54 protein-coding genes and 4 tRNA genes (1 of these 58 cut by a window edge) are annotated in these 57,325 nt (G+C 77.3%); 31 read left to right on the top strand and 27 right to left on the bottom strand.

Annotated elements, in window-relative coordinates; genetic code table 11:
- Positions 1-516 carry the 5' portion of a glycoside hydrolase family 15 protein gene (locus D5H78_RS17745; RefSeq protein ID WP_119951834.1) on the bottom strand. The gene continues 999 nt to the left of window position 1, outside the view, so only the first 516 of its 1,515 coding nucleotides appear in the window; its start codon is at positions 514-516; its stop codon lies beyond the left edge, outside the window.
- A gap of 125 nt (positions 517-641) precedes the next feature.
- Here D5H78_RS17745 and D5H78_RS17740 point away from each other — a divergent pair, with 125 nt between their 5' ends.
- The 4 genes from D5H78_RS17740 to D5H78_RS17725 are packed head-to-tail and all read left to right on the top strand — an operon-like array spanning position 642 to position 3,481.
- Positions 642-1,166, top strand: a complete 525-nt coding sequence (locus tag D5H78_RS17740) for a hypothetical protein (RefSeq protein ID WP_119951833.1) — start codon at positions 642-644, stop codon at positions 1,164-1,166.
- Positions 1,163-2,074, top strand: a complete 912-nt coding sequence (locus D5H78_RS17735) for an MFS transporter permease (protein ID WP_133412089.1) — start codon at positions 1,163-1,165, stop codon at positions 2,072-2,074. Before D5H78_RS17740 ends, D5H78_RS17735 begins: the two co-directional genes overlap by 4 nt.
- Positions 2,071-2,571 carry a hypothetical protein gene (locus D5H78_RS17730; RefSeq protein WP_119951831.1) on the top strand — a complete coding sequence of 167 codons (501 nt, stop codon included), beginning with the start codon at positions 2,071-2,073 and terminating at the stop codon, positions 2,569-2,571. Before D5H78_RS17735 ends, D5H78_RS17730 begins: the two co-directional genes overlap by 4 nt.
- A 1-nt stretch (position 2,572) precedes the next feature.
- Positions 2,573-3,481, top strand: a complete 909-nt coding sequence (locus tag D5H78_RS17725) for an HTTM domain-containing protein (protein ID WP_218566774.1) — start codon at positions 2,573-2,575, stop codon at positions 3,479-3,481.
- On the opposite strand, the gene D5H78_RS17720 is transcribed toward D5H78_RS17725, so the two are convergent.
- The 7 genes from D5H78_RS17720 to D5H78_RS17690 all read right to left on the bottom strand — a co-directional run bounded on the left by D5H78_RS17720 (position 3,471) and on the right by D5H78_RS17690 (position 8,658).
- On the bottom strand, positions 3,471-3,893 hold the full coding sequence (locus D5H78_RS17720) for a thiol-disulfide oxidoreductase DCC family protein (protein ID WP_119951830.1): 423 nt from the start codon (positions 3,891-3,893) through the stop codon (positions 3,471-3,473). The two genes, D5H78_RS17725 and D5H78_RS17720, sit on opposite strands and share 11 nt — an antisense overlap.
- Entirely contained in the window at positions 3,890-4,462 is a 573-nt protein-coding gene (locus D5H78_RS17715) for an HIT family protein (RefSeq protein ID WP_245941703.1), read from the bottom strand. The genes D5H78_RS17720 and D5H78_RS17715 overlap by 4 nt, the downstream gene beginning before the upstream one ends.
- Before the next feature lie 5 nt (positions 4,463-4,467).
- Positions 4,468-6,450 (bottom strand): threonine--tRNA ligase, encoded by a 1,983-nt coding sequence (thrS, locus tag D5H78_RS17710; protein ID WP_245941702.1) that lies wholly within the window; start codon positions 6,448-6,450, stop codon positions 4,468-4,470.
- Positions 6,451-6,505: 55 nt separating this feature from the next.
- The gene (locus tag D5H78_RS17705; protein WP_218566773.1) at positions 6,506-7,219 is read right to left on the bottom strand and encodes an MOSC N-terminal beta barrel domain-containing protein; all 714 of its coding nucleotides are present in this window, start codon (positions 7,217-7,219) and stop codon (positions 6,506-6,508) included.
- A 66-nt stretch (positions 7,220-7,285) separates the two neighbouring features.
- Positions 7,286-7,942 carry a PilZ domain-containing protein gene (locus D5H78_RS17700; RefSeq protein ID WP_119951829.1) on the bottom strand — a complete coding sequence of 219 codons (657 nt, stop codon included), beginning with the start codon at positions 7,940-7,942 and terminating at the stop codon, positions 7,286-7,288.
- Between the two features lie 98 nt (positions 7,943-8,040).
- Positions 8,041-8,115: transfer RNA gene (locus D5H78_RS17695), tRNA-Val, on the bottom strand.
- Between the two features lie 57 nt (positions 8,116-8,172).
- Complete coding sequence (locus D5H78_RS17690; RefSeq protein WP_218566772.1) at positions 8,173-8,658, bottom strand: TIGR02611 family protein; 486 nt, start codon at positions 8,656-8,658, stop codon at positions 8,173-8,175.
- 124 nt (positions 8,659-8,782) lie between these two features.
- Between D5H78_RS17690 and D5H78_RS17685 the strand changes: the two genes are divergently transcribed.
- Positions 8,783-9,199 (top strand): SsgA family sporulation/cell division regulator, encoded by a 417-nt coding sequence (locus D5H78_RS17685; RefSeq protein ID WP_119951828.1) that lies wholly within the window; start codon positions 8,783-8,785, stop codon positions 9,197-9,199.
- A 10-nt stretch (positions 9,200-9,209) separates the two neighbouring features.
- Here D5H78_RS17685 and D5H78_RS17680 read toward each other — a convergent pair whose 3' ends face one another.
- Positions 9,210-10,028 (bottom strand): aminotransferase class IV, encoded by an 819-nt coding sequence (locus D5H78_RS17680; protein ID WP_119951880.1) that lies wholly within the window; start codon positions 10,026-10,028, stop codon positions 9,210-9,212.
- An 80-nt stretch (positions 10,029-10,108) separates the two neighbouring features.
- A complete protein-coding gene (locus D5H78_RS17675; protein ID WP_218566770.1) occupies positions 10,109-11,149 on the bottom strand; it encodes a chorismate-binding protein in 1,041 nt (346 codons plus the stop codon).
- A 112-nt stretch (positions 11,150-11,261) separates the two neighbouring features.
- On the opposite strand from D5H78_RS17675, the gene D5H78_RS17670 reads away from it, so the two are divergent.
- From D5H78_RS17670 to D5H78_RS17660, 3 genes are all read left to right on the top strand, one after another.
- A tRNA-Gly gene (locus D5H78_RS17670) sits at positions 11,262-11,334 on the top strand.
- A gap of 31 nt (positions 11,335-11,365) precedes the next feature.
- Positions 11,366-11,436 (top strand) — tRNA-Cys (locus tag D5H78_RS17665).
- A gap of 14 nt (positions 11,437-11,450) precedes the next feature.
- Positions 11,451-11,522, top strand: a tRNA-Val gene (locus D5H78_RS17660).
- A gap of 71 nt (positions 11,523-11,593) precedes the next feature.
- Here D5H78_RS17660 and D5H78_RS17655 read toward each other — a convergent pair.
- The 7 genes from D5H78_RS17655 to D5H78_RS17625 all read right to left on the bottom strand — a co-directional run bounded on the left by D5H78_RS17655 (position 11,594) and on the right by D5H78_RS17625 (position 19,018).
- A complete protein-coding gene (locus D5H78_RS17655) occupies positions 11,594-12,043 on the bottom strand; it encodes a hypothetical protein (RefSeq protein ID WP_119951827.1) in 450 nt (149 codons plus the stop codon).
- A 69-nt stretch (positions 12,044-12,112) separates the two neighbouring features.
- On the bottom strand, positions 12,113-12,820 hold the full coding sequence (locus tag D5H78_RS17650; RefSeq protein ID WP_119951878.1) for an L-ribulose-5-phosphate 4-epimerase: 708 nt from the start codon (positions 12,818-12,820) through the stop codon (positions 12,113-12,115).
- Positions 12,821-12,825: 5 nt separating this feature from the next.
- Positions 12,826-14,484, bottom strand: coding sequence for a ribulokinase (gene araB, locus D5H78_RS17645; protein ID WP_119951826.1), 1,659 nt, complete (start codon positions 14,482-14,484; stop codon positions 12,826-12,828).
- 86 nt (positions 14,485-14,570) lie between these two features.
- Entirely contained in the window at positions 14,571-15,548 is a 978-nt protein-coding gene (locus tag D5H78_RS17640; RefSeq protein ID WP_177891343.1) for a LacI family DNA-binding transcriptional regulator, read from the bottom strand.
- A 241-nt stretch (positions 15,549-15,789) separates the two neighbouring features.
- Positions 15,790-16,218, bottom strand: coding sequence for a hypothetical protein (locus tag D5H78_RS17635; protein ID WP_119951824.1), 429 nt, complete (start codon positions 16,216-16,218; stop codon positions 15,790-15,792).
- 175 nt (positions 16,219-16,393) lie between these two features.
- Positions 16,394-17,422, bottom strand: a complete 1,029-nt coding sequence (gene rsgA / locus D5H78_RS17630; RefSeq protein ID WP_119951877.1) for a ribosome small subunit-dependent GTPase A — start codon at positions 17,420-17,422, stop codon at positions 16,394-16,396.
- Positions 17,423-17,854: 432 nt separating this feature from the next.
- The gene (locus D5H78_RS17625; protein ID WP_218566766.1) at positions 17,855-19,018 is read right to left on the bottom strand and encodes a YihY/virulence factor BrkB family protein; all 1,164 of its coding nucleotides are present in this window, start codon (positions 19,016-19,018) and stop codon (positions 17,855-17,857) included.
- A 268-nt stretch (positions 19,019-19,286) separates the two neighbouring features.
- Here D5H78_RS17625 and D5H78_RS17620 point away from each other — a divergent pair, with 268 nt between their 5' ends.
- The 7 genes from D5H78_RS17620 to treZ all read left to right on the top strand — a co-directional run bounded on the left by D5H78_RS17620 (position 19,287) and on the right by treZ (position 29,634).
- Entirely contained in the window at positions 19,287-20,960 is a 1,674-nt protein-coding gene (locus tag D5H78_RS17620; protein ID WP_119951823.1) for a nitrite/sulfite reductase, read from the top strand.
- A gap of 6 nt (positions 20,961-20,966) precedes the next feature.
- Complete coding sequence (locus D5H78_RS19480) at positions 20,967-21,137, top strand: hypothetical protein (protein WP_165865791.1); 171 nt, start codon at positions 20,967-20,969, stop codon at positions 21,135-21,137.
- Positions 21,134-21,901 carry a phosphoadenylyl-sulfate reductase gene (locus D5H78_RS17615; RefSeq protein WP_119951822.1) on the top strand — a complete coding sequence of 256 codons (768 nt, stop codon included), beginning with the start codon at positions 21,134-21,136 and terminating at the stop codon, positions 21,899-21,901. The genes D5H78_RS19480 and D5H78_RS17615 overlap by 4 nt, the downstream gene beginning before the upstream one ends.
- 67 nt (positions 21,902-21,968) lie before the next feature.
- On the top strand, positions 21,969-23,192 hold the full coding sequence (cobA, locus tag D5H78_RS17610) for a uroporphyrinogen-III C-methyltransferase (protein ID WP_119951821.1): 1,224 nt from the start codon (positions 21,969-21,971) through the stop codon (positions 23,190-23,192).
- An 83-nt stretch (positions 23,193-23,275) separates the two neighbouring features.
- Complete coding sequence (gene glgX / locus D5H78_RS17605) at positions 23,276-25,387, top strand: glycogen debranching protein GlgX (protein ID WP_119951820.1); 2,112 nt, start codon at positions 23,276-23,278, stop codon at positions 25,385-25,387.
- Complete coding sequence (gene treY / locus D5H78_RS17600; RefSeq protein ID WP_119951819.1) at positions 25,377-27,800, top strand: malto-oligosyltrehalose synthase; 2,424 nt, start codon at positions 25,377-25,379, stop codon at positions 27,798-27,800. Before glgX ends, treY begins: the two co-directional genes overlap by 11 nt.
- A 64-nt stretch (positions 27,801-27,864) precedes the next feature.
- Positions 27,865-29,634: a malto-oligosyltrehalose trehalohydrolase gene (gene treZ, locus D5H78_RS17595; protein WP_119951818.1), complete on the top strand. Its 1,770-nt coding sequence runs from the start codon at positions 27,865-27,867 to the stop codon at positions 29,632-29,634.
- A 25-nt stretch (positions 29,635-29,659) separates the two neighbouring features.
- On the opposite strand, the gene zapE is transcribed toward treZ, so the two are convergent.
- Positions 29,660-30,676 carry a cell division protein ZapE gene (gene zapE, locus D5H78_RS17590; protein WP_119951817.1) on the bottom strand — a complete coding sequence of 339 codons (1,017 nt, stop codon included), beginning with the start codon at positions 30,674-30,676 and terminating at the stop codon, positions 29,660-29,662.
- A gap of 44 nt (positions 30,677-30,720) precedes the next feature.
- Between zapE and D5H78_RS17585 the strand changes: the two genes are divergently transcribed.
- Positions 30,721-31,446, top strand: a complete 726-nt coding sequence (locus D5H78_RS17585) for a pyrimidine reductase family protein (RefSeq protein ID WP_119951876.1) — start codon at positions 30,721-30,723, stop codon at positions 31,444-31,446.
- A 217-nt stretch (positions 31,447-31,663) separates the two neighbouring features.
- Here D5H78_RS17585 and D5H78_RS17580 read toward each other — a convergent pair whose 3' ends face one another.
- Both D5H78_RS17580 and D5H78_RS17575 read right to left on the bottom strand, forming a co-directional pair.
- Complete coding sequence (locus D5H78_RS17580) at positions 31,664-32,023, bottom strand: DoxX family protein (RefSeq protein WP_119951816.1); 360 nt, start codon at positions 32,021-32,023, stop codon at positions 31,664-31,666.
- Entirely contained in the window at positions 32,020-33,099 is a 1,080-nt protein-coding gene (locus D5H78_RS17575; RefSeq protein ID WP_119951875.1) for an ATP-dependent DNA ligase, read from the bottom strand. The genes D5H78_RS17580 and D5H78_RS17575 overlap by 4 nt, the downstream gene beginning before the upstream one ends.
- A 75-nt stretch (positions 33,100-33,174) precedes the next feature.
- Here D5H78_RS17575 and D5H78_RS17570 point away from each other — a divergent pair, with 75 nt between their 5' ends.
- A complete protein-coding gene (locus tag D5H78_RS17570; protein WP_119951815.1) occupies positions 33,175-33,651 on the top strand; it encodes an indole-3-glycerol phosphate synthase in 477 nt (158 codons plus the stop codon).
- Positions 33,652-33,663: 12 nt separating this feature from the next.
- On the opposite strand, the gene D5H78_RS17565 is transcribed toward D5H78_RS17570, so the two are convergent.
- Entirely contained in the window at positions 33,664-35,493 is a 1,830-nt protein-coding gene (locus D5H78_RS17565; RefSeq protein ID WP_119951814.1) for a hypothetical protein, read from the bottom strand.
- A 184-nt stretch (positions 35,494-35,677) separates the two neighbouring features.
- Between D5H78_RS17565 and D5H78_RS20370 the strand changes: the two genes are divergently transcribed.
- The 3 genes from D5H78_RS20370 to D5H78_RS17550 all read left to right on the top strand — a co-directional run bounded on the left by D5H78_RS20370 (position 35,678) and on the right by D5H78_RS17550 (position 38,990).
- Entirely contained in the window at positions 35,678-36,781 is a 1,104-nt protein-coding gene (locus D5H78_RS20370) for a calcium-binding protein (RefSeq protein ID WP_119951813.1), read from the top strand.
- 137 nt (positions 36,782-36,918) lie between these two features.
- The gene (locus D5H78_RS17555; protein ID WP_119951812.1) at positions 36,919-38,571 is read left to right on the top strand and encodes a hypothetical protein; all 1,653 of its coding nucleotides are present in this window, start codon (positions 36,919-36,921) and stop codon (positions 38,569-38,571) included.
- 62 nt (positions 38,572-38,633) lie between these two features.
- Positions 38,634-38,990, top strand: a complete 357-nt coding sequence (locus D5H78_RS17550) for a hypothetical protein (RefSeq protein ID WP_119951811.1) — start codon at positions 38,634-38,636, stop codon at positions 38,988-38,990.
- Between the two features lie 9 nt (positions 38,991-38,999).
- Here D5H78_RS17550 and ligD read toward each other — a convergent pair whose 3' ends face one another.
- Positions 39,000-40,076, bottom strand: coding sequence for a non-homologous end-joining DNA ligase (gene ligD, locus D5H78_RS17545; protein ID WP_119951810.1), 1,077 nt, complete (start codon positions 40,074-40,076; stop codon positions 39,000-39,002).
- Between the two features lie 33 nt (positions 40,077-40,109).
- Here ligD and msrB point away from each other — a divergent pair, with 33 nt between their 5' ends.
- Positions 40,110-40,535: a peptide-methionine (R)-S-oxide reductase MsrB gene (msrB, locus tag D5H78_RS17540; RefSeq protein ID WP_119951809.1), complete on the top strand. Its 426-nt coding sequence runs from the start codon at positions 40,110-40,112 to the stop codon at positions 40,533-40,535.
- 6 nt (positions 40,536-40,541) lie between these two features.
- Here the strand turns inward: msrB and D5H78_RS17535 are convergent, their stop codons facing one another.
- From D5H78_RS17535 to hemG, 3 genes are read right to left on the bottom strand one after another with little or no spacing between them, the layout of a single operon-like run.
- The gene (locus tag D5H78_RS17535) at positions 40,542-41,714 is read right to left on the bottom strand and encodes a sensor histidine kinase (protein ID WP_119951808.1); all 1,173 of its coding nucleotides are present in this window, start codon (positions 41,712-41,714) and stop codon (positions 40,542-40,544) included.
- Complete coding sequence (hemQ, locus tag D5H78_RS17530; RefSeq protein WP_218566764.1) at positions 41,711-42,412, bottom strand: hydrogen peroxide-dependent heme synthase; 702 nt, start codon at positions 42,410-42,412, stop codon at positions 41,711-41,713. The genes D5H78_RS17535 and hemQ overlap by 4 nt, the downstream gene beginning before the upstream one ends.
- Before the next feature lie 7 nt (positions 42,413-42,419).
- Positions 42,420-43,904: a protoporphyrinogen oxidase gene (gene hemG, locus D5H78_RS17525; protein ID WP_218566763.1), complete on the bottom strand. Its 1,485-nt coding sequence runs from the start codon at positions 43,902-43,904 to the stop codon at positions 42,420-42,422.
- Between the two features lie 112 nt (positions 43,905-44,016).
- Between hemG and D5H78_RS17520 the strand changes: the two genes are divergently transcribed.
- Genes D5H78_RS17520 through D5H78_RS17515 form a run of 3 tightly spaced genes read left to right on the top strand, consistent with a single transcriptional unit; the run spans position 44,017 to position 46,593 of the window.
- Positions 44,017-44,940, top strand: coding sequence for a DUF4349 domain-containing protein (locus D5H78_RS17520; RefSeq protein ID WP_165865790.1), 924 nt, complete (start codon positions 44,017-44,019; stop codon positions 44,938-44,940).
- Positions 44,941-44,995: 55 nt separating this feature from the next.
- Positions 44,996-45,466, top strand: coding sequence for a hypothetical protein (locus D5H78_RS19475; RefSeq protein WP_165865789.1), 471 nt, complete (start codon positions 44,996-44,998; stop codon positions 45,464-45,466).
- Positions 45,463-46,593 (top strand): type III PLP-dependent enzyme, encoded by a 1,131-nt coding sequence (locus tag D5H78_RS17515; protein WP_165865788.1) that lies wholly within the window; start codon positions 45,463-45,465, stop codon positions 46,591-46,593. The genes D5H78_RS19475 and D5H78_RS17515 overlap by 4 nt, the downstream gene beginning before the upstream one ends.
- Here the strand turns inward: D5H78_RS17515 and hemE are convergent.
- Positions 46,526-47,653: a uroporphyrinogen decarboxylase gene (gene hemE, locus D5H78_RS17510; protein WP_119951806.1), complete on the bottom strand. Its 1,128-nt coding sequence runs from the start codon at positions 47,651-47,653 to the stop codon at positions 46,526-46,528. The genes D5H78_RS17515 and hemE overlap by 68 nt on opposite strands.
- A gap of 86 nt (positions 47,654-47,739) precedes the next feature.
- Between hemE and D5H78_RS19875 the strand changes: the two genes are divergently transcribed.
- The 7 genes from D5H78_RS19875 to D5H78_RS17475 all read left to right on the top strand — a co-directional run bounded on the left by D5H78_RS19875 (position 47,740) and on the right by D5H78_RS17475 (position 55,356).
- On the top strand, positions 47,740-48,054 hold the full coding sequence (locus tag D5H78_RS19875) for a hypothetical protein (protein WP_119951805.1): 315 nt from the start codon (positions 47,740-47,742) through the stop codon (positions 48,052-48,054).
- Positions 48,055-48,164: 110 nt separating this feature from the next.
- Positions 48,165-48,794, top strand: a complete 630-nt coding sequence (locus D5H78_RS19870; protein WP_119951871.1) for a DUF3000 domain-containing protein — start codon at positions 48,165-48,167, stop codon at positions 48,792-48,794.
- Positions 48,795-48,978: 184 nt separating this feature from the next.
- Positions 48,979-49,587, top strand: a complete 609-nt coding sequence (locus D5H78_RS20365; protein WP_119951804.1) for a LuxR C-terminal-related transcriptional regulator — start codon at positions 48,979-48,981, stop codon at positions 49,585-49,587.
- A gap of 23 nt (positions 49,588-49,610) precedes the next feature.
- On the top strand, positions 49,611-50,903 hold the full coding sequence (locus tag D5H78_RS17490; protein WP_119951803.1) for a ribonuclease D: 1,293 nt from the start codon (positions 49,611-49,613) through the stop codon (positions 50,901-50,903).
- Positions 50,904-51,010: 107 nt separating this feature from the next.
- Positions 51,011-52,264, top strand: a complete 1,254-nt coding sequence (locus D5H78_RS17485; RefSeq protein WP_218566761.1) for a thiolase family protein — start codon at positions 51,011-51,013, stop codon at positions 52,262-52,264.
- The gene (locus tag D5H78_RS17480) at positions 52,261-54,390 is read left to right on the top strand and encodes a 3-hydroxyacyl-CoA dehydrogenase NAD-binding domain-containing protein (RefSeq protein ID WP_218566760.1); all 2,130 of its coding nucleotides are present in this window, start codon (positions 52,261-52,263) and stop codon (positions 54,388-54,390) included. The genes D5H78_RS17485 and D5H78_RS17480 overlap by 4 nt, the downstream gene beginning before the upstream one ends.
- Before the next feature lie 102 nt (positions 54,391-54,492).
- On the top strand, positions 54,493-55,356 hold the full coding sequence (locus D5H78_RS17475; RefSeq protein WP_119951801.1) for a hypothetical protein: 864 nt from the start codon (positions 54,493-54,495) through the stop codon (positions 55,354-55,356).
- Here D5H78_RS17475 and D5H78_RS19470 read toward each other — a convergent pair.
- A partial coding sequence (locus D5H78_RS19470) for a fibronectin type III domain-containing protein (protein WP_218566759.1) occupies positions 55,337-57,325 on the bottom strand: 1,989 nt, incomplete at its 5' end. The two genes, D5H78_RS17475 and D5H78_RS19470, sit on opposite strands and share 20 nt — an antisense overlap.

Genomic DNA, 57,325 nt, shown 5'->3' with positions numbered 1-57,325 from the left:
CGCGTCCCGCGGCCAGGTGTAGTCCCAGTGGCGCCGCTGGCCCGCGACGACGGCGCCGTCCGGTCGCTGCAGCAGGCGCAGGTCGAGCAGGGCCCGCTCGGCGGCGCGCCGCTCCTCCCCCGGCCGCCCGGGCACCCGGCCCGAGGCCAGCCAGGCCCGGTCCGCCACGACGGCCGCCCGCACCAGCCCCGGGTCCGAGGCCGCCGAGCGCTCGGCGGAGGCGAGGAGGTCGTACGGGCCGGGCCGCGCCCCGGGCCCGGTGACGTAGCGCCCGTCGGGGCGGCGCAGCACGCTCGAGCCGGGGACGTAGCGCCCGGCGGCGGCGGCCTGGGCCGGGGACAGCGCGGCGACGCCCAGGCCGGGCCCGCCGGCCAGCCCGGCGACGACGAGCGGCGGGGAGGGCGGCGAGGGCGGCGTGCGGGCCGGGGCGGCCGCGGTGGCGACCGCCGCCGACGCGGCGAGGACGGCGAGGCCGCCCGCCACGGGCAGCCCCGTGGCCCTGCTGCGCCGCCCCACCCCGCCGCTCCTCCCCGCGCCCCCCGGGCGCCTCGCCGCCCCGCCGGTGCGGGGCCAGGTCACGACCGTGCCACGTCGCGCCGCGCAGCGCCCGGCCGGCCCCGCACCGCGGTTACCCTGCGGCGGTGAGCGGGGACGCACGGGCAGGCACGCAGAGCGGCGCGGGACCGGCGGGGGCGGTCGCCGGCGGCGGCCCCGCGGCGGACCCGGTCCGCCGGCTGGGCGACGGGGGGCGCGCGGCGCGCGCCCTGGTGACCCTCGTCGTCGCCGTCCTGCTCACCGCCGGGACGTTCTGGGGCGACGACGACGCGTTCCCCTTCGGCCCCTTCCGCATGTACTCCACGAGCTCGAACACGACCGGCGCCATCAGCGTCGCGGCGATCGAGGCGAGGACCGACGGCGGGACGTGGGAGCCGGCGCACCTCAACCCCTGGACGGTCGGGATGAACCGCGCCGAGGTGGAGGGCCAGCTCGACCGGATCCAGGCCGACCCGGCGCTGCTCGGGAAGCTGGCCGAGGCCCGCGACCGGCTGCAGCCGGGCGCCGAGCCGTGGACCGGCATGCGCCTGCTGCGCGTCAGCACGGTCGTCGTCGACACCGTGCCGACCGGCGAGGAGCGCCGCCAGGTGCTCGCGGAGTGGTCGCGGTGAGCGGGCTCGTGCGCTGGCTGCACGCCCCGGTGCCCGAGGCGCGGGCGGCGGTCTTCCGCGTCCTCGTCTACCTCTTCGTCCCGCTCGACGTGCTCGTGCTGCACACGTCCGGGGAGTACCACGGGCACGCCGACCCGGCGTTCTACCAGCCGCTGCTCGTCGGCCGGGTCCTGCCGCTGCCCACGCCCACGGTGGAGCTCGTGCAGCTGTGCAAGTGGGGCGTCGTCCTGCTGGCCTGCGCGCTCGTCGTCCTGTGCGTGCGCGGGCGCTACAGCCGCGTCCTGGGCTGGACGGTGTTCGCCCTCTACCTCGAGTACCAGGTCATCGCCTTCTCCTACGGCAAGGTCGACCACGACCGCTTCGGCTACCTGCTGGCGCTCGCGGTGGTGCCGACCCTCGGCGCGGTCCGGCTCCGGTCCGCCACCCGCAGCGAGGCCGCGGGCTGGACCCTGCGGATGGCCCAGCTCGGCGCCGTCGCCACCTACTTCTACGCGGCGTTCGCCAAGCTGCGCTTCGGCGGGCTCGGCTGGGTCACGAGCGGCACGGTCGCCCGCGCGGTGATCCGCAGGGGCACGTGGGTCGCGGACGAGCTGCTGCGCCGCGCACCGTCGCTGATCCAGGCCAGCCAGTGGGGGATCATGGCGATGGAGCTGCTCGCCCCCGGCCTCTTCGCCCTCTCCGAGCGCTGGCGCCGCCGGGTCGTCGCGGGGTTCTTCGTGTTCCACCTCGTGACCTACGTCAGCATCACCATCGCCTTCTGGCCGCACCTGCTGACCCTGCTGGCGTTCCTGCCGCTGGAGCGGCTGGTCGGGGTCACCCCGCCGCCGCCGGAGCCGTCGCCGCTGGCCCGCTGGCTGCCGGCCCGCCTCGGCGGCCGCCCGGACCGTCGCCCGGTGGCGGTGCCGTGAGCGCCGGCCGCGGGGCGGGCGCGACCGCGCCGGTCGGCGGCGTCGTACGGCTGTCCCGCGCCGGGCTGGCCTGGCGGGGTGCCGTGCTGCTCGCCGGGACGCTCCTCGTCACCTACGGGACCGCCCGCGGCACCGACGACCTCTGGCCGTTCGCGCCCATGTCGCAGTTCGCCTTCGGCGTCGACCTGGACGGGGAGATCCGCTCGACGTACGTCGACGCGCTGACCACCGAGGGCGACGTCGTGCGCGTGCCGCTGTCGCCGCGCGGCGTCGGCGTCGGGCGGGCCGAGGTCGAGGGCCAGCTGCCGTCGATCGTCGCGGACCCGTCGAAGCTCGGCGCCCTCGCCGTCGCGCAGCGCCGGCTGCACCCCGACGAGCCGCAGTACGTCCGCCTGTGGCTCCGCCAGGAGGTCACCCGGCTGCGCGGCGGGCGCGACGCCGGGCGCAGCGACGAGCTGCTCGCCACCTGGGACGTGGTCCCGGGCGGGCAGGGCTGACGTGCGCGCCGCACTCGCCCCCGCGGTGCCGCTGGCGCGCCTGGCCCTGCTGCGCCCGGTGCTCTACCTCTTCGTGCTCTACGACATGGCCTTCCTCGTCAACGACGTCGTGCCGCACGGCTACGTCCCCGAGGACCTCTACAAGCCGCTGCTGCTGCGCCGCCTGCTCGACCTGCCCGTCCCGGCCCCGGCGTACGTCCACGCGCTGCAGGCGGTCCTCGTCGTCGGCTGCCTCGTGGCGGCCGCGGGCCGGCTCCCGCGGCTGGCCGGGCTCGTCGTCGCCGTGGGCTTCCTCGACTGGGTGTCGATCGGCATGTCGTACGGCAAGATCGACCACGACCACTTCGCCCTCGTCGTGGCGCTCTTCGCCATGGCCACGGTGGGCCGGGCGAGCACCCGCGACACCGCCCGCAGCGAGGCCGCGGGGTGGGCGCTGCTCGCCGTGCAGGTCGCCTGCGTCGCGACGTACTTCCTGTCCGCGTGGGCGAAGATGCGGTTCGGCGGCTGGGGCTGGGCGAACGGGGCGGTGTTCGCCTGGGCCATGACCCGCCGGGGCACGATGCTCGGCGACCTGCTGCTCGAGCCGCCGTGGCTGCTGCGCGCGGGGCAGTGGACCGTGCTCGCCGCGGAGCTGCTCTCCCCCGTGCTGCTCGTGCTCCGCGGCCGGGCGCGGCTCGCCGTCGTGCTGTTCTTCGTCCTCTTCCACGCCGCGACGTGGGCGACGATCGAGATCCACTTCCTGCCGCTCGTCGTGTGCCTGCTCGCCTTCGTGCCGCTCGAGCTGCTGCTGCCGGCGCGCCGGCGCGCGGCCCTGGCCGCGGCCGGGGCGCTGGAGGGGGACGGCGACGGGCAGGACGACGGGCACGACGACGGGCACGACGACGCGCCGCGGGTGCGGGTCAGGGCCTGAGCCGGGCCCCGGGACCGTCGTCCGCCGGCGGCGCGGGCACCGCGCACGCCGCGGTCCCGCCCGGCAGCAGGTGCCGGTGCGCGGCCACCCAGCGGTAGCCGGCCCCCGCGACCGCGTTGACCCCCGGCAGGCGCAGCACGGCGCCGGCGGGGCGGGCCCAGGGCCGCGACGCGAGCAGCAGCGCCGCGACGGCGTCCTGCGCGGCGTGCGCCCGGCCCTGCGCGTCGACCCACTGCAGGGCCGCGTCGCACTGCTCCGGCGTCAGCCCCAGCGCCGCCAGGTCGGCCTGCTGCCAGGCGACCACCTCGGCGTCGGGGCGCAGGACCCTGCGCACGACCCCGGCGAGCCGGGTGCACGCGCCGCAGTCCCCGTCGTACACGAGCACCGGCCGGGGCGGCCCCGTCGGGCTCACGCCGCGCCCTCCCAGGCGCCGGCCAGCAGCGCCCGCGTGTCGCGCAGCAGCTGCGGCAGCACGCGGGTGCGCCCGACCACCGGCATGAAGTTGGTGTCGCCGCCCCAGCGCGGGACGACGTGCTGGTGCAGGTGCGCGGCGATCCCCGCGCCGGCGACCGACCCCTGGTTCATCCCGAGGTTGAACCCGTGCGGCGCGGAGACCGCCCGCACGACGGCCATCGCGCGCTGGGTGAGGGCCCCCACCTCGGCCACCTCGGCCGCGTCGAGGTCGGTGTAGTCCGCGACGTGCCGGTAGGGGCAGACGAGCAGGTGCCCCGCGTTGTAGGGGTAGAGGTTGAGCACCGCGTAGGCGCGCTCGCCGCGCGCCACGACGAGGCCCTCCTCGTCGGGCAGGCCGGGGATCCGGCAGAAGGGGCAGCCGTCGTCCGCGCCGGGCCCCGACGGCTTGCCCTCCCCCGTGATGTACGCCATGCGGTGCGGCGTCCAGAGGCGCTCGAAGGCGTCGCCGGCCCCCGGGCCGGGCGGCTCCTCCGGTGCGCGCGGCTCGCCCGGCTGCTCCCCCGCCACCGGCGTCAGACCTGCACCCGGTCGGCGACCGCGCGCACGACCTCCTCGACCGCCTCGTCGACCGGCACGCCGTTCTTCTGCTCGCCGGAGCGGTAGCGGAAGGACACCGCGCCCTTGGCGGCGTCCTCCTCGCCGGCGAGCAGCATGAACGGCACCTTGGCGCGCTGGGCGTTGCGGATCTTCTTCTGCATGCGGTCGTCGGACGCGTCGACGTCGACCCGCACGCCGCGGGCGCGCAGCCGGGCCGCCACGTCCTGCAGGTACGGCACGTGCGCGTCGGTGATGGGGATGCCGACGACCTGCACCGGGGCGAGCCAGGGCGGGAAGGCGCCGGCGTAGTGCTCGACGAGGACCCCGAGGAACCGCTCGATGGAGCCGAACTTCGCGGAGTGGATCATCACCGGCTGCTGGCGGGAGCCGTCCGCCGCCTGGTACTCCAGGCCGAAGCGCGCCGGCTGGTTGAAGTCGTACTGGATCGTCGACATCTGCCAGGTGCGCCCGATGGCGTCGCGGGCCTGCACCGAGATCTTGGGCCCGTAGAAGGCGGCGCCGCCCGGGTCGGCGACGAGCTCGAGCCCCGTGCGGGTCGCGACGTCCTCCAGGACCCGGGTCGCGGTCTCCCACTGCTCCGGCGAGCCGATGAACTTGTCCGAGTCGTCGCGGGTGGACAGCTCGAGGTAGTAGTCGCTGAGCCCGAAGTCGCGCAGCAGGCCGAGCACGAAGGACAGCAGGTGCTCGATCTCGGCCGGCGCCTGCTCGGGGGTGACGTAGGAGTGCGAGTCGTCCTGCGCGAAGCCCCGCACCCGGGTCAGGCCGTGGATGACGCCGGACTTCTCGTAGCGGTACACCGAGCCGAACTCGAAGAGCCGCAGCGGCAGCTCGCGGTACGACCGCCCCCGGGAGCGGTAGACGAGGTTGTGCATCGGGCAGTTCATCGCCTTGAGGTAGTAGGCGCTGCCCTCGAGGTCCATCGGCGGGAACATCGTGTCGGCGTAGTACGGCAGGTGCCCGGAGGTCTCGAAGAGCCCCTGCTTGGAGATGTGCGGGGTGCCGACGTAGTCGAACCCCTCCTCCACGTGCCGCTGGCGGACGTAGTCCTCCATGACCCGCTTGATGACGCCGCCCTTGGGGTGGAACACCGGCAGCCCGGAGCCGATCTCGTCGGGGAACGAGAAGAGGTCGAGCTCGGTCCCGAGCCGGCGGTGGTCGCGCTTCTCCGCCTCGGCGACGCGGTGCTGGTAGTCCTTGAGCGCGTCGCGGGACTCCCACGCCGTGCCGTAGACCCGCTGCAGCTGCGGGTTCCTCTCGCTCCCGCGCCAGTACGCGGCCGCGCTGCGGGTCAGCGCGAAGGCCGGGATCCGTCGCGTGGTGGGCAGGTGCGGCCCGCGGCACAGGTCCGCCCAGACCCGCTCCCCGGTCTTCGCGTCGAGGTTGTCGTAGATCGTCAGCTCGGCGCCGCCGACCTCCGCCTCGGCGCCCTCGGCGGCCTCCGCGGCGGCGCCCCCCTTGAGCCCGACGAGCTCGAGCTTGTACGGCTCCGCGGCGAGCTCCTCGCGGGCCTCCTCGTCGGTGACCACCCGGCGGGAGAAGCGCTGGCCCTGCTTGACGATCTCCTGCATGCGCTTCTCGAGGCGCTTGAGGTCGTCCGGGGTGAAGGGGACGGCGACGTCGAAGTCGTAGTAGAAGCCGTCGCGCACCGGTGGGCCGATGCCCAGGCGCGCGTCGGGGAAGAGGTCCTGCACGGCCTGGGCCAGCACGTGGGCGGTGGAGTGCCGCAGGACCGCGCGCCCGTCCTCGCTGTCGATCGGCACCGCCTCGACGACGGCGCCGTCGGGCAGCGGCCGGTCGAGGTCGACGAGCGCGCCGTCGACCCGTGCGACGACGACGTCGCGGCGCTCGGCGTAGAGCTCGCCCGCCGTGGTGCCCGTCGTCACCGTGCGCTCGCTGCCGTCGACGGTGAGCGTGATCACGGCGGGCTCGTCGGGCACGGAGGTCCTCCTGGTGGTGGTGCGGGTGGTGCGGGCGCCGGCCCGCCGGGCCAGGCTAGTCGCTGGCCCCGACGGTCCCCGAGGGCGTTTCCCCGGCACCCCGCCCGTCCCCGCCACGACCGGCGAGCACCCGCACCGGGTCGCCCTCCGCGACCGCGCCCGGGACGAGCACCTCGGCGTACACCCCGAGGCAGTGCTTGGGCCGGCGGGTGACGCGCAGCCGCGCCGCGCCCAGGGCCAGCTCCGCCCCGACGAGCCCGGTCTCGTCGCCGCCGCCGGGCAGCTCGAGGTCGAGCACGACGTTGGCCCGCGGGTCCTCGTGCGAGCACGGGCACGCGGCGTCGTGCCCGGCGTGGTCGACGCCCGCCGCGGCCGCCAGGGCGGCCCGGGACACCAGGTGCACCGGCGCGACGTCGGCGTGGGTCGCCCCGTCCTCGGCCGCGAGGAGCCGTACGGGCCGCCCGACCAGCTCCGCGAGCGCCGCCTCGGCCCCGGCGCCGGTGCGGGCCGGGCCGGCGCCGACGCGCACCGCGGGGCCCTCGCCCCCCGCCCCGCCCGCGGGGACCTCGGGCACCGCCGCGGCCGCCGCGCGCAGCCCGGGGGCGGCGCGGGCGGTGAGCCGCTCCCCCTCGGGCGTCGCGACGGCCCAGGCGCGGTCGCCGTCCAGGCCCGTGCGGCCGACGCGGGTCGCGGCGACCCGCTGCCCCCCGAGCGACTTCACCGGGTAGACCCACAGCTGCTCGACGCGTCCGGCGCGCACCTCGTCCACGGCCGCGACGCTACCCCCGGCCTGCACCGGGGCGCCGGGCGAGCGGTGCGGGCCCGGGGGTGCGGCTCAGGGGGTGACGAGCCGCAGGACGTGCCGCTCGATGCGGGCGGCGTCCTCGGGGTCGAGCGCGGTGAACTGCAGGACGGCCTGCGCGCTGCGCGGGTCGACGCGCAGGACCCGCGAGCGGGCGACGGTGCTGCGCCCGTCGAGGTCGATCTCGACGTCCACGAGGTCGCCGACGACCGGCATGCCGGCCGCGTCCACGCCCTCCAGCTGCACGCGGCAGCTGGCGCGGGAGAGGTCGACCGTGCGCGCGCTCACCCGCGGCGGGGGGTCGCCGGCCTCGGTCAGCCGCAGGGCCGCGGGCAGCGTGGTGCTCGCGCGGACCGAGCCGCGGCGGTGCTCCTGCACCGGGACCGTCACGCCCGCGAGGTCGACGCTCGTGCGCCCCGCGCGGCGGGCCACCGCCTGGAAGGCCACGAGCTGGCCGTCGGTGTGCGCGGTGACCCAGACCCGCAGCCCGTCGAGCGACTCCACGACGTCCTGCGGCAGCACGGCGCGCAGCTGCACCGCGAGCCCCGCGGGGCCCGAGGAGTAGGCGTCGAGCTCGCCGGCCACCGAGGCGCCAGCGCCGGAGACGGGGGTGACGAGCACGGCGCCGGGGGCGAGGCCCCCCATCGGCACGGCGGCGTCGGCGGACGGGCTGGCAGGGGTGCTGTCCACGGGCGGTCCTCCAGGAAGGGGTCGGACCGCCATCCTACGCTGCGTGGTGGAGCGTGCGCGTGCCGTTGCTACAACCAGGTGACCCGGTGTGGTACGGCTGGTGGGCGATACTGGGTTCGAACCAGTGACCTCTCCGGTGTGAACGGAGCGCTCTCCCGCTGAGCTAATCGCCCGTGGTCGAGGAGGACCCTACCGGATCGCCGCGGTGCGCGGCGCCGGGGGCTCCTGCCTCAGCGCTCGGAGCCGGGCACGACGTCCGCGACGAGCGCGGCGACGGGCTCGGGCAGGAAGGCGGGCACGCCGGTCACCGCGACCACCGCCCCCAGGGCCAGCACCACGACGAGGGCGCAGCCCGCGGCGACGGCGCCGCGCACGGGCCAGGACTGGCGGCCCAGCCACCGGGTCCAGGCGGCGACGCGCTCGCGCGCGAAGCCGAGCAGGCGCTGGGCCCAGGCGAACTCCGTGGCCAGCAGCGCGAGGCCGGCGAAGATGATGAGCCAGCCGGGGCCCGGCAGCGGCAGCAGGACGACGCCGAGGGCGACGACCGCCGCGCCGAGCACCGCCACCGTCGCGCGGTACGCCCCGCGGGTCGCCGGGCTGGTGCGCAGCCGGTGGTGCCACCGGCGCAGCGCCGTGGACCCGCTTGCCCCGCCCCGCGCGGCGGCCGGGCGCGCCGGCCGCTCGTCGACCACCGGACCGTCCCCGCGCGCACCCACGGGACCACCCTAGGGCGGGCCGCCCGCCGCCGCTGCGGGTTTCGCGCAGCGCGGCGCAGGGCACCGGTGGACCAGCGCCGGCCACGCCGGCGGACCCTCCCCCCGAGCGCGACCGAGGTGAACCATGACCGGCCGACCCACCGCGACGGTGACCTGCCAGCTCGACCTGCAGCTCGTCGTGCCGGGGGAGGCCACCGTCCCCCTCCCGGTCGTCCTGCGCTACCGCGGCGAGGACCCGTACGCGGTCCACGCCGAGTTCCGCACCGGCGTCGACGAGAGCGTGGACTGGGTGTTCGCCCGCGACCTCGTCGCCGAGGGCGTGCAGCGCCCGGCCGGCGAGGGCGACGTGCGCGTCTGGCCCTCGGCGGGCCCCGGCCCGGCCACCGTGTTCCTGGCGCTGGCCAGCCCCGACGGGCAGGCCCTGCTCCAGGCGCCCGCCGCCGCGCTGCGCGCCTTCCTCGACCGCACCTACGACGTCGTGCCCTCCGGCACCGAGGCGGTCGACGTCGACGCGGCGATCGGCGCCCTGCTCGCCGGCTGACGGCGCCCTGCTACACCGGGTCCGGCTCGCGCCGGGCCCGTCGCGCGAACTCCTCGCGCGCCGCCGCGGCGAGCGGCCCCGGCTCCAGCGCCCGGCCGTCGAGGGCGTGCAGCGGCTGCACGTCGCGGGTGCTCGAGGTCAGCGCCACCTCCCCGGCCGTGCCGAGCGCCTCCACCGGCAGGTCCCGCTCCCCCACGTCGCACCAGCGCAGCACGAGCGCGCGCGTGACGCCCGCCAGGCACCCCGACGCGAGCGGCGGCGTGACCAGCCGCCCCCCGTGCTCGACGAGCACGTTCGACCCCGTCCCCTCGCACAGGCGCCCCCGCGTGTTGGGCAGCAGCGCCTCGGACGCCCCCGCCGCCCGGGCGCGGGCCAGCGCCACCACGTTCTCCGCGTACGACGTCGTCTTCAGCCCCGCCGTCGCCCCGCGCTCGTTGCGCGGCCAGGGGACGGTCACCGCCGCGGCGCTCGGCGCCGCCGGGTCGAGCGGGGCCAGCACCACGACGACGGTCGGCGGCACGTCGGCGCGCGCGCTGCCGGGCGGCGCCTCGCCGCCGGTGACGGTCAGCCGCAGCCGCGCCAGCGGCGCCCCGGGCCCGGCGAGGACCTGCTCGACCGCGCGGCGCAGCACGGGCTCGCCCGGCAGGCCCAGGCCGAGGCCCGCTGCCGAGGCGGCCAGGCGCCGCAGGTGCAGCGTCAGCGCGAAGGGCGTGCCGTCGACCACCTTGAGCGTCTCGAAGACGCCGTCGCCGACGGTCAGCCCGTGGTCGAGGACCCCGACCCGCGCCTCCGCCAGGGGCACCACCGCGCCGTCCAGCCACACCCGCACGTCCACCCGCGCCTCCCGCCCGTCGTCCCGCACGTCGTCCCGCCCGTCGTCCCGCCCGCCGGCCCGCGCCCGCCGCGCGCTCACCCCGAGGCCAGCGGCAGCAGCCGCGACGCCTTGAGCTCCGTCTCGCGCCACTCCCGGTGCGGGTCCGAGCCCCAGGTGACCCCCGCGCCGGTGCCGAAGCGCAGTCTGCCGCCCTCGCGCCAGAACGTGCGGATGCCGACCGCCAGGCGCGCCGTGCGCCGGTCCGCGTCGACCCAGCCGACGGCGCCGCAGTACGGCCCCCGCGGCACCGGCTCGAGGTCGGCGACCGCCCGCAGGGCCGCCCCCTTGGGCGCCCCGCTCACCGACCCCGGCGGGCTCGTCGCCGCGAGCAGGTCGGCCCAGCCGGCGCCGGGGCGCAGGCGGGCCTCGACCCGCGAGACGAGGTGGACGAGCCCCGGGTGCTCCTCGACCCGCAGCAGCGCGGGCACCTCGACGCTGCCCGGGACCGCGACGCGACCGAGGTCGTTGCGCACGAGGTCGACGATCATGACGTTCTCCGCCCGGTCCTTGGCGGTGAGGTCGCCGGCGGTGCGCCCCGTGCCCTTGATCGGCCCGGACGCCACCCGCTCGCCGTCGCGGGCCAGGAAGAGCTCCGGGGAGGCGCAGGCGACCTCCAGGCCGGGCAGGCGCACGTACGCGGCGTACGGCGCCGGGTGGTGCACCGCCAGCCGGTGCGCGAGCCCGAGCAGGTCGGCGCCCGCGGGCAGCGGCGCCTCGAGGACCCGGCAGACGTTGACCTGGTAGACCGCCCCGGTCCCGATGCGCCGGCGGACCTCCTCGCACGCGGCGACGTACGCCCCCTCGTCGAGGCTGCTCGTCCACGCGCCGGGCCGCGGGCCGCGCCAGGGCGCGGCCGGGGGCAGCGGCGCCGGGCGCACGTCGGTGAAGCGGGCGCAGCGCAGGGCGCCCTCGAAGGTCTGCACGACCGCCCACCAGCCGCCGCGGTCGAGGGCCCGCGGGTCGTCGGTCACCTCGGCCAGGCCGGTCGCCAGGCGCCCGCCGGCCCAGGCCAGGGGCTCCCCCGTGCCCGCGCCGCCGCGCTGCGCCGGAGTCCCCGGCAGGTCCCCAGCCGCCACGGCGGGACCCTAGCGACCCGCCGCCCCGGGACCGCGTTGGAGCCGGGCGCCGGGATCGGCTATGGTTCTACCCGCACCGAGCGAACGGGGGGAACCCCGGGAGCTCGATCGCGCGGACGTGGCTCAGTTGGTAGAGCATCACCTTGCCAAGGTGAGGGTCGCGGGTTCGAATCCCGTCGTCCGCTCGGAGAGGCCGCACGGCTCCGGGGCCTCCTCGGTGGAGTGGCCGAGAGGCGAGGCAACGGCCTGCAAAGCCGTCTACACGGGTTCAAATCCCGTCTCCACCTCACATCCCGCACCCGGGCGATTAGCTCAGTGGGAGAGCGCTTCCTTGACACGGAAGAGGTCACTGGTTCAATCCCAGTATCGCCCACGCCCGACACGAGGCCCCCTGCTCCGGCAGGGGGCCTCGCTGCATGGGGGGCCGGTCCTGCGTGGCCGCGCTCAGCGGCTCCCGGCCGCCGGGGCCAGCTCGCCGCCGACCTCGCCCTGCACGTCCTGCGCCGCCTGCTCGGTCGTGGCGAGCACGCTCCAGCCCTCGCCGCGCACCTCGTACGGCGCGTCCTGCAGCCCGGGCCCCAGCAGCCCCGGCGGGACGGCCTCGGTGCTGCCGATGACGACGGCCAGCGGCTCGCCGTCGAGGGAGCAGCTGCCGACGACCCCGTTCGCGGTGACGTTCTCCTCCTCCTGGAACCCGGTGCAGCCCACGGCCTGCGCGAGGGCCTGCGGCGTGCCGTGGTCGGCGCCGGCCCCGCCCCCGCCCCCGCCCCCGTCGGAGCCGCAGGCGCCGAGCACCAGGGCGAGCGCCAGCAGGGCGGGGGCGGCGAGGGCGGGGGCGGCGAGGGCGGGGGCGGCGAGGGCGGGCGGACCGGCGGGGCGGCTGCGGGGCGTCATGCCCGTCGGCTGCCCGTCCCCGGCCGGCCCACGCCCCGCGGCGCGGACCGGCGTCCCCCGCTCGTGCCGCTACCGCTGGCCGTACACGTTCTGGTAGCGGTCGTACAGCGCGTCGACGTCCCGCGGGCCGATCTCCGGCGGCGCCCCGAGGGCGCGCGCCAGGTGCATCGTGCGGGCGACGTCCTCGGTCATGACCGCGGCCTTGACCGCGGCGCGCGCGTCGGCGCCGATGGTGAAGACGCCGTGGTTGCGCATGAGCACCGCGGGCGAGCGGTGCCCCGCGAGCGTCGCGACGATGCCCCGGCCGATGGCGTCGCTGCCGATGAGCGCGAACGGCCCCACCGGGACCTCGCCGCCGAACTCGTCGGCCATGGCCGTGAGGGAGCACGGGATCGGCTCCCCCACCGCGGCCCAGGCGGTCGCGTACGGGCTGTGGGTGTGCACGACGCCGCCGACCTCGGGCATCGCCCGGTAGACGTACGCGTGCGCCTCGGTGTCGCTGGACGGGCTGCCCGACCCGTCGAGGACGCGCCCGTCGAGGTCGCAGACGATCATGCCCTCCGGCGTCAGGTGCTCGTACGGGACGCCGCTCGGCTTGATGACGAGCACGTCGGTCCCGTCCGCGCCCCGGACCCGCTCGGACACGTTGCCCGCGGTCCAGGCGACGAGCCCGTAGCGGGTCAGCTCGGCGTGCAGCGCGCTGACCCGCTCCCGCGCGGCCGCGACGGCGGCCCGGTCGACGCGCCCGAGCGCGCCGGGGGCGGCGCCGGTGGTCACCGCGCTCACTGCGCCACCGCCCGGCGCCGCAGGGCCCGCAGCCTCAGCATCATGTCGTCCGCCTTCCCGAAGTGGTCGTGGAGGCGCTCGTACTCCGCGTAGAGCGCGTCGTAGGCCGCGGCGCGGCCCTCGTCCGGCACGTAGACCGCCCGGCGCACCCGGCCCATGGCCGCCGAGGCGGCCCGCACGTCCGGGTACGCCCCCGCGGCCACCGCCGCGTGGATCGCCGAGCCCAGCGCCGGGCCCTGCTCCGAGCCGATGACCGAGAGGGGGCGCTGGGTGACGTCGGCGTACATCTGCAGGAGGAACGCGTTCTTGAGGAGCCCGCCGGCCACGACGATCTCGCGGACCGGGACACCGGACTCCTCGAAGGCCTGCACGATGCGACGGGTCCCGAAGGCGGTCGCCTCGAGCAGCGCGCGGTAGACCTCGTGCGGCTGCGTCGTCGTGGTGAGGCCGAGGACGAGGCCCGACAGCTCGTGGTTGACCAGGACGGACCGGTTGCCGTTGTGCCAGTCGAGGGCGACGAGCCCGTGGGCGCCGACCGGCTGCTCGGCAGCCTGGCGGCTCAGCAGCTCGTGGACGCTGACGCCCCGGGCCGCGGCCTCCTCGTGCACGTACGGCGGCGTCCCGTGCTGCACGAACCAGCCGAAGATGTCACCGACGCCGCTCTGCCCGGCCTCGTAGCCCCACAGGCCCGGCGTGATCCCGCCGTGCACGACGCCGCACATGCCGGGGACCTCGGCAAGCGCTTCCCCGTTCATGACGTGGCAGGTGGAGGTGCCCATGATGGCCACGAGCTGCCCCGGCTCGATCGCGCAGGCGGCGGGGACGGTGACGTGGGCGTCGACGTTGCCCGCGGCGACCGCGATGCCCTCCGGCAGACCGGTCCACGCCGCGGCCTCGGCCGTCAGGCGGCCGGCGAGCGCGCCCAGCGGGAGCAGGCGCCCGGCGACCTTGGCGTCGAAGAGGTCGACGAGGTCGGGGTGCAGCGCCCGGAGGTAGTCGCGGGACGGGAACGCGCCGTCCTGGTAGACCTCCTTGTAGCCCGCGGTGCACTCGTTGCGCGTCTCCTCGCCGGTGAGCCGCCAGACCACCCAGTCCGCGGCCTCCACCCAGCGCTCGGTGCGGGCGTAGAGCTCCGGGTCCTCCTCGAGCAGCTGCAGCGCCTTGGCCAGCGCCCACTCGCTCGAGAGCTTGCCGCCGTAGCGGGAGATCCACCGCTCCCCCCGCGCGTGGGCGAGGGCGTTGATGCGGTCGGCCTGGCCCTGGGCGGCGTGGTGCTTCCACAGCTTGACGTACGCGTGCGGGCGGTCCTCGAGGCCCGGCAGCTCGCACAGCGGCGTGCCGTCGGCGAGCACCGGCAGGACCGTGCACGCGGTGAAGTCCGTGCTGAGGCCCACGACCTCCTCGGCCGGCACGCCGCTGGCGGCGAGGGCCTTGGGCACCGCGACCCTCAGGACGTCCACGTAGTCCTGGGGCACCTGCAGGGCCCAGTCCGGGGGCAGGCGCCGGCCGGACGGCAGGGCCCGCTCGAGCACGGCGTGGGCGTACTCGTGCACGGCGGTGCCGAGCTCGGCACCGTCGCTGACCCGCACGACGACCGCGCGGCCGGACAGGGTGCCGTAGTCGACGCCGACGACGTACCCGGGGTGAGCGTTCACATCAGAGGCCTCTCACGAGGGCGGACGGGGGGGGGAGGGCAGGGAGGTCCGGCGCCGGTGCGTTGCTCGCGCCGGCGGTCCGACGCTCAGGGCGGCGGCGCGGTGCTCTCCCGGACGAGCAGCTCGGCGGGGACGAGGGAGGCGGTCGGCCCGCCCTCGCCGCGGATGCGCTCAAGGAGCAGGCGGATGCTGCGCCGCCCGACCTGGCCGAAGTCCTGCCGGACGGTCGTCAGCGGCGGGATGAAGAAGGCGGCCTCGGGCACGTCGTCGAACCCGGCGACGCTGACCCGCCCGGGGACCTCGACGCCGCGCTCGTGCAGCGCGCGCAGCGCCCCGAGCGCCATCTGGTCGTTGGCGACGAAGAGGGCGGTCACCCCGTCGAGGTCCAGGCCGAGCACGGCCTCGTACCCCGAGCGGGCGGTCCAGTCCCCCTGCAGGGGCGGCGGGACCGGGCGGCCCGCGGCCTCGAGGGCGGTGCGCCAGCCGCGGACGCGGCCCGCGGTCTCGTACCAGTGCCGTGGGCCCGCGACGTGGTGGACGGTGGGGTGCCCGAGGTCCAGCAGGTGCTCGACGACGAGGCGGGCGCCCTCGGCCTGGTCGACCGACACGGCGCTGCGCCCGTCGACGGCGTCGCCCTCGACGGTGACCAGCGCGACGTCCGCCGGCAGGTCGCGCACGGCGGCGGCGGCCTCCTGCTGCGGGGCGATGACGACGACGCCCTCGACCGACTGGGCCAGGAGCCGTTCGACGGCCTCGCTCACCGACGCCGAGGTGAGGGTCGGCAGGCTCGCGATGCTCACGAAGTAGCCGGCCTCGCGCGCCGCGCCCTCGATCGCGGCGAGCGTGGAGGCGGGGCCGTAGAGGGCGGTGTCGAAGCTGACGACGCCCAGCACCTCGGAGCGGCGGGTGACCAGGGAGCGCGCAGCGGGGTTCCGCCGGTAGCCCAGGGCGGCGATCGCCGCCTCCACCCGCTCGCGGGTGGCCGGGCGCACCGCCTGCGGCTCGTTGAGCACCCGCGACACGGTCTGGTGCGACACCCCGGCCAGGCGCGCGACGTCGCCCATGACCGGCGGGCGGCCGGTCGCGGCGGGTGCGGCCGGAACGGCGGGAGCGGGGGCGCCCGCGCCGGGGCCCGCGGCGGCGGGGGCGTCGGCGACGGGCGCCTCGGGAGCAGGGGCCACGGGCACGGGGCTCCTCCTCGAGCGTCGTCGTCCGGTGTCGGGTCGCGTCATTGTTAACGCTCACAGTCCGCGGGTCAAGGGGTTCGCTCCGGTGCGGGGGCGGGTCGGCCTGCGCACCGGCGCCTCAGCCGCAGACCTGCAGGTCGGGGGTGCGCACGCGCTCGCGGCCGGCCACGGTCACGACGAGCTCGCCGTCGCAGCCGGAGGTGGAGAACCGGCCGCGGAAGACGGCGCGCACGTCCTGGCCGTCGGTCGTGCGCGCGGTGCAGTCCACGCGCCCCTGCGCGGCCGCGTCGAGCGCGGAGAGGTCCACCGACGGGTCGCACACGGGCGGACCGTCGAGGCGGACCCCCGCGCGCTCGAGCTCGGCGCCCACCCGGTCGCGGACCGCTGCGCCCGCCTCGTCGGCGAGCCGGTCGGACAGGCGCTGCGCCTGCTCGCGCACCGCGCCCTCGGCGCCGTCGCGCGCGCCGCCGAGCGCGTCCTCGGCCTGCGAGCAGCCCGCGAGGGCCGCGGCGGCGAGGACCGCCCCGAGCAGCCGGACGTGCGCCACGCTCGCTCCCCTCCCCCGGTGCTGCCTCGAGCCCACCGTAGGCCCCGGGCCCCGGCGCCGGCCGCGGCCCGGGGTCCCGGCGTGTCCGCAGCGCCCCTGCCGGGGCACCGGGGCGCCCCGGTCCCCGGCCCGCGAGTCCCGGGTGCCCCCGGCCGCGGCCGCGCACGGCGGGCCGTCAGGGCCGGGTCCGCCCCGAGCGGCGCACCTCCCGGTGGACCTGCTTCCACCGGCGCAGCTGCTCCGCCCGGAGGCGCGCGTCGTGCCGCGAGGCCGCCCACCGCTCCTCGCGCTGCAGGCGCCGCCAGCTCTCCAGGCGCCGCGCGGGGAGCGCGCCGTCCTCGACGGCCGCCAGGACCGCGCACCCGGGCTCGCCGGCGTGCCCGCAGTCGCCGAAGCGGCACCCGGCGGCGAGCTCCTCGAGGTCGCCGAAGGCGCGGTCCACGCCCTCGCCGGCCAGGCCGACGCTGCGCAGGCCCGGGGTGTCCACCGCCATGCCGCCGCCCGGCAGCACCACCAGCTCCCGGTGGACGGTGGTGTGCCGGCCCTTGCCGTCGGCCCGCAGGGCGCGGGTCGCCATGACCTCGCTGCCGGCGAGCGCGTTGAGCAGCGTCGACTTGCCGGCGCCGGACGGGCCGAGCAGGGCGAGGGTCTCGCCGGGGCCGACGAGGGCCCGTACGAGGTCGACGCCCTCGCCCGCGACCGAGCTGACCACGTGCACGTCGGCCCCGGGTGCGGCCCGGGCGACGTCCTCGCGCTGGTCCTGCGCGTCGCCGACGAGGTCGGCCTTGGTGAGCACGACCACCGGCCGGGCGCCGCTGGACCAGGCGAGGGCCAGCAGCCGCTCGACCCGCCCGAGGTCGGGCTCGGGCAGCAGCGGCTCGACGACCACGGCGACGTCGACGTCGGCCGCGAGCACCTGGCGGGCGGACGTCCCGGGCGCGACCGCGCCGCGGACGAACGCCGTGCGCCGGGGCAGGACGGCCTCGACGACCGTCTCCCCCCCGGGCCGCGCGCCCAGGGCGACCCAGTCGCCCACGCAGGGCAGGGCCTCCGGGTCGCGCGCGGCCGCGGCCAGCAGCGCGGGCCCGAGCACCGCGTGCACGGCCGGGCCGGGCCCGCCGGGACCGCCGCCGGCGCCGGTCAGGGCGACGACCGCGCCGCGGTGCACCCGCGCCACCCGGGCGGGGTCGGACCCGGCCGGCAGGGCCGCGGCGAGGTCGGGGCCCCAGCCGAGGTCGGCGAGGGACGGCCCGCCGCCGGCCCCGCGCGGCGCGGACGGGTGCGGCGCGGGCGGGTCGGCAGCGTGCGGGTCGGGGGCGCACGGGTCGGGGTGGGTCGGGGTCCGCACCGCAGCGGCGGGGCCGTGCGGCGCGGGCCCGTCGGGGGCGGGGCCGGGCGGGGTGGGGCCGGGCGGCGTGGGGCCGGGCGGGGTGGAGCCGTGCGGGGTGGAGCCGGGGAGCGTCTCGCTCACGTCGGGAGTGCCTCTCGGGGCGGGGCTCCCGGGCCGGGTCAGGCCGGCCGGGCGCCCGGGTCTGCGGGGTGGCGGGGGCTGCGCGCACGCGGGCGCGCGACGACGACGTCCATCGCTGGCACCCCCTCCCGAGCGGCCGGGCCCCTCCCGGCGACGGGCCCGAGGCTAGGGGGCGGCCCGGCCGGCGGGCGAGCGGTTTTCCGCGACCACCGCCGCGGTCCGCCGGTCCTCCCGGTCCACCAGGTCCACCCCGACGGCCCCCGGGGTCCCCTCGGGCCCCTCGACCCCGTCGACCCCCTCGGCCCCGCTGACCACGCCGGCCCCGCCGACGGCCTCGGGCAGCCGCACGACGTGCACCTCCTGCGCCGGCAGCGCGGCCGTGGCCTCCTGCGCCGCGAGCGCGGGCGCGTCCTGCGGGAGCGGCCACAGCTGCATGACCGTGGCGTTGAGCGCGGCCCCGATGAGGACCGCGATGGCGAGGACGTAGAGCCAGAGCAGCACGACGATCGGCGCGGACAGCGGGCCGTAGATCGACGTCCCGTCGACGCTCACGCTGATGACCCAGCGCAGCCCGTAGCTGCCGAGCACCCAGATCGCCATCGCCAGCACCGCCCCGGGCACGTCCCGGCGCCACGGCGTCCGGTCGGGCACGGCGACGTGGTAGAGCGAGGTCAGGACGGCGATGCAGAGGGCGACGACCACCGGCCAGTACAGGTCGAGGAGCCAGTCCGCCGCCGGCGGCAGCAGGTCGCCCAGCAGGCTCGGGCCGAGCAGCACGAGCGGGACGACCACCGAGCCGACCCCGAGGGCGAGGACGTAGAGGCTGAACGACAGGGCGCGGGTGCGCACGATGCCGCGCCGGCCCGACTGCCCGTACATGATCGTGATCGTGTCGACGTAGACGTTGAGGGCGCGCGAGCCCGACCACAGCGCCAGCAGGAAGCCCAGGGAGACCAGGTCGATGCGCCCGCCGTCGAGCACCTGGTCCAGCGTGGGGACGATGACGTCGGAGACCCCCTGCTCGGTGAGCAGCGTCGCGGCGGCCTCCACGACGCGGTCCTTGATGTCGCCGACGACGTCGCGGCCGATCACCCCGCCGAGGTAGCCGATGCTGCCCACGAGCCCGAGGACGAGCGGCGGCAGCGACAGCAGCGCGAAGAAGCCGGCCTCGGCGGACAGGCCCGTGACGCGGTACCGGAAGACGCAGGCGGTCGTCCCGGCGACGAGGCGCCAGAGCACGGCCGGGGCGTCGCGCAGGCGGTAGCGGGCGCGCGCCCGGGACCCCCGCCGGGACGCTGCGCCCGCGCTGCTCGCGGTCCCGGTCGCCACGCACCCACGGTAACGGGAGCCCCTCGCCCCGTCCCGGATCCTGGACCGTGTTTGCCGGTGGCGCCCGCCACGGTCATCATGGTCCGCATGACCGGCGCCGCGACCATCCTCGTCGCGCGGCTCCACGTGGACAACTGCCACGTGTCGAGCGCGGTCTGTCCGGCTGCCTGAGCGCAGCGTCGCGCACCCGGACCGCAGACCCCCCTGCGCGTCCACGTCCCCCGGGCACCCCCGGACCGTGGCGCGCCCCCGTGAGGAAGGACGCCACGTGGCGCCTGTCGAGCAGCGCACCCGACCCTCCCGCCCGACCGGCGGCAAGGGCAACGGCCAGTGGGCCCTCGGCCACCGCGAGCCGCTCAACGCCAACGAGCAGTTCAAGAAGGACGACGACGGGCTCAACGTCCGGGCGCGCATCGAGGGCGTGTACGCCCACCGCGGCTTCGACAGCATCGACCCGGCCGACCTGCGCGGGCGCATGCGCTGGTGGGGGCTCTACACCCAGCGGCGGCCCGGCATCGACGGCGGCAAGACCGCCGTCCTCGAGCCGCACGAGCTCGACGACGAGTACTTCATGCTCCGGGTGCGCATCGACGGCGGGCAGCTCACCGTCGCGCAGCTGCGGGCCGTCGCCGAGGTGTCCACGAGGTACGCCCGCGGCACCGCCGACATCACCGACCGGCAGAACGTGCAGCTGCACTGGATCCGGATCGAGGACGTCCCGGCGATCTGGGCGACGCTGGAGGCGGTGGGGCTCTCGACCACCGAGGCGTGCGGCGACACCCCGCGCGTCGTGCTCGGCTCGCCCGTGGCGGGGATCAGCGAGGAGGAGGTGCTCGACGGCACCCCGGCCGTCGACGCCATCACCGAGCGCTACATCGGCGACCCCGCCTTCTCGAACCTGCCCCGCAAGTTCAAGACCGCGATCTCGGGCCTGCAGGACGTCGCCCACGAGATCAACGACGTGTCGTTCGTCGGCGTGGTCCACCCCGAGCACGGCCCGGGCTTCGACGTCTGGGTCGGCGGCGGGCTCTCCACCAACCCCATGCTCGCCCAGCGCCTCGGCGCCTGGGTGCCGATCGAGGACGTGCCCGAGGTCTGGGCCGGGGTCGTCGGCATCTTCCGCGACTACGGCTACCGCCGGCTGCGCAACCGCGCCCGGCTGAAGTTCCTCGTGAGCGACTGGGGCGCCGAGCGCTTCCGCGAGGTCCTCGAGCAGGAGTACCTCGGCCGCGCGCTGACCGACGGCCCCGCGCCGCCCGCGCTCGACCCGGTCGACCACATGGGCGTGCACCGCCAGCGCGACGGCCGCTCGTACGTCGGCGTGGCCCCCACGGTGGGCCGGGTCAGCGGCGAGGTGCTGGCCCGCCTCGCCGACGTCGTGGAGGCGCACGGCTCGGACCGGGTGCGCACGACGGTGCAGCAGAAGCTGCTCGTCCTCGACGTCCCCGAGGACCGGGTGGAGTCCCTCGTCGAGGCGCTCGACGCGCTCGGCCTGCAGGCCCGTCCCAGCCGCTTCCGCCGCGGCACGATGGCCTGCACCGGGATCGAGTTCTGCAAGCTCGCGATCGTCGAGACCAAGGCGCGCGCGGCGTGGGCCGTCGACGAGCTCGAGAAGCGCCTCGACGGCTTCGACGTGCCGCTGACGGTCAACGTCAACGGCTGCCCCAACTCCTGCGCCCGCATCCAGACCGCCGACATCGGCCTCAAGGGCATGCTCGTGCCCGGCCCGGGCGGCGCGCAGGTGGAGGGCTTCCAGGTGCACCTGGGCGGCGGCCTCGGCCTCGACGCCGGTTTCGGCAAGAAGCTGCGCGGACACAAGATCGCGGCGGACGAGCTGCCCGACTACGTCGAGCGTGTCGTGCGCCACTTCGCGGAACAGCGCACCGAGGGCGAGCGGTTCGCTCAGTGGGTGGGCCGGGCTGCCGATGAGGACCTGAGGTGATGTGACGTGACCGGGTCCTCGGGAGGCGACGGCACCGCCCGCGCGGTGCCCTTCTACTGCCCCTTCTGCGGCGAGGAGGACCTGCGCCCGCACGAGGCGTCGCACGGCGCCTGGGGCTGCGGGAGCTGCCGCCGCGTGTTCACGCTCAAGCTCGTCGGGATCGAGGTGTCGGCATGACCTGCACGATCGAGGCGGGCCCCGCGACGGGGGCCGCTCCGACCGCGACCGTCGACCTCGGCCTGCCCGTGCGCCGGCGCGACCGCGAGGAGCTGCGCCGCCTGGCCCAGCGCGCGGCCGTGGAGTTCGAGGGCCGCGACCCGCTGCTCGTCCTGGACTGGGTCGCGCGCACCTTCGGGCGCCGCGTCGCGGTCACCTCGTCGATGACCGACGCCGTGCTCCCGCACCTCGTGTCGCGGGTCAAGCCCGGCGTGGACGTGCTCTTCGTCGACCCGGGCTACCACTTCGCCGAGACCCTCGGCACCCGCGACGCCGTCGAGGCGACGCTGCCGGTCAACGTCGTCACCGTCCGGCCCGAGCTCACCCGGGCCGCCCACGAGGCGCGCTACGGCGAGCTGTGGCGCACCGACCCCGACCTGTGCTGCGCGATGCGCAAGGTCGGCCCCCTCGAGCGCGCCATGCAGGACTACGACGTCTGGGTCACCGGCGTGCGGCGCGAGGAGTCGGCGACCCGCCGCGACGCGCGCCTCGTCGAGTGGGACGAGCGGCGCGGCAAGATCAAGGTCAACCCGCTGGTCGCGTGGACGCAGTTCGACGTCGACCGCTACATCGACTGGTTCGACCTGCTCGTCAACCCGCTGACGCAGATGGGCTACCCCTCGATCGGCTGCGAGACCTGCACCCGCGCCGTCGCCCCCGGCGAGGACCCGCGCGCCGGGCGCTGGGCCGGGCGCAGCAAGACCGAGTGCGGCATCCACGCCTGACGCCCCCGCCGGACCGGCCCCGGCGCTCGCGACCGGGCGCCGCGGCGCGCTGCGGGACACTGGGCGGGTGAGCGAGCGCTACCACCTGGCCGTCGACCTGCGCGGGCGCCCCGCGCTCGTCGTCGGCGGCGGGCCGGTGGCCCTGCGCCGCGCGCGCGGGCTGCTCGAGGCCGGGGCCGACGTGCGGGTGGTCGCCCCGGAGCTGTGCGGGGGCCTCGCCGCGCTCGCCGACGCCGGCGACGTCGCGTGGGAGCCCCGCCCGTACGCCGAGGGCGACGTCGACGGCGCCTGGCTGGTGCAGACCGCGACCGGCGACCCGCCGGTCGACGCCGCGGTGGCCGACGAGGCGGAGCGGCGGCGGGTGTGGTGCGTACGGGCCGACGACGCGGCCGTGAGCGCCGCCTGGACCCCCGCCGTGGCCCGTGCGGGTGACGTGCAGGTCGCGGTCACCGCGGGCGGCGACCCGCGGCGGGCCCGGCGCCTGCGCGACGCCGTCGCCACGGGCCTGGACACCGGGGCGCTCCCGCTGCGCCGGCACCGGCCGGCGGCCCGCGGCCGGGTGGCCCTCGTGGGCGGCGGCCCGGGCGACCCCGGCCTCATCACGACGCGCGGACGGCGCCTGCTCGCCGAGGCGGACGTCGTGGTCGTGGACCGGCTCGCCCCCCGCGCGCTGCTCGACGAGCTCGACGAGGACGTCCTCGTCGTGGACGTCGGCAAGGTGCCCGACCACCACCCCGTGCCGCAGGACCGCATCAACGAGGTCCTCGTCGAGCACGCCCTGGCCGGGCGGCGGGTCGTGCGCCTCAAGGGCGGCGACCCCTTCGTGCTCGGCCGCGGCGGCGAGGAGGCGCTGGCGTGCATCGCCGCGGGGGTGGACGTGGAGGTCGTGCCCGGCGTCACGAGCGCGGTCGCCGTCCCCGCGGCGGCCGGCATCCCGGTCACCCACCGCGGGCTCGCGCGGCAGGTGACCGTGGCCACCGGGCACGACGACCTCGACTGGGCCTCCCTCGGCCGCCTCGAGGGCACGCTGGTCCTGCTCATGGGGGTCACGCACCTCGCGCGCTCCGCCCGGCGGCTCGTCGAGCACGGGCGCGACCCCCGCACCCCGGTCGCGGTCGTCGAGTCGGGCTTCTCCCCCGCCCAGCGCACGACGACGGCGACCCTGGCCACCGTCGGTGCGGTCGCCGCCGAGCGCGGCGTGCGCAACCCGGCGGTGGTCGTGGTCGGCGACGTCGTGGGCCTGGCCGAGGGGCTGGCACCGGGAGGATCGAGAGGGCCGGACGCAGGGTAGGCAGGAGGTCGCCACCCGGCGGCTGGGACGATGATCGCCCTGCACCACCGCCCGACCCCCGACCGCGAGGAGACGCACCGCGCATGGAGACCTGGCCCGGCTCTGCCTACCCCCTGGGGGCCACCTACGACGGCGTCGGCACGAACTTCGCCGTGTTCTCCGAGGTCGCGGAGCGCGTGGAGCTGTGCCTCTTCGAGCAGGACGGCACCGAGACGCGCGTCGCCCTGCCCGAGTCCGACGGCTTCGTCTGGCACGGCTACCTGCCGCGCGTGGGCCCCGGCCAGCGCTACGGCTTCCGCATCCACGGCCCGAACGACCCGGCCCGCGGCCTGCGGTGCAACCCGAACAAGCTGCTCCTCGACCCGTACGCGAAGGCCGTCGACGGCCAGATCGACTGGGACGAGTCGCTCTTCGACTACCGCTTCGAGCACCCGGACGACCGCAACGACCTCGACAGCGGCCCGCACATGATGAAGTCGGTCGTCGTCAACCCGTTCTTCGACTGGCAGGACGACCGCAGCCCGCGGACGCCGTACCACCAGACGGTCATCTACGAGGCGCACGTCAAGGGCCTGACCATCGCGCACCCGGACATCCCCGAGGAGATCCGGGGGACGTACGCCGGCCTCGCGCACCCGGTCATGGTGGAGCACCTCAAGGGCCTCGGCGTCACCGCCGTCGAGCTCATGCCGGTCCACCAGTTCGTCCAGGACCACCACCTGGAGGAGAAGGGGCTGTCGAACTACTGGGGCTACAACACCATCGGGTTCTTCGCCCCGCACAACCTGTACGCGGCCGACGCGCGCAACGGCCAGCAGGTGCAGGAGTTCAAGGCGATGGTCCGCACCCTGCACGAGGCGGGCATCGAGGTCATCCTCGACGTGGTCTACAACCACACCGCCGAGGGCAACCACATGGGCCCGACGCTGTGCTTCCGCGGCATCGACAACACCGCGTACTACCGGCTCGTCGACGGCGACCCGATGCACTACTACGACACGACCGGCACCGGGAACACGCTGCTCATGCGGCACCCGCACGTGCTGCAGCTCATCATGGACTCGCTGCGGTACTGGGTCACCGAGATGCACGTCGACGGCTTCCGCTTCGACCTCGCCTCCACGCTCGCCCGGCAGTTCCACGAGGTCGACCGCCTCTCGGCGTTCTTCGACCTGGTGCAGCAGGACCCGGTCGTGTCGCAGGTGAAGCTCATCGCCGAGCCGTGGGACGTCGGCGACGGCGGCTACCAGGTCGGCAACTTCCCGCCGCTGTGGACCGAGTGGAACGGCAAGTACCGCGACAACGTGCGCGACGTGTGGCGCGGCGAGCCGCACACGCTCGGCGAGTTCGCGATGCGCCTCACCGGCTCCAGCGACCTCTACCAGGGCGACGGGCGCCGGCCGCTCGCGTCCATCAACTTCGTCACCGCGCACGACGGCTTCACCCTCGAGGACCTCGTCTCGTACAACGAAAAGCACAACGAGGCCAACGGCGAGGGCGGCAACGACGGCGAGAGCCACAACCGGTCGTGGAACTGCGGCGTCGAGGGGCCGACGGACGACCTCGACGTGCTCGCGCTGCGCGAGAAGCAGAAGCGCAACATCCTCACCACGCTGTTCCTGTCCCAGGGGGTGCCGATGCTGCTGCACGGCGACGAGCTCGGGCGCACCCAGGGCGGCAACAACAACGTCTACTGCCAGGACAACGAGATCGCGTGGGTGGACTGGGAGGACGCGCGCCACCACACGACGATGCTCGAGTTCGTGCGCCGCCTCGCGAGGCTGCGCCACGAGCACCCCGTCTTCCGGCGCCGGCGGTTCTTCCAGGGCCGGCCGGTCCGCGGCAGCGGCGGCGACGCCCTCGGCGACATCGCGTGGCTCACCGCGCGCGGGCGCCCGATGAACGACGAGGACTGGAGCAGCGGGCAGCGCCACGTCACCGTGTTCCTCAACGGCGACGCCATCACCGAGCCCGACGAGCGCGGGCAGCGCGTCACGGACGACAGCTTCCTGCTGCTGCTCAACTCCTCGCCGGACGACATGGTGTTCACCGTCCCGGAGGAGAAGTACGGCGCCTCGTGGGACGTCTGCGTCGACACCTCCGCCCCGCTGGAGATCGAGCAGCCGACGCTGAAGGCCGGCGCGCCGGTCGAGGTCGAGGCCCGCTCCGTGCTGGTGCTGCGCCGTGTCCACTGAGGCGCCCCGCGGGACGTACCGGCTGCAGCTGCGCGAGGAGTTCGGGTTCGACGACCTGGCCGGGCAGGCGGACTACCTGCGCGACCTGGGCGCGAGCCACGCGTACCTCTCCCCCGTGCTGCAGGCGACGCCGGGCTCGACCCACGGCTACGACGTGGTCGACCACGGCCGGCTCAGCGACGACCTGGGGGGCATGGCGGCCTTCGAGCGGCTGCGGTCCCGGCTCGAGGAGGTGGGGCTCGGCGCCGTCGCCGACGTGGTGCCCAACCACGTCGCGGTGCCGACGCCGGTGTCGCTCAACGCGCCGCTCTGGTCGGTGCTGCGCGAGGGGCCGGAGTCGCCGTACGCGCGCTGGTTCGACGTGGACTGGGCCGCCCAGGGCGGCGACATCCTCATGCCGGTGCTCGGCAAGCGCATCGGCGAGTGCCTCGCCGACGGGGAGATCCAGCTCGACACGAGCGGCGACGAGCCGCTCGTGCGCTACTACGACCACGTCTACCCGGTGCGCCCGGGCACCGAGCACCTGCCGCTGCCCGCGCTGCTCGAGCGCCAGTACTACCGGCTGGCGTTCTGGCGGGTCGCCGACGAGGAGCTGAACTACCGGCGGTTCTTCGACGTCGACACCCTCGCCGGGGTGCGGATGGAGGACCCGGAGGTCTTCCGCGAGACGCACGCCCTGCTCGCCCGCCTCGTGCGCGAGGGGCAGCTCGACGGGCTGCGGATCGACCACCCGGACGGCATGGCCGACCCGGGCGGCTACCTGCGGATGCTCGCCGAGGCCACCGACGGCACCTGGGTGGTCGTGGAGAAGATCCTCGAGGGCGACGAGCAGCTCCCGCAGGACTGGGCGTGCGCCGGCACCACCGGGTACGACGCGATGCTGCGCGTCTGCGGGCTGTTCGTCGACCCCGACGGCGAGGCGCCGCTGACCGCGCTCTACACCCAGCTCACGGGCGAGCCGGCGGACTTCGGCGTCGTGGTCGAGCAGTCCAAGCGCGACGTCGTCGAGCACGGCCTGTACGCCGAGGTGGCCCGGCTCGTCGAGCTCGCCGCGCAGGTGTGCCACGACGACATCGAGGTCCGCGACCACACCCGGCGGGGGCTGCGCGAGGCGCTCGTCGAGCTGCTCGTCGCGTTCCCGGTCTACCGGGCGTACGTCACCCCGGGCGAGGAGGCGCCGCCGGAGTCGGTCCGCCTCGTCGAGGACGCCGCGGAGGTGGCGCGCACCCGGCTCCCCGAGGAGCGCCACGCCACCCTCGCCCTGGTCCGCGACCTGGTGCTGGGGCGCCCGGTCGGCGACGGCCGGCGCGAGCGGCGGCGCGACGAGATCGTCGTGCGCTTCCAGCAGACCTGCGGCCCGGTCATGGCCAAGGGCGTCGAGGACACCGCCTTCTACCGCTGGTTCCGCCTGGCCGGGCTCAACGAGGTCGGCGGCGACCCGGCGCACTTCGGGGTGCCCGTCGAGCAGTTCCACGCCTGGACCGCGGCGTCGCACGCCCGCTGGCCCGAGGCGATGACGACGCTCTCCACCCACGACACCAAGCGCTCGGAGGACGTGCGCGCGCGCCTCGCCGTGCTCTCGCAGGTGCCGCAGCGCTGGGGCGAGGCGGTGACGGCCTGGCGGGCGCTCACGGCCGCGGTGCGCCCGGCGGAGCTCGACGCCAACACCGAGTACCTGCTCTGGCAGACGCTCGTGGGCGCCTGGCCGATCGCGGCGGACCGGCTCACGGCGTACCTCGAGAAGGCCACCCGCGAGGCCAAGCGCCACACCACCTGGACCACGCCCGACGCGGCGTACGACGCCGCCGTGAAGGGGTTCGCCGAGGCGGTGCTCGCCTCGCCGGAGGTGCGGGCGTCGGTGGAGGCGTTCGTCGCCGAGGTGGAGCCGCACGTGCGCGCGGTCGTGCTCGGGCAGAAGCTCGTGCAGCTCGCGATGCCCGGCGCGCCGGACGTCTACCAGGGCACCGAGCTCGTCGACCTGTCGCTCGTCGACCCGGACAACCGGCGCCCGGTGGACTACGCGCTCCGGCGCGGGCTGCTCGCCAGGCTCGACGCCGGCGAGGCGCCCGAGGGGCTCGACATGGAGAAGCTCCTCGTGGTGTCGCGCGCGCTGCGCCTGCGGCGGGAGCACCCCGCGTGGTTCGGGGCCGGCTCGACCTACGAGCCGGTCGCCACGTCGTCGTCGCACGCGGTCGCCTTCGCCCGCAGCGGCTCGGTCGTCGCGGTGGCGACCCGTCTGCCCGCGGCCGTCGAGCGGGAGGGCGGCTGGGGCGGGGCCACGGTGTCGCTGCCGCCCGGCACGTGGACCGACGTGCTCGGCGGCGCGGACGGGGGCGTGGCGTACGAGGGCGGCGAGGTGCCGCTCGCACGCCTCCTCGCGACCCTGCCGGTGGCGCTGCTCGTGCGCTCCTGACGCGGTCGCCCGGCGCCCGGGGCGCCGCGCATGGACGAGGTGGTCGCGGGGCAGGCAGTGCCCCGTGACCACCTTCTCCGTCTGGGCCCCCGGCGCCGCCACCGTCGAGATCGACCTGCCGACCCGCTCCCCCGCCCGCCGCGGCATGGAGCGCGCCGAGGGCGGGTGGTGGCGCCTCGAGGTGCCCGACGCGGGCCACGGCGACGACTACGCGTACGTCGTCGACGGGTCCGACCCCACGCCCGACCCCCGTTCGCGGTGGCAGCCGGAGGGCGTGCACGGCCCGTCGCGCTGGTACGACCACTCCGCCTACGCCTGGCGCAGCACCGGCTGGCGCGGCGTCGCGCTGCCCGGCGCCGTGCTCTACGAGATGCACGTCGGGACGTTCACCGCGGGGGGCACCTTCGACGCGGCGGTGGAGCGGCTCGACCACCTCGTCGACCTCGGCGTCGACGCCGTCGAGGTCATGCCGGTGGCGGCCTTCCCCGGCCGGCACGGCTGGGGGTACGACGGCGTCCACCTCTGGGCGGTCCACGAGCCGTACGGCGGCCCGGACGCCTTCAAGCGGTTCGTCGACGAGTGCCACCTGCGCGGGCTCGGCGTCGTGCTCGACGTGGTCTACAACCACCTCGGACCGAGCGGCAACTACCTGCCGCGCTTCGGCCCGTACTTCACCGACAAGCACCACACGCCGTGGGGCTCGGCGGTGAACCTCGACGACGAGGGCTCGGACGAGGTGCGCCGCTGGATCGTCGAGAACGCGCTTTCCTGGTTCCGTGACTACCACGTCGACGGGCTGCGCCTCGACGCCGTGCACGCGCTGGTCGACGAGCGCGCGGTGCACGTGCTCGAGGAGCTGTCCTCGGACGTGGACGCGCTCGCGGCCGCCCTGGACCGCCCGCTGTTCCTCGTCGCCGAGTCCGACCTCAACGACGCGGCGATGGTCACGCCCCGGGAGGCGGGCGGGCTCGGGGTGCACGCGCAGTGGCTCGACGACTACCACCACGCCCTGCACACGCTGCTCACCGGCGAGCGGCAGGGCTACTACGACGACTTCGGCTCGATCGCCCTGCTGGCGCAGTGCCTCGAGCGGGTGTTCCGGCACGACGGCGCCTACTCGACCTTCCGCGGGCGGGTGCACGGGCGACCGGTCGACACCACGCGGACGCAGGCCTGGCGGTTCGTCACCTACCTGCAGGACCACGACCAGATCGGCAACCGCGCCGTCGGCGACCGCATCGGCGCGACCCTCGGCACGGACCTGCTCAAGGTCGGGGCCGCGCTCGTGCTCACCGCGCCGTTCACCCCGATGCTCTTCATGGGCGAGGAGTGGGCGGCCTCGACGCCCTGGCAGTACTTCACCGACCACCAGGAGCCCGAGCTCGCCGAGGCCGTGCGCCAGGGGCGGCGCCGGGAGTTCGCCAGCCACGGCTGGGCCGAGGAGGACGTGCCCGACCCGCAGGACCCGGCCACCGTCGAGCGCTCCCGCCTCGACTGGTCCGAGGCCGGGACCGGGGAGCACGCCGAGGTGCTGCAGTGGCACCGGGCGCTGATCCGGCTGCGCCGCGCCACCCCGGACCTCACCGACCCGCGCCTCACCAGGACGTCGGTGGCCTTCGACGAGGAGGCGCGCTGGCTCGTCGTGCGCCGGGGCGCCACGCAGGTCGCGGTCAACCTCGGCGAGGACGAGCAGGACGTGCCGCTGGGGCTGGTGCCCGGGCCGGTGCTGCTCGCCTCGGCCCCGGTGGCGCGGGAGTCGGCGCACGCGGTGCGGCTCGCGCCGCGCTCGGTCGCCGTGCTCGGCGCGGCACCGCCGCGGTGGGTGCCGGCCTGAGCCTGCCGGCCCGCGGCGCCGGCGGTCAGCCGGCGTCGCGGGCGAGCGCGCCGAGGCGGCTGACCGCGCGGACGTACTTCTTGCGGTAGCCGCCGCGGAGCATCTCCGCGGTGAAGAGGTCGTCGAAGGGCACGCCGCTCGTGACGACCGGCACCGCGCGGTCGTACAGCCGGTCGGCCAGGACCACGAGGCGCAGGGCCACGCTCTGGTCGGTCACCGTCCCGACGCCCCGCAGGTGGACCGCGCTCACGCCGTCGAGGAGCGCGCCGTAGCGGCTCGGGTGCAGCCGGGCCAGGTGCTCCACCAGCGCCGGGAAGTCGTCGAGGGTGGCGCCGGGGCCGGCGGCGTCGGCGCGGGCGGTGACCGTCGCGTCGTCGTACGGGCGGGGGGCCGGCGGCAGGCCGCGGTGGCGGTAGTCCTCCCCCTCGACGCGCACCACGTCGAAGCGGCCGCTGAGGTTCTGGATCTCGCGCAGGAAGTCCTGCGCCGCGAACCGCCCCTCGCCCAGGGCGCCGGGCAGCGTGTTGCTCGTCGCGGCGAGGGTGACGCCGGCGTCGGACAGCTCGCCGATGAGCCGCGACATGAGCGTCGTGTCGCCGGGATCGTCGAGCTCGAACTCGTCGATGCACACGAGGACGTGCTGGGACAGCGCTTGCACGGTCTGCTGGAAGCCGAGGGCCCCGACGAGGTTGGTGAAGCCGACGAAGGTGCCGTACGCCCTCGGCCCCGGCGCCGCGTGCCACAGCGAGGCCAGCAGGTGCGTCTTGCCGACGCCGAAGCCGCCGTCGAGGTACGTCCCCCGCGCCGGCCCCGCCGCCTCCCGGCGGCCGAGCAGGCGGCGCCACGACGACCCCGCGGCCGGGCGGCCGAGGCCGGCGGCCACCTCCTCGAGCCGCTGCACCGCCGCGGCCTGCGACGGCTGCGCGGGGTCGGGGACGTACGTCGAGAACCGCACTGCGTCGAACCGCGGCGGCGGGACGAGCTCGGCCACGAGCCGGTCCGCGGGCACGCTGGGGCTGCGGTCGACGAGGCGCGTGGGCACGGTGCCCGAGGCTACCCGGGCGTGCGAGCATCCCCGACGTGCGGATGCTGCTGCCCGAGCCGGTCGAGGACGTCGACGACGACGCGCTGCGGGCGCTCTACGCGGTGCCCGCGGGGACGCCCTGGCTGCGCGCCAACATGGTGTCCTCGCTGGACGGCGCGGTCTCCGTCGAGGGCCGCAGCGGCGGGCTGTCCTCCCCCGCGGACAAGCGCGTCTTCGCCCTGCTGCGCGACCTCTGCGACGCGGTGCTCGTCGGTGCCGGGACGGCGCGGGCCGAGGGGTACGGCGCGGTCCCCCGCTCCGGGGCCCGCGTCGCGCGCCGCCGGGCGCTCGGGCTCGCCGACCTGCCGACGGTCGCGGTGGTGTCGTCCTCGCTCGACCTGGACCCGGGGTCGCGGCTCTTCGCCGGCGGGGGCGGTGCGCGCACGGTGCTCGTGACCACCCAGGCGGCGGCCCGGGAGCGCGGCGGGCGCTTCGACGCCGACCTCGTGACCACGCCGGGCGAGCGCGTCGACCTGCCCGCGGCCGTGGCGGCCCTGCGCGCGCGGGGCCACGCGCACCTGCTGTGCGAGGGCGGCCCCCACCTGCTCGGGCAGGTCGCCGGCGCCGGCCTCCTCGACGAGCTGTGCCTCACCCTCTCCCCCGTCCTCGCCGCGGGCGACGCCCCGCGCGCCCTCACCGGTGCCGCCCTCGCGCCCCCGGTGCCCGCGCGGCTCGGCTCGCTGCTCGAGGAGGACGGGGTCCTGCTCTCGCGGTGGCGGGTGCGCTGACCGGCGCCTGCGAGACCGTTCGGGGTCCGAGCGGGGGTCGTCCCCGTCCGGGGTCGGCGACCTCCCCGCAGCACCACCCCCACCGCCGCGATCATGCGCGGATGGCGGGCACCCGCCGCAGGGGTCGGCAGGACGACGGCGACGGCACCGCTGCGCCATCCGCGCATGATCGCGGCAGGACGGGCTGCAGCCGGACGGCGGTGGGCGCGACCTCGCGTCAGCCGCGGGCGACGCGCAGCGCCCAGGCGACGAGAGGCAGCTGCAGCGGCAGGCGCCCCCAGGCGGCGGTGCGGTACGCGGCCGACCGGTCGCCCGAGGCGAGGGCCATCTGCCAGTTCGCCGGCCACACGGCGAGCAGGAGCGCGGCGGTCGCCCAGCCGGCGCGACGGCGGGTGCCCGGGGCCAGCAGGCCCGCGGCGCAGGCCAGCTCGGCGGCACCGCTCCCCCGGACCCACGGCCGGGGGTCCCCCAGGGCGCGCGGCACGATCGAGGCGAAGGGGCGCGGGGCGGCGAAGTGCAGGACCCCCGTCGTCGTCAGCAGCGCGGCGAGCGCGAGGGCGCAGCGCTCCGCCCTCACGGCAGGGCGTCGGGGTCGGCGGCGAGGACCTTGCCGAGGTCGAAGCGCACCGGCACCTCGAGCTGCTCGTACGTGCAGGACGCCGGGTCCCGGTCGGGCCGCCAGCGGCGGAACTGCGCGGTGTGCCGGAAGCGGGTGCCCTCCATGTGGTCGTACGCGACCTCGACGACGAGCTCGGGGCGCAGCGGCAGCCAGGAGAGGTCCTTCTTCGCGTTCCAGCGCGACACCGCGCCCGGCAGCCGGCCCTGCTCGTGCGCCTCCGCCTGCGCCCAGGCCGCCCACGGGTGCCCGGCGGCGTCGTCCATGCGCAGGGGGGCGAGCTCCTGCACGAGCTCCGCGCGCCGGGCCATGGTGAACGAGGCGCTGACCCCGACGTGCTGCAGCGCGCCGGCGTCGTCGTACAGGCCGAGGAGCAGCGACCCGACGACCTCGCCGCTCTTGTGCCAGCGGAAGCCCGCGACCACGCAGTCGGCGGTCCGCTCGTGCTTGACCTTGAACATCGTGCGCTTGTCCGGCGTGTACGGGGCGTCGACCGGCTTGGCGACCACGCCGTCGAGGCCCGCTCCCTCGAAGATCTCCAGCCACCGGCGCCCCACGGCGACGTCGGTCGTCGCCGGCGTCACGTGGACGGGCGGGCGGGCGCCGGCGAGGGCCTGCACGAGCAGCCGGCGGCGCTCGGCGAAGGGCCGCCGCGTGAGGTCCTCGTCGCCGAGGGCGAGCAGGTCGAACGCCACGAACGAGGCCGGCGTCTCGCGCGCGAGCAGGTCCACGCGCGACTTCGCGGGGTGGATGCGCTGCTGCAGCGCCTCGAAGTCCAGCCGGTCGCCCCGGGCGATGACGATCTCCCCGTCGACGACGCAGCGCTCGGGCAGGTTCTCGAGGACCGCGGCCACGACCTCGGGGAAGTAGCGGGTCATCGGCCGCTCGTTGCGGCTGCCCAGCTCCACCTCGTCCCCGTCGCGGAAGACGACGGTGCGGAACCCGTCCCACTTCGGCTCGACGTGCCCGACGTCGGGCACGTCCTTCACCGCCTTGGCGAGCATCGGCGCGACCGGGGGCATGACGGGCAGCTGCACGGCGCCAGTCTGCCCGCCCCGGGGGCCGCCGACCGCCGCGACCGGCACGCCGCGCGGACCGGTAGCGTGCCGCGGGTGCTGACCACCGTGCTGCTGACCGAGGACGCGCTCGCCGAGCACGACGTGGACCGCGTCGTGCACCTGCACGACCCGGAGCCGGTCCGCTTCCACGTGCTCGTGCCGGTCGACACCCGGCACAACCGCCTCGTCGAGGCGCTCGACGAGCTGGCGCTCGGACGCCTGCGGGAGGCCGTCACCGACAGCGGCGAGCAGCCGCCGGAGCAGGCGCGGGTACGGGCCCAGGCGGCCCTGGACGCGTCCGTGTCCGCACTGCGGCTCGCGGGCGCTGAGGTCGAGGGCGCGCTCGTCGGCGACAACCCGGTCGACGACGTGGTGCGGACGGCGCGCGAGCTCGACGCCGACGAGGTCATCGTCGTGACGCAGCCCCACCTGGTCGAGGAGTCGCTGCGCCGCGACTGGGCCTCGCGCATCCGCGGCGACCTCGGCCGTCCGGTGCTCCACGTCGTGTCCGGCACCGACCGCGTCGTCTGAGGGCGGCGGGCCTCAGGCCCCCCAGGTCGGGACGAGCCGCTCCTCGGCGGTGAACAGGGTCACCACGTCGAGCACCGGGTCGAGGCGGCGCAGCCGCTCCTCGGGCGGCGTCGACGGCGCCAGGAGCCGCTCGAGCGCCGGGCGGTCGACGACCGACCAGAGCGGCGAGGAGGTGCGGTCCAGGCACGTCGCCCGTACCTGCGGCAGCACCTGCTCGAACCACCGGGCGCGCTGGGCGTGGCGCCACAGCTTCCCGCGGTGCGCGTCGCGCCCGAGGGCCCGCCGGGCCCGGTCCTTGAGCCGGCCGGCGGCGCGGCGGGCGCCGACCTCGAGCGCGGCGGCGTACGGCTGCGGGCGCGGCCACGGAGCCCCCATCGGGAGGGCGAGCAGCTCGGGGTCGAGCACGCCCACGGCGGCGCGGTGCAGCGCGGCCGCGTAGCGCTGGTCGGGGCGCAGCGCGTAGCCGGCGCGCAGCCACGGTCGGGTGGCGAGCGGCGACAGCACGTCGACCCCGTGCAGCACGGCCCGGTCCACCGACGAGGCCCACCGGCGCACGCGGTCGTCGACGTACGCGAGCTCCATCGCGTCGAAGGGCCCGAGCCCGGCGTCGCGGGCGGCGTCGAGGTAGCCGGCCGCCCGGCGCCGCCCGTGCTCGCGCGCCGCCTCCGTGGCGACGCCGGCGGACACGCGCAGCAGCAGGTCCTGCAGGTGACGGCGCACGGGCCCCGCCGCCGCGCCGCCGCCGAGCACGAGCCCCGGGGTCGCGTAGATGGCCCGGGCGGTCTCGCCGCCGCTGCCGGACAGGCGCACCGGCAGCGTGCCCGGGGCCGCCTCCAGCGGGGTGCCGAGGTGGCGCAGGGTGGCGAGACCGTCGGCGCGGGCGAGCAGCCCGTCGACCGCGCCGTCCCAGCAGCGCACGACGCCCTCGACGTCCTCGTCCAGCGGTGCGTGCGCGAGGCCGAGGGCATCGGCCACCAGGCCGGCCACCCGCACGTCCGTGTCCTCCGGGGCGCCGTACGTGTAGTGCCGCGCCTTCACCCCGCCGTGGCGCAGCAGCGCCACCAGGACCCGCGAGTCGCGCCCGGCGGTGAGGCCGAGGGTGACCTCGGGGTACGTCGTCCCCGCCGTGCGGACCAGCCCCGCCACCGACGCGGCGGCCTCGCGCACGGCGTCGTCGCGCAGGCCGCGCGGCGCCCGGCGGGCGTCCTGCAGGGCGCGGACCACGACGTCGCCGGGGCGCACCTGGGCGGGCTGCCCCGGGCGGCGCACGACCCGGGCGCCCGCGGGGAGCACGCGCACCCGCGGGTGCAGCGTGCGGTCCTGCCCCACCCACGCCAGCGCGGCGAGGTCGGCGGCCGCCTCGAGGTCGAGCCCCGCGGGCCCCGCCACGCGCGCCAGCACGCCCGCGCTCGTGCTGAGCGCGAGCCCGTCGCCGAGGCGCAGGGCGTACACCTGCTGCATGCCGAGGGGGTCGACCAGCAGCTCCGCCCCGCCGCGGCGGGGGCGCACCCGTGCGACGGCGTACCGGCCCTCGAGCACGTCCTCCAGACGGTCCCAGGAGCGGGCCAGCGACTCGGCCCGGTGCCCGAGCACCGCCGGGTCGGTGCTGACCGGGGTCCCGTCGTAGAGGACCACCTCGTCCTCGCCGTGCTCGGCGTAGCGCCGCGGGTGCGCCGCCTGCCCGTCCGTCGGCACGGCCGCCACCACGACGTCCGGGCCGTCGCTGCGCCACGCCGCCTGGCGGTCCAGCCCCGGCAGCGCGTCGGCGGTCACGTGCAGCGACGCGACGAGCGCGTCGCGCACGGGCTCGGGGACGCCGGTGGCCAGGAGGAGCAGGTTCACGCGCGCCACCCTAGGTGCGCACGGCGGTCGGCCGCGTCACCGCGCGAGGGCGCCACCGAGGACCGACTAGCCCGAAAGGGCCATGGTGTGGCGGTCCGTCGCCTCCGTAGCGTCCCGCGTGCACGGGGGCACGCCCTGCAGGGGCAGCGGCGGCCCCGTGCGCGAGGCACGGGGGGTGTCCTTCATGGGGTACGCACGCGCGGGCCGCGGGCTCGCGGTCCTGGGGCTGGCGGCGGCAGCGGTCGGGGTGGTGCCGGCGGGCGGGGCGTCGGCGGCGGCGCTGTCGGCCACCCTGACCATCGACCGGTACGCACCGCTGGTCCCGCAGTGGGACGGGCGGCTCGTACCGCAGCTCAGCGGCACGGTGACCTGCTCGAGCGGCACGGCGTACACCGACGTCTACGGCGACCTGTACCAGGGCGGGCGCTACGCCTACGGGTCGGCGTACGTGTCGCCGTGCGCGCCGTGGCAGGCGTCCTACTACTCCTACAGCACGGGGTTCGCGACGGGAGCGGCGTCGGCGTACGCCAGCGGCACCGTGCAGGACTGGTCGACGGGCGAGTCCGTCGCCGTCTCCGCGTCCCGGACCGTCACGGTCGTCCGCTGCACCCGGCTCGGCACCGCGGGCGACGACCTGCTCACCGGCACGTCCGGGAACGACGTCATCTGCGGGCTCGAGGGCGACGACCGCATCCGCGGGCTGGGCGGCAACGACGTCGTCATCGGCGGCCCGGGCCTGGACACCGTCGACTTCGCGACGTCGCCCGCGGCGGTCGTGGCGAACCTCGTCAGCGGGACCGCCACCGGCGAGGGGAGCGACCAGCTGCAGCAGGTCGAGCGCATCGACGGCTCCCGCTACGCCGACACCCTGACCGGTGACGCCGGCCCCAACGAGCTGCGCGCCGGCGTCGGCAACGACAAGGTCTCCGGCGGCGGCGGGGACGACCTCGTCTACGGCGGCGACGGCAACGACAGCCTGTTCCTCGGCACCGGCAACGACGTCGGCGGCGGCGGCGCCGGCACCGACACCGTCGGCTTCGCGCTGGCCATCAACGCCGACCTCACCGCCGGCACCGCCACCGGCGAGGGCGACGACGTCCTGCAGACCCTGGAGAACATCACCGGCACGCCCGCCGCGGACCGCCTGCGCGGCTCCTCGGGCAACAACCACCTGCAGGGCCTCGGCGGCAACGACACCCTCATCGGCGAGGCCGGCACCGACCGCTGCGACGGCGGCACCGGGACCGACACCGCCACCACGTGCGAGACGCGCATCGCCATCCCGTAGCGCCCGGGGACGGCACGCGGTCGACGGACGCCTTCCGGTGCGGCGGTCGGGCCCCTAGGGTTCGGACCGCCGCGCGCGGGGGTGCGCCAGACGGGGGGACGACGGTGGTTCGAGCACGTGCAGGGGCCGTAGCGGTCGTGGCGGGGATCGCGCTCACCGGCCTGTCCGCGCCGGCGACGTCGGCGTCGGGGTCGGACGAGGTGCAGACGCGGGTCACGGTCAGCGTCGACAGGACGACCGTGACCGAGGGCGGGTCGGTGCGGGCCACGGCGAAGGTGACGACGCTCGACGGCAAGCCCTACACGGAGGGCGCGGTCCAGTTCGGGCAGGTCCTGATCCGCGGCTGGTGCGACGGGCCGTCCGTCCCCGTCGACGGCCGGGGAGTCGCTACGGCGCTCGTCCCGTTGATCAGTCCCACGGGTGGAGGGGTAGAGGCCCAGCACTACGTCGGCGAGATCGGCGAGGGCGGCCGCGGCTACGCGGATGTCGACGTGGCGGCCATCGACCTGCCGGTGCGTCTCCAGCTCAACGCCACGGACGCCTACCCGAGTGGTCAGCTGATCTACGGAGCGACGAGCGCCCAGCAGCACTACAACTGCGTGGACTCGGACGACGACTGGGCCTACGGCACCGTGGACTTCTACCGCGGTGGCACCTTGCTGGCGTCGGGGTGGTCCGCGGCCGACGACCGCGAGGACTGGCTGGAAGTGCAGCTCCCGGCGGGGCGACACCAGGTCCGCGGCGTCTTCACCCCCACGTGGGGGTGGTCCACCGCCACGGCGACGATGGACGTCTCCGTCGCGGTCGATGGCACGACCACCACCAGCGACGAGCTCGTCCGCAACCCGTCCTTCGAGTCCGACCTGGCCGGCTGGGGCGCCCACGGCGGGACGCTGACCCGGGTGACCCGGGCCGGAGCCCCCGACGGCGCGGCCGTCGTCCGGGCGAGCCGCGGCAGCGGCACGGTCTTCTCGGTCAGCGACACGCGGCAGGGCGCCGCGCCCACGGTCTCGGCCACGACGCGGGGTGCCACGTACGTCGCGAGCGCCCACGTCGCGGCGGCGACCAGCGCGAGCGTGGGCAGGACGGCGACGCTCATCCTCCGCGAGCGGACGCCCGCCGGCTCCCTCGTGAAGGAGACCAAGGTCCCGGTGAAGCTGACCACGGGCTGGCAGCGCCTCGCCGTCGCAGCCCAGGCGACCGCGACCGGCAACGACCTCGGGGTCCGGGTCGAGCAGAGCGGTGCGGCAGCGGGGCACGCCTTCTTCGCTGACGCCATCTCCTTGGAGCACGCGACAACCCATGTCGCGGACCCCCATACCGTTGTGACGAGCGAGCTGACGCACTCGGTCTGGACCGGGCTCTCCGCCAACGCCAAGAGGGTCAGCCTGGAGCAGGTCCCGGTGGGCCGGGACCTCGGGAGCATCACGGCGTACGTCGACGGCCTCGGCGCGAGCAGCGGCAGCCAGGTGCTGCGCGGCGTGGTCTACGCGGACGCCGGCGGGGCCCCGGGACGCCTCGTCGCCAGCAGCGAGCCGGTCACGGTCCGCGCGGGACGCCCTGCCGGCCCGCTGGACCTGCCCGTCACGAAGGCGCTGCGCCTGACCGAGGGCCGCTACTGGGTCGGCCTGCACTCGGGGACCACCGGGGGCGTCGCGCGCTACCTGTCCCAGGTCGTCCCCGGGACGCTGCGGACCAACAGCGACGCCTACTCCGACGGCGCCACGGCGACGTTCGGCGCCTCGACGGTCGACGGCAAGGACATGCTGCTCTGGCCCGTCGTCTCCTGACCCCGAGGGGACCTGCCTGCCCCGCCTGGCGCCCGCCGGAGCCGCCCCGGGAGGATGCACCGGTGAGCCCCCGACGACCGACCGACCCACGGGCCCCGCGCCCGCCCTGGTGGCAGGCGCGGGGAGCGACCGCCGCGCGGAGCCTGCAGCTCAGCGGGCTCTTCGGGCTGCTCGGCACGGTGGCGCTGGTCGGCGGGCTGCAGGTGGAGCCCGCGTGGTTCCTGCTGGCGGCCCTCGGCTTCTTCCTCAACGGCCTGCTCTTCGCCCTCGGCGGGCGCGCCCAGCTCGGCGAGGAGCGCGCCGGGCGGCGGCGGGACGCGCAGGGGCCCGGGGAGCAGCCGTACCTCGTCGCCGCGGGCGCCACCGGGCTGGGCGCGGTGCTCGCCGGCCTCGCCGCGCTGGCCCGCGCCCTCGCCTGAGACCGGCCGTCAGTCCGGCGCGTCCGCCGGCTCCGGCGCCGGCTCCGCCCGGGCGCGCGAGGGCTGCACCCGCTTCGGCTCCCCCGGCATCTTGGGGTAGTCCGGCGGGTACGGCATGTCGCCCAGCCCGCGGTCGCGCTCGTCGCGCTCGTACCACTCGAGCAGCGGCGTGAGGTCGTGCTCGACGTCGTCGATCCCCGCCATCAGGTCGCCGACGGCGGCGAAGCGGGCCGGCAGGGTCCGCACGGTGAGGTCGCGCGGGTCGGCGAGCGGCAGCTCGTCCCAGGTGAGGGGCGTCGACACCGGCGCGTGCGGCAGCGGCCGGATCGAGTACGCCGACGCGATCGTCCGGTCCCGCGCGTTCTGGTTGTAGTCGACGAAGATCGCCTCGCCGCGCTCCTCCTTCCACCACTTCGTGGTGACCCGCCCCGGCATCCGACGCTCCAGCTCGCGCCCGAAGGCGATGGCGGCGTGGCGCACCTCGGTGAACGACCAGCGCGGGGCGATGCGCACGTACACGTGGACGCCGCGGTTGCCCGAGGTCTTGGGGTACCCTCGCCAGCCGAGCTCGGCGAGCACCTCGCGCGCGACGCCGGCGACCTCTACGGCCTCGGCGAACGCGGTCCCCGGCTGCGGGTCGAGGTCGATCCGCAGCTCGTCGGGGTGGTCCACGTCGGCACGGCGCACCGGCCAGGGGTGGAACGTGATGGTGCCGAGGTTCGCGCACCACGCGACGGTCGCGAGCTCGGTCGGGCAGACCTCGTCGGCGGTACGGCCGCTGGGGAACGTGATGTGCGCCGTCTCCACCCACGGCGGCGCGTTCTTCGGCACCCGCTTCTGGTAGAACGCGTCGCCCCGGTTGTCCATCCGCGTGGCGAGCTTCATGCCCTCGTGGACGCCGCCCGGCCAGCGCTCCATCGTCACGGGCCGCTCGCGCAGCGCGCGCAGGATGCCGTCGCCGACGGCGAGGTAGTACTCGACGACCTCCCGCTTGGTGATCCCGGGCCCGGGGAAGTACGTCTTGTCCGGGTTGGACACCCGGACGTCGCGGTCCCCGACCTCGATCTCCACGAACGGCGTCGCCATGTGGGGCACGCTAGCCGGACGTACGGTGGGCCCATGAGCACGGACGCGCGCGAGTCGTACCCGGTCGAGAAGACCGACGAGCAGTGGCGGGCCCAGCTGGACCCGCAGGAGTACGCGGTGCTGCGCCAGGCGGCCACCGAGCGCCCGTACACCGGGGAGTACACGAACGAGAAGACCGTCGGCGTCTACCACTGCCGCGCCTGCGACGCCGAGCTCTTCCGCAGCGCGACGAAGTTCGACTCGCACTGCGGCTGGCCCTCCTTCTGGGCGCCGCTCGCCGGCGACCGGGTCGAGCTGCTCGAGGACCGCAGCATGGGCATGCGCCGCGTCGAGGTGCGCTGCGCGACGTGCGGCTCGCACCTCGGGCACGTCTTCGAGGGCGAGGGGTTCGGCACGCCGACCGACCAGCGCTACTGCATCAACAGCGTCGCCCTGCGCCTGGAGCCCGCCGAGGGCTGAGGTCCCTCAGCCGCGCGGCAGGGCGACGCAGATGCGCGCCCCGCCGAGCGGCGACGCCTCGGCCCACACCCGCCCGCCGTGCGCCCGCGCGATGCGCGCCGCGGTGGCCAGGCCGAGGCCGGTGCCGCCGCCGGAGCCGCGCCCCGAGAGGTACGGCTCCACGGCCCGCGCGCGCTCGGCGCCGGTGAGCGGCTCGCCGTCGTCGTCCACCGCGAGCACCCAGTCCTGCCCCCGCGCCTCCGCCCCGAGCCGCACGCGCGGCGGGCGGTGCGGCGCGGTCTGCACGACGGCGACGGTGAGCAGCGCCTGCACGAGCCGGGCCAGCTGCGAGGGGTCGCCGGGGACGGTCGGCAGGTCGCCGACCTCGACCCGCGCCCCGTGCTGGGCGAGCAGCGGCTCGAGCGCGCGCACGACGTCGCGCGCCGCGTCGCCGAGGTCGACGTCCTCACCGGTCACCGGCCGGCGCCCGCTGCGGGCGTACGCCAGGAGGTCCTCGACGAGGCGGTTGGCGCGCTGCAGCGAGGCGTCGAGGCGCGCCGCCACGCCGGCGGCCGGCGAGCCCTCGTCGAGCTCGTCGCGCAGCAGCTCCGTGTAGCCGGTCGCGGCGGCCAGCGGGTTCTTCAGGTCGTGCGCCACCGAGCCGGCGAACGCCTCGAGCTCGGCGTTGGAGCGCTCGAGCAGGCGCTGGCTGCGCCGCAGCGCGAAGACCGCCATCACCTGCGCGGCGAGGTCGGCGAGCGCCTGCACCTGGTGCGGCTCGAGCTCGTACGCCGAGGGGTCGACCACGCACAGCGTCCCGAGCGCGTGGCCGTCCCCGGTGACGATCGGCGCGGAGGCGTACATGCGCACCTGCGCGAGCAGGCCCGTGACGAAGGGGTTCCGCGCGAAGCGCGGGTCCTCGCGCGCGTCGCGCACGTGGAGCACCTCGCGGGAGAGGATCGCGTACGCGCACATGGCGTCGTCGCGCGGCACCTCCCCCGCGGTCATCCCGACCGCGCACGCCTGCCACTGCCGCCGCTCGTCGATGAGGTTGACCACGGCCATCTGCGCGCCGGTCACCGTGCGGGCGAGCCGCACGACCCCGTCGAGCTCCTCCTGGAGCGGCTGGTCCAGCAGGTCGTACGCCCGCAGGTCCGCGAGCCGCTCGGCCTCGTCGGCGGGCAGCGGCGCGGCGGTCACGGCAGGGCGGCGATCAGCTCGGCGACCGGCTTGCGCGGCCCCGTGTAGAAGGGCACCTCCTCGCGCACGTGCAGGCGGGCGCCCGTGGCGCGCAGGTCGCGCATGAGGTCGACGATCCGGTGCAGCTCGTCGGCCTCGAAGGCGAGCACCCACTCGTAGTCGCCGAGCGCGAACGCCGACACGGTGTTGGCCCGCACGTCCGGGTAGCCGCGCGCGGCCATGCCGTGCTCGACGAGCAGCTGGCGGCGCTCGTCGTCCGGCAGCAGGTACCACTCGTACGAGCGGACGAACGGGTAGACGCAGACGTAGCCGCGCGGCTCCTCCCCCGCCATGAAGGCGGGGACGTGGCCCTTGTTGAACTCCGCGGGGCGGTGCAGCGCGACGACCGACCAGACCGGCTCGAGGTGCTGCCCGAGCCGCGTGCGGCGCAGGCGGTGGTAGGCCTCCTGGACGTCCTCGACGTGCTCGGCGTGCCACCAGACCATGAGGTCGGCGTCGGCGCGCAGGCCGGAGACGTCGTACGTGCCGCGCACCACGACGCCCTTGGCCGCGAGCTGGCCGAAGAGCTCCTCGACCTCGCCGGCGAGCGCGGCCCGGTCCTCGGGCAGCGGCCCGGTGGCCCGGAAGACGGACCACATGGCGTAGCGGATGGTGGCGTTGACCTCGCGGGCGCTGACGGTGGTGGTGGGGCTGCTCACGGCTCCATCATCCCCCCGGGCGCAGCGCGGCGACGACCCGGGCGGCGGCCGCCCGGCCGGACGCGACGCAGGCCGGGACCCCCACGCCGTCGTACGCCGCCCCGGCCAGCGCCAGGCCCGGGTGCGGCTCCAGCGCGGCCCGCACCCGGCGCACCCGGGCCAGGTGGCCGACGGCGTACTGCGGCAGGCCGCCGCCCCACCGGGTGACGACGACGTCGAGCGGGCGGGTGCGCAGGCCGGGCGCGCCGGTGACCTCGGCGAGGTCGGCCAGCGCGGCGGCGGCCAGCTCGGCGTCGTCGCGCTGCAGGTCGCGCTCGTCGCCGGCGCGCCCGACCGAGGTGCGCAGCACCACGGTGCCGCTGCCCTCCCCGACCCAGCCCCACTTGCGCGAGGAGAACGTCGCGGCCTTGACGAGCCGGCGCTCGACCGGCGGCACGAGCAGGCCGCTGCCGACGAGGCCGCCGCCGGAGCCACCGCCGGAGCCCCCGCCGGGCCCCCCGCCGGACCCCTCGCCGAGCACCGCCGCGGGGAACGCGGCGGTGACGAGGGCGACCGAGGCGTACGGCACGTGGCCCACCTCCGCCGCGGCGGCCGGCACCAGCGGGGCCAGCAGGCGCGCGGCGGCGGGCGCGGGCACGGCGAGCACCACCGCGTCCGCGCGGACCACCTCCGGCGCCGACGCGGGCCCCACGACGAGCTCCCACCCGCCCGGCGTGCGGCGCAGCCCGCGCACCGCCGCGCCGGTGCGCACCTGCGCGCCGCTGGCCCGCGCGACGGCCGCGGGCAGCCGGCCGACGCCGCCGCGCACCCCGGCGAAGACCGGCCCGGCCCCGGCCGGCGTCCGGGCCGCGACCCCGCGGGCGGCCGCCAGCAGCGAGCGCTCCGCGCGCACCGCGGCGAAGAGGCCGGGCACGGTCGCGGCCATGGACAGGGCGTCGGCGCGGCCCGCGTACACGCCGCCGAGGAGCGGCTCGACCAGCCGGTCGACGACGGCACGGCCGACCCGGCGCGCGACGTACGCCCCCACGGAGACGTCCTCCTCGACGCGGGTGCGCGGCAGCCACGCGTCGAGCGGCACGCGCGCGAGGTCGGCCGGGCCGAGGACGCCGGTGCGCGCGAGGTCCTCCAGGTCGGCGGGGACGCCCATGACCTGCGGGCGCGGCAGCGGGCGCAGGGCGCCGCGGCTCAGCACCCGGGCGGTCGTCGTCACGGGCTCGACGAGGTCGTCGCCGAGGCCGACGTCGCGCGCGAGATCGACGGCCTCCGGCCGGCGGGCCAGGACGGACTCGGCGCCGGTGTCGACCGCCAGGCCTGCGACCTCCCCGACCTCGAGCTTGCCGCCGAGGCGCGGGGACGACTCCAGGACCAGCACGTCCACCGGGGCGTCGCGCAGCGCGTGGGCCGCGGCCAGCCCGGCGATGCCGCCGCCCACCACGACGACGCGGGGCCGCGACCCCGGCGGGGCCGGCTGCGCGGCGGGGGCGTCGGGCACGGCGGCCACGATGCCAGACCGTGACCCGGCGCGCGGAACCGCCGGCGGGAGGGCCCCGTCACACCGCCGCGGGCCGGTCGAGGGCGCCGGCCCCGGGACGAGGGAGGCGGCCGTGGCACGTCGGGGACGCACCGCGGCGGGGCTGGTCGCCCTGCTGCTGCTGGCGGGGTGCTCGGGGTCGGACGGGACGTCGGGCGGTGCGGCGGGCGGGGCCCCGCAGGGCGCCTCGGCGGGCGGGTCGGGCGCCGAGCCCGCGGCGCCGGCGGTCGACCGGGACGGCGCGGTCGCCGAGGGCGCAGCGGGGGGCGCCGGCGCCCCGGGGGGCGCCGCAGCCGGGCCGGTCGTGCCCGGCCGGCAGGCGCTGGAGCGCCGCGCCGAGGTGGCGCTGCGGGTGCGCGACGTCGACGGGGCGGCCCGCACCGCCGCGGCCGCGGCGCGCGGGCGCGACGGCGCGGTCACGGCCGAGGAGTCGTACGGCGGGCCGGACGGCGAGCCGACGGCGACGCTGACGCTGCGGGTGCCCGTGGGGTCGTACGACGCCCTGCTCGACGACCTCGACCGGCTCGGCGAGCGCCTGTCGCGCACGCAGTCGACGACGGACCGCACCGGCGAGGTCGTCGACGTCGCGAGCCGGCTGGCCTCGCAGCGCGAGAGCGTCGCCCGCGTGCGCGCGCTGCTCGAGCGAGCCCGCAGCGTCGCCGAGGTCGTGCAGGTCGAGGGCCAGCTCGCCCGGCGCCAGGCCGACCTCGAGGCGCTGCAGGCGCAGCAGGAGCGCCTCGCCGACCTCACCGCGCTGGCGACCGTCGTGGTCACCCTCGTCGGCCAGGAGGCGGCAGTGGCCGGCGAGGACGAGCCGGCGGGGTTCCTCGCCGGGCTCGGCGCCGGCTGGGGCGCGCTGGTGACGGCGGGGGCGTACGCCCTCACCGCGCTCGGCGCGGTCCTGCCGGCCGCGGTCGTCCTCGGCCTGCTCCTGCTCCTGGCCCGCCGGCTGCGGGCGGCGGGGCGGCTGCGGTCCCCGGCGCCGCCGCGCCCCTGAGCGGGGCCGGGCGCTCCCGGGGTATCTCCCGGGCGGTGCGCCGCGTCTGCCCGGCATGGGTGCGGCGCGGGCGAGGGCGTCCTCCCGGGCGGCGCTCGCCCGGTGGGTGCGGCGCTACCTGCCGGCCGAGGTCGCGGGCACGGCCTCCGCGCTCGCCGCGGGGCTCCTCGCCCACGCCGGCACCGGCGACCCGCTCACCACCGCGCTCGCGGCGGCCTGGGCGGAGGCGCTCGGCTTCTACGCCGTCGTCGTCGCCCGCGACCTCGCGGGCGCCGGGCGCCCCGGCCGGCGGCGCGCGCTCGGCCGGCTGCTCGTGGAGTTCGGCCCCGCCGAGGCGCTCGACAGCCTCGTCGTGCGCCCCTGGGCGATGTGGGCGCTGCCCGCCCTGCTCGCGGGCAGCGGCGCGGGCGTCGCGGCCGGGCTGCTCGCCGGCAAGGTCGCCGCCGACGCGGCCTTCTACGCCGTCGCCGTCGTCGGCCACGAGGCCTCCCGCCGGGGGGCCCGCAGCGAGGAGGTCGTCGGGTGAGTGCCTCGAGCGTCCCTGCCACGGCGGGCCCCACGCCCGTCCTCGTCCTCGACCACGCGGTGCTGCGCGCGGCGCACGCGCGCCTCGTGTCGGCCCTGCCGGGCGTCCGGTTGCACTACGCGGTGAAGTGCAACAGCGACCCGGAGCTGCTGCGCACGCTCGCCGGCGAGGGGTGCGGCTTCGAGGTCGCGTCCGCGCCCGAGCTGGACCTGCTCGTCGGCCTCGGCGTCGACCCGGCGGGGCTGCTCTTCAGCAACCCGGTCAAGCCGGCCGCGCACGTGCGCCGGGCCCACGCGGCCGGGGTCCGCCGCTTCGCCGCGGACGGCGACGAGGAGCTCGCGAAGCTGGCGGCCTGCGCGCCGGGGGCGTCGGTCCTGCTGCGCCTCGCACCGCCCCGGGTGGCCAGCCGGGTGGCCAGCGAGGGCAAGTTCGGGGTCGGTCCCGAGGAGGCCGTACGGCTCCTCCTCGCCGCCCGCGACCGCGGGCTGGACCCGCTCGGGCTGACCTTCCACGTCGGCTCGCAGACGACGTGCGCCGCCGCCTGGGACGCGGCGCTCGCGCAGTGCGCGGACGCCATGCGCGCGCTGGCGGGGCACGGGGTGCGCCTGCGGCTCGTCGACGTCGGCGGCGGCTTCCCGGCGGCGTACGCCGACCAGCGGCCCGACCTCGCCGCCCTCGGGACCGCGGTGGTCGCGGGGCTGGGGCGCCTGCCGTACCCGGTCGAGGTCGTCGCCGAGCCCGGCCGGGCGCTCGTCGCCGCCGCCGGGACCATGGTCTGCGAGGTCCTCGGGGTGGCGCACCGGCGCGGCCGGCGCTGGGCGCACCTGGACGCCGGGGCGTTCAACGGCTTCATGGAGGCGCTCGAGACCGGCAGGACCCTGCGCTTCCCGATGTCCGACTCGCGCGGCGGCCCGACGGCGCGGTGGGCGGTCACGGGTCCCACGTGCGACAGCCAGGACACCGTGCTGCTCGACGTCGCGCTGTCCGCCGGGCTGCGCGCCGGCGACCGGGTCGCGGTGCGCTCGGCCGGCGCCTACACCACGGGCTACGCGTCGGCGTTCAACGGCTTCCCGGCACCCCGGGTCGAGCACCGCCGGGGAGTGCCGGCTCCGCGGTGCGCCCGGTGACCGGCACCGCCGGGCCGCCCTCGGTGAGCTCGTGGACCAGCTCGACGACCCGGGTGAGCACGTCGGGGTCGGACGTGGGCAGCACGCCGTGCCCGAGGTTGAACACGTGCCCCGGCAGGCCCCGGGCCGCGTCGAGCACCGCGCGCACCTGGGCCTCGACCGCCTCCCACGGCGCGAACACCACGGCGGGGTCGAGGTTGCCCTGCAGGGCGCGGTCGGGCCCGACGCGCCGGGCCGCCTCGTCGAGCGGCACCCGGAAGTCGACGCCCACGACGTCGGCGCCGGCCTCGCCCATGAGGCGCAGCAGCTCGCCCGTGCCGACGCCGAAGTGGATCCGCGGCACCCCGAGCCCGCCGACCTCCGCGAGGACCCGCGCGGAGTGCGGGGCGACGCTGCGCGCGTAGTCCGCGGCGCCGAGCGCCCCCGCCCAGGAGTCGAAGAGCTGGACGGCGCTCGCCCCGGCCTCCACCTGCACCCGCAGGAACGCGGCGCTGATGCCGGCGAGCCGCTCGAGCAGGGCGTGCCACAGGTCGGGCGCGCCCCACATCATCGCCTTCGTGGCCTCGTGGTTGCGCGACGGCCCGCCCTCGACGAGGTACGACGCGAGGGTGAACGGCGCGCCCGCGAAGCCGATGAGGGGGGTCGCGCCGAGCTCGCCGACGAGCGAGCGCACGGCCTCGGTGACGTACGGCACGTGGTCCGGCTCGAGGGCCGGCAGCCGGTCGAGGTCCTCCCAGGTGCGGAACGGGCGCTCGACCACGGGACCCACGCCCGGGCGGATGTCGAGGTCCACCCCCACGGCCTTCAGCGGCACGACGATGTCGCTGAAGAAGATGGCCGCGTCGACGCCGTGGCGGCGCACCGGCTGCAGGGTGATCTCGGTGACGAGGTCCGGGCGCATGCACGACTCGAGCATCCCGACGCCCTCGCGGACCCGGCGGTACTCCGGCAGGGAGCGCCCGGCCTGGCGCATGAACCAGACGGGGGTGCGGCGCACGGGCTCGCGGCGGCAGGCGCGCAGCAGGTCGGAGTCCTGCGGTCCGGGGCGGGGGGAGCTCACCGCCCGATCGTCCCACGCCGGTCCGTCGCGCCCCACCGGCGCGCCCCACCGGCGCGCCCGACCGGCGCGCCTCCGCGGGCCTGTCGGTGCCGCGTGGCAGCGTCGTCCCCGTCCGGACCGACGAGGAGGTGGACGCGACGATGGTCGCTGCGCAGCTGCACTGGTGCACCGTCTGCGAGCAGGAGGCGCCGCTGGAGCCCTTCGACTGCCTCGACGGGCACGGCCGCGACTGCCCCGAGCTCGTCTGCGTGGAGTGCGGCGCCGTGGTCGTCGTGGGCAGCGTCGTGGACGAGGCCGGCGTCGTGGACGAGGCCGGCGGTGCGGTCGAGGCCGGCGGCGTCGACGAGGGCGCGCGCCGTCCCGGGGGCCGGCGGCGCGGTCGCGCCGCCCGGGCCGCCTGAGCGGGCCGGTGGGCGTCGTGCCGCTGCGCCGTGCGCCCGGCCCCGGCGGCGCCGGCGGCGGCGCGAGCGGCGGCAGCGGGGGCGGGGGCGGTACGGCCCCTCCGGAGCCGCTGCCCCCGCGCGAGCGCGACGGGGCCCCGCCGGCGTTCCGCGCCGCGCTGGCCGCGCTGCGCGCCGTGGCCCCCCGCCCCGACGTCGTCCTCGCCGAGGCGCCCGCCCCGCAGCGGCTCGCCCCGTGGGCGGTCGCGCTCACCGCGGACCTGCCCGCGCCCGGCCCCGCCGGCGAGGACGGCCCCGAGGAGCTGGCGACCGGGCGGGTCGTCGTGCTGCACGACCCCGCCGGCCAGGAGGCCTGGCAGGGCGCGTTCCGCGTGGTGACGTTCCTGCGCGCCGACCTCGACCCGGAGATGGTCGCGGACCCGATGCTCCCCGAGGTCGGCTGGGACTGGCTGCTCGAGGCGCTGCAGGCGCGCGGCGCCGAGCACGTCGCCGCCAGCGGCACCGTCACCCGGGTGGTGTCCGAGAGCTTCGGCGCGATGGTGGAGCGCCCGGCCACCGCCGAGGTGGAGATCCGCGCGTCGTGGACACCGGTCGCCGGCGCCGGGGGCGAGGACGCCGCCGCGGTCGGCGCCGCGCTCGGCGCGCACCTCGGCGCCTGGTGCGACCTGCTGCGCACGGCCGCCGGCCAGCCGCCGCTGCCCGACGGCGTCGCGGCGCTGCCGGCCCGGCGCCGTCCCTGACGCCACCCCCCAGGCCGTCCCCGCGGCCGTCCCGGTGGCGCCCGTCGAGGCCGTCCCGGCCCTGCCACCGGCCCGCTGCCCGGACGGGCTACAGGAGGGGCCCTGCTGCGCCGAAGGGAGTACGGGAGCCGTACCGGCCCCCGCGCGGGCAGGAGGCCCGCGCCCCACCGCTAGGGAGAGCACCGTGGCCGCACTCGTCGAACGCACCGGAGGGCCCGCGAGGGCCGTCCTCGCCAGCTTCCGCGCCCTCGTCGTCGTCGCCGACCCCCGCGCGCGCGAGCGCGCCGTGCAGGCGCTGCGGGCCCTCGGGGCCGAGCACGTCGAGCAGGCGGGCAGCGTCGACGAGGGGCGCGTGCGCGGCCGGGCCCTGGGGGGCCGCGGCCTCGCGCTCACCGACGCCGTGCTGCCCGACGGCTCCGGGGTCGCGCTGCTCGCCGAGCTGCGCCGCACCGGCTGGTCCCGCGGCGTGGTGCTGTCCGAGCTGCAGGACCCCTACACCGTGCGGGCCGCCCTCGCGGCGGGCGTGCGCGCCTTCCTCGTCACCGGCGGGGACGCCCCGGCGGCGCCGCTCGGCGGGCGGGTGCGCGCCCACGGCGTGGACGCGCTGTCCGCCCGCGAGGTCGAGGTCCTGGGCCTGGTCGCCGGGGGTCGCTCCAACCGCGACATCGGCGTCGACCTGGGCCTGTCCGCCCTCACCGTCAAGAGCCACCTCGCGCGCATCGCGCGCAAGCTCGGCACCGGCGACCGGGCCGAGATGGTGGCCCACGCGCTGCGTGCCGGGGTGATCGACTGAGCCGGCCCCCGTACGGTGGGGGGATGACCAGCGCGACGCAGCGGGCCCGGGAGGCGGACCCCGCCGACCCCGGCGAGCCCGGCGGCGCCGCCCCCGGGGGCGCCGTGCCCCTCACCGAGCCGCGCGACGGCGTCCCCCAGCCGGTCACCGACCCGGCGGAGCTCGCCCGCGTCGTCGCGGCGTTCGCCGCGGGGTCCGGGCCGGTCGCCGTGGACGCGGAGCGGGCCTCGGGCTACCGGTACGGCCAGCGGGCGTACCTCGTGCAGCTGCGCCGCGCCGGCGCGGGGACCTCGCTGGTCGACCCGGTGGCCCTGCCGGACCTCACCGGCCTCGGCGCGGCGCTGGCCGACGTCGAGTGGGTGCTGCACGCGGCGAGCCAGGACCTGCCGTGCCTGTCCGAGGTCGGCATGCGCCCGACCCGGCTGTTCGACACCGAGCTCGCCGGGCGGCTGCTGGGCTACCCGCGGGTGAGCCTCGGCGCGATGGTCGAGCAGGTCCTCGGCCTCGTGCTCGAGAAGGGCCACTCGGCCGCCGACTGGTCGACCCGGCCCCTGCCCGAGCCCTGGCTGCGCTACGCCGCGCTCGACGTCGAGGTGCTCGTGGAGCTGCGCGACGCGCTCGAGGAGCAGCTGCGCGCGGCGGGCAAGCTCGACTGGGCGCTCGAGGAGTTCGCCGCCGTCGCCGCGGCCCCGCCGCCGGCCCCGCGCGTCGACCCGTGGCGCCGCACGTCCGGGCTGCACCGGGTGCGCCGGCGCCGGCAGCTGGCCGCCGTGCGCGCGCTGTGGGAGAAGCGCGACGAGCTGGCCCGCGCCCGCGACGTGTCCCCCGGGCGCGTGCTGCCCGACGCGGCGATCGTCGAGGCCGCGCTCGCGCAGCCGGGGACGGTCGAGGAGCTCGTCGCGCTGCGGCCCTTCGGCGGGCGCGCGACCCGGCGCGCCGCCGCGACCTGGTTCGCGGCGCTGAGCTCGGCGTCGGAGCTGGCCGAGGAGGACCTGCCCCCGCACTCGCTGCCCACCGACGGCCCGCCGCCGGCGCGCAGCTGGGCCTCGCGGGACGAGGCCGCCGCCGCCCGCCTCGCGCGGGTGCGCGCGGCCGTCGCGGAGCTCGCCGAGCGGCACGCCCTGCCCGCGGAGAACCTGCTGCCCCCCGACGCGCTGCGCCGGCTGGCGTGGGCGCCTCCGCCGGACGCCGGGGCCGCGGAGGTGGCCGCGGTGCTGCGCGGTCACGGTGCGCGCGCCTGGCAGGTGGGCCTGGTGGCCGAGGCCGTCGCCGGCGCCCTGCCCGAGCCCCCGCCCGCGCCGGACCCCCGCGCCTGAGCCGCTGCGCCTGAGCCGCTGCGGCAGCCGCTACCGACCGGTAGCCCCCGTGGGTTACCCGTGAGTAGCATGACCGTCGAGGTCGACTCGACGGTGAGGAGCCATCGGTGGCAGCGAGCCCAGCAGCGTCCCCGCAGGTGCGCCCGGCCCGTCCGGCGGGCGGGCGCGAGGTCGTGTTCGTCGACGGGGTGCGCACGCCGTTCGGCAAGGCCGGTCCCGGGGGCCTCTACGGAGAGACCCGCGCGGACGACCTCGTCGTGCGGTGCCTGCGCGAGCTGCTGCGGCGCAACCCGTCGCTCCCGCCCGAGCGGGTCGACGACGTGGCCGTCGCCGCCACCACGCAGACCGGCGACCAGGGCCTGACCCTGGGGCGCTCGGCCGCCCTGCTCGCGGGGCTCCCCCGCACCGTCCCGGGCTACGCCGTCGACCGCATGTGCGCCGGCGCCATGACCGCGGTGACGACGGCGGCCGGCGGGATCGCGCTGGGGGCGTACGACGTCGTCGTCGCCGGCGGCGTGGAGCACATGGGCCACCACCCCCTCGGCGCGGGCCTGGACCCCAACCCGCGCCTGCTCGCGGAGCGGATGGTCGACCCGGACGCGCTGGTGATGGGCAAGACCGCGGAGAACCTGCACGACCGGCTGCCGCACCTGACCAGGGAGCGGTGCGACGCGTACGCGGTGGCGAGCCAGGAGAAGCTGGCCAAGGCCTACGCGGACGGGCGGGTGCAGCCCGACCTCGTGCCGGTCGCGACGCGCAGCACCGAGCGGGGCTGGGGCCTGGCGACCCGTGACGAGCCGCCGCGCCCCGGCACGACGATGGAGGACCTCGCGACGCTGCGCACGCCGTTCCGCCCGCACGGCAGGGTCACGGCGGGCAACGCCGCGGGCCTCAACGACGGCGCCACGGCCTGCCTGCTCGCGGCGCGCGAGGCCGCCGAGGAGCTGGGCCTGCCGGTGCGGATGCGGCTGGTCTCGTTCGCGTTCGCCGGCGTCGAGCCCGAGGTCATGGGCTACGGCCCCGTGCCGTCGACGGAGAAGGCGCTGGCGAAGGCCGGCCTCGGCATCGAGGACATCGGCCTGCTCGAGCTCAACGAGGCCTTCGCGGTGCAGGCGCTCGCCTTCCTCGACCACTTCGGCATCGCCGACGACGACCCCCGGGTCAACCCGTGGGGCGGCGCCCTCGCGGTCGGCCACCCGCTGGCCTCCTCCGGCGTGCGGCTCATGTCCCAGCTGGCGCGCCACTTCGAGGACCACCCCGAGGTGCGCTACGGCCTGACCGCGATGTGCATCGGCCTGGGCATGGGCGGCACCGTCGTCTGGGAGAACCCCCACCACGAGAGCGGGAGCGCGCGGCAGTGACGACGACCACGGCACCGACGACCACCGCCGGCGACCCCTTCGCGGCCCTGCCGGACTTCCCCGAGGAGGTCGTCACCCGCGCGCTCGTCCGCGACGTCGAGCTCCCGCACGGGGCCGGCACCCTCGCCCTCGTCACGCTCGAGAACGGCCAGGAGCAGCCGACCACGCTCGGCCCGCAGGGGCTCCGCGCGCTCGACGCGGCGCTGCGCGAGCTCGCGGGACGCGGCGACCTGGCCGCGGTGGCGGTCACCGGCAAGCCCTTCGTCTTCTGCGTGGGCGCCAACCTCAAGGTCATCGGCTCGGGCGGCGCCCGCAACGACGCGCTCGCGCTGGCCCGCGCAGGGCACGCCGCCTTCCGGCACCTGCGGGACAGCGCTGTCCCGACCTTCGCCTTCGTCAACGGGCCTGCGATGGGCGGGGGGCTCGAGGTCGCGCTGCACTGCCACTACCGCACCGTCGCGGCGGGCGTGCGGGGCATCGCGCTGCCCGAGACCCGTCTCGGCCTCGTCCCCGGCTGGGGCGGCACCCAGCTGCTGCCGCACCTCGTGGGGCCGGACACGGCCGTACGCGTCGTCGTGGAGGACCCGCTCGCCGACCGCCGGCTCGACGCCGTGCAGGCCCTCGAGCTCGGTGTCGTCGACGCCGCGTTCGAGCCCGCGGACTTCCTCGAGCGCTCCCTGGACTGGGCGGCGCGCGTCGTCCGCGGGGAGGTGGAGGTCGTGCGACGTCCCCCCGCGGCCGAGCAGGAGTGGGCGGCGGCGCTGGCGCGCGGGCGGCGGGCCGCCGACGCGAAGACCCACGGGCACGCGCCGGCGCCGTACCGCGCTCTCGACCTGCTCGCCCTGGCGCGCACGGCGGCCTTCGACGAGGGCACCCGCGCCGAGGACGACGCCCTGGCCGACCTCGCGTTCAGCGACGAGCTGCGGGCGGGCCTTTACGCCTTCGACCTGGTCCAGCGGCGGGCCAAGCGCCCCGCGGACGCGCCGCCGTCGGGGCTCGCCCGCCCGGTGACGAAGGTCGGCGTGGTCGGCGCCGGGCTCATGGCCTCGCAGCTGGCGCTGCTCTTCGCCCGCCGCCTGCAGGTGCCCGTCGTCCTCACCGACCTGGACCAGGAGCGGGTGGACCGCGGCCTCGAGCGCGTCCGGGCCGACGTGCAGGGGCAGGTGGCCAAGGGGCGCCTCTCCCCCGCGGCCGCGCAGCGCGTCGTCGCGCTGGTCACGGGCACGACCGACCTCGGGGCGTTCGCCGACGCGGACTTCGTCATCGAGGCGGTGTTCGAGGAGATGGGCGTCAAGCAGCAGGTGCTGTCGGCGGTGGAGGCGGTCGTCGGCCCGGAGTGCGTGCTCGCCACCAACACCTCGTCCCTGTCGGTGACGCGGATGGGCTCGGGCCTGGCCCGCCCGGAGCGGCTCGTCGGCTTCCACTTCTTCAACCCCGTCGCGGTCCTGCCGCTGCTGGAGGTGGTCCGCACCGGGCGCACCGACGACGCGACCCTCGCGACCGCCTTCGCCACCGCGAGGGCGCTGCGCAAGTCCGCGGTGCTCGTGCGCGACGCCACCGCCTTCGTCGTCAACCGCCTGCTGCTGCGCGCGATGGGCGAGGTCGTCGCCGCGGTCGACGAGGGGACGCCGGTCGCCGTCGCGGACGCCGCCACCGGGGAGCTCGGCCTGCCGATGAGCCCCTTCGCGCTGCTCGAGCTGGTCGGTCCCGCGGTGACCCTGCACGTCGCCGAGTCGCTGCACGAGGCCTACCCCGGGCGCTTCGGCGTGTCCGAGGGCCTGCGCGCGCTCGTGGCGTCCGGGCTGCCGGGGGCGTACGTGCGCGACGGGCGCGGCCGCCCGTCGGTGGACCCGCGGGTCGAGCAGCTGTGGCCGCAGGGGTCCGCGCCGCTGACGACCGCGCAGGTGCGCGACCGGGTGCGCGACGCCCTGGCCGAGGAGGTCCGCGCCCTGCTCGACGAGGGCGTCGTCGCCGAGCCGCAGGACGTCGACCTGTGCCTGCTGCTCGGCGCGGGCTGGGCGTCCTGGAACGGGGGCATCACGCCGTACCTCGACCGCACCGGCGCCGCCGAGCGCGTCACGGGGCGCCGGTTCCTGCCGCCCGGCGTCGCGAGCCTGCCCGCCTGACGTCCCGTCCGACCCAGCGCGAGCGGTCCCGCACGCTCCGCGACGGCAGGTCGACCCGGCGGCCGTCGTGCCGCCCGCCGCGCTGCGCCTAGCCTCGGGCGGGTGCGCCCCGACGTCCTCGCCGCCCTGCGCCGGCTCGCCCTCGCGGTCAGCCTGCTGCACGACGTCGACCTCGCGTGCCGGGACGACGGCGTGCACCTCGCGGGCGTACCGGCGCCGGTGCCGTGGCCCTCGCTGCTCGCGGCGGCGCTGCCGGCCGGCTCCGACCGGCTGCTCGACGCCGAGGCGCTGGAGCCCGCGGTCCTGCGCCCCCGCCTCGCCCGCCAGCTGCGTGCGGTGCAGGCGGGGGCGGCGCTGCGGGCGCAGGGGCCCGACCGGCTCGCCGCGGCCCTCGTCCCGCTGGGGCTGCCCGCCGACGCCGTCGACCACCCGGGCCCCGGTTGGGCGTCGCTGCGCGTGCCCGGCGGCGCGCTCGACCTCGGGCCCGCCCTCGACGTGTCCGACCCGGCCCGCGCCGAGGCGGCGCCGCCGCTCCCGCTCACCCCGTGGGCGCTGCGCACCCTGGACGCCACCGCCGACCCCGTCCTGCTCCGGGTGCGGCTCGAGGCCGCCGGGCGCACCGCCGCCGGCCGGCTGTCCCGCGGCGACGGGGTGCTGCGCCCCCTCGGCGCCCTCGACGTCGTGACCCTGCTCGGCGCACGGTCGCTGCGCGCCGCCCTCGTCGCCGGCGACCCCGTCGGCATGGTCGCGGTCGCCGTGCCGGCCCGGCGCCGGGGCTGGACGGGGCTGCGCCACGTCGACCCGGCCTTCGCCGTGGCCGCCGCGGCGGCGACCGCCGCGCCCGAGCGCGGCTTCCGCGGCCCCGTCCTCGTCACCGCCGACGAGGTCGCGCTCGCCCGGACGAGCGAGCGGCTCGCGGCCGCCGCGCTGCGGTCCGCGCCGCCGCTCAGCCCAGGGGCGACGTGACCCGCTCGGCGGCGAGGTCGCGCGCGTAGAGGTCGCGCCGGCGGTTCGCGTCGCCGGGCAGCAGCGGCTGCGAGGTCAGGACCAGGACGCGGTCACCGGTCGCCGCCAGGAGCCGGCCGTGCTCGGCCGGGGTGACGGCCCCGGTCGGCCCGGCACCCGCCACCGCCGGCACCGTGACCCGCACGAGCGCCCCCGCGACGTCGCCCCCGAGGTCGCGCCGGTAGTGGTCGATGCGCCCGTCGGTGTCCTCCGGCACCCCGGCGGCGGCCGTGGAGAAGAACGCCCAGCGGCCGGTGGGGTCGAGCTCCACCCGGTGCTCCCAGGCCGAGGTCTGCCCGGTGCCCAGGGCGACGTGCTGCCCGGTCGCCGTGTCGAGCCGGTGCGCCAGGCCGGTGCTCCACACCGCGCCGGGCGTCGGCGTCCCGAGCTTGTGCGGCGTCACGAGCGCGACGTAGCGCCCGTCGTCGCTCACCGCCAGGTCGCCGGCGTCGCGCGAGACGCCGTACTCGGTGGCGCGCCCGCCCACGACCACGGACGAGACCACCCGCACCGACGCGACGCCGGACGGGCCGAGCACCGCGCGGTAGAGGACGGTGGGCCCGCCCGAGGAGGTCGCCGGGAAGTCGACGGTGCTGCCGTCGGGGGTCAGGGCGAGCGCCGGGCCGGTCGCCGCGCGGGGCAGGCTCGCCCCCGTCGGCGTCGACGACACCCGCACGACCGCCCCCGTGGACATCCGCTTGGCGAACACGTCCACCGCGCCGTTGGTGTCGCCGGGGACGAGGTCGGCCCGGGCGGAGTAGAAGACGACGAGGTCGCCGTCGCCGGACAGCAGCACCGTCGGGCTCGTCGCGTGCACGGAGGCGCCGGCCTGCAGCAGCGTGCCGGCGGTCGTGCCGACCCGCCCCGCGGGCGGGACGCTCGCCAGCGCCCAGGTGCCGGTGGCGGTGTCGAGCCGGTACGCGTCGAGCAGGCCGTTGGTGTCCTGCGGCACGAGGGCGCGCGTCGTCGCCAGGGCGACGTACCGGCCGTCGTCGCTCACCGACGGCGCGGCCGCGCCGACCGGGTCGGTCGCGCCGGTGGCGGACGGCGGCAGGGGCGCGATGCGGCGCACGGCGCCCGTGCGGCGGTCGAGGAGGTGCAGCTCGTAGGCCGTGTTCAGGTCCGACGCCTCGCGCCGCGCGCGGGTGCCCACGACGACGAAGCGCCCGTCGGGGCTCGCCGCCAGGCCGCCCGTCTCCCCCGCGCCCTCGTCGGGCGTCGTCGTCGGCTCCTCGCGGAGCCGGGCGAGGAGGAACGCGACGGGGGCCGACCGGTTGCCGTGGCCGTCGACCGCGACGACCTCGTACAGGTGCTCGGCGCCGTCCCCGGGCGCGTCGACGTGCTCGGTCCCAACCACGACGGCGACGTCGACGCCGTCGCGTCGGACCACGTGCTCGACCACGTCCGGCGACGTGCTCCCCGTCCACGCCAGGCGCACCAGCGCCTCGTCGCGCTCCGCCTGGAGGTCGGACGGCGCGTCGGGCGGGGTGAGGTCGGTCGGGGTGGCAGCGACCGCGTCGGACGCCGGCGAGCGGTTGCCGTGGCCGTCGACCGCGACCACCGCGTAGTGGACCTCCACGTCGTTGGCCAGGCCGGTGTCCTCGTACGAGGTCCCGCCCACCGTGGCGACCTCGACCCCGTCGCGCAGCACGGCGTAGTGCGCCACGTCCGGTGCCTGGCTCGGCGTCCAGGAGAGCCGGACGCTCCCGTCACCGCGGTCGGCGACGAGAGGGGCGGGCGCGTCCGGCGGGGTGAGGTCGGTCGGGGTGGCAGCGACCGCGTCGGACGCCGGCGAGCGGTTGCCGTGGCCGTCGACCGCGACCACCGCGTAGTGGACCTCCACGTCGTTGGCCAGGCCCGTGCCCTCGTACGAGGTCCCCGTCACCGCCGCGACCTCGACCCCGTCACGCAGCACGGCGTAGTGCGCCAC

This window comes from Vallicoccus soli, from assembly GCF_003594885.1.
In the GTDB taxonomy this organism is placed as follows: Bacteria; Actinomycetota; Actinomycetes; order Motilibacterales; family Motilibacteraceae; genus Vallicoccus; species Vallicoccus soli.
Note: the sequence above shows the minus strand (reverse complement) of the source record. Positions and strands in the feature narration are given on the sequence as shown.

What these genes read in the sequence shown, in the direction of transcription:
- D5H78_RS17685 (WP_119951828.1), top strand. Translation starts at nt 8,783, where the DNA reads ATGACCGGCCGACCCACCGCGACGGTGACCTGCCAGCTCGACCTGCAG.
- D5H78_RS17655 (WP_119951827.1), bottom strand. Translation starts at nt 12,043, where the DNA reads ATGACGCCCCGCAGCCGCCCCGCCGGTCCGCCCGCCCTCGCCGCCCCC.
- D5H78_RS17640 (WP_177891343.1), bottom strand. Translation starts at nt 15,548, where the DNA reads ATGGGCGACGTCGCGCGCCTGGCCGGGGTGTCGCACCAGACCGTGTCG.
- D5H78_RS17615 (WP_119951822.1), top strand. Translation starts at nt 21,134, where the DNA reads ATGACCTGCACGATCGAGGCGGGCCCCGCGACGGGGGCCGCTCCGACC.
- glgX (WP_119951820.1), top strand. Translation starts at nt 23,276, where the DNA reads ATGGAGACCTGGCCCGGCTCTGCCTACCCCCTGGGGGCCACCTACGAC.
- D5H78_RS17585 (WP_119951876.1), top strand. Translation starts at nt 30,721, where the DNA reads ATGCTGCTGCCCGAGCCGGTCGAGGACGTCGACGACGACGCGCTGCGG.
- D5H78_RS20370 (WP_119951813.1), top strand. Translation starts at nt 35,678, where the DNA reads ATGGGGTACGCACGCGCGGGCCGCGGGCTCGCGGTCCTGGGGCTGGCG.
- ligD (WP_119951810.1), bottom strand. Translation starts at nt 40,076, where the DNA reads ATGGCGACGCCGTTCGTGGAGATCGAGGTCGGGGACCGCGACGTCCGG.
- msrB (WP_119951809.1), top strand. Translation starts at nt 40,110, where the DNA reads ATGAGCACGGACGCGCGCGAGTCGTACCCGGTCGAGAAGACCGACGAG.
- D5H78_RS19475 (WP_165865789.1), top strand. Translation starts at nt 44,996, where the DNA reads ATGGGTGCGGCGCGGGCGAGGGCGTCCTCCCGGGCGGCGCTCGCCCGG.
- D5H78_RS17490 (WP_119951803.1), top strand. Translation starts at nt 49,611, where the DNA reads ATGACCAGCGCGACGCAGCGGGCCCGGGAGGCGGACCCCGCCGACCCC.